Source organism: Neorhizobium descurainiae, assembly GCF_051400715.1.
Lineage (GTDB): Bacteria > Pseudomonadota > Alphaproteobacteria > Rhizobiales > Rhizobiaceae > Neorhizobium.
In genome coordinates this window covers 1-55,201 of the sequence record NZ_JBLFFK010000004.1, presented here as the reverse complement: position 1 = coordinate 55,201, position 55,201 = coordinate 1, and the positions used below count along the sequence as shown (strand labels likewise).

51 protein-coding genes, 1 tRNA gene and 1 pseudogene (1 of these 53 cut by a window edge) are annotated in these 55,201 nt (G+C 64.1%); 25 read left to right on the top strand and 28 right to left on the bottom strand.

Annotated features, from left to right (window positions below):
- Nucleotides 1-638, top strand: the 3' portion of a protein-coding gene (gene tlpA, locus ACMGE0_RS09270; protein ID WP_436815567.1) for a thiol:disulfide interchange protein TlpA. Its footprint begins 31 nt before the window's first position; the window shows 638 of its 669 coding nt (coding positions 32-669); its start codon lies beyond the left edge, outside the window; it ends in the stop codon at nt 636-638.
- A gap of 333 nt (nt 639-971) precedes the next feature.
- Here the strand turns inward: tlpA and ACMGE0_RS09265 are convergent, their stop codons facing one another.
- The 7 genes from ACMGE0_RS09265 to ACMGE0_RS09235 all read right to left on the bottom strand — a co-directional run bounded on the left by ACMGE0_RS09265 (nt 972) and on the right by ACMGE0_RS09235 (nt 6,297).
- Nucleotides 972-1,853: a 3-hydroxybutyryl-CoA dehydrogenase gene (locus ACMGE0_RS09265; RefSeq protein WP_436815566.1), complete on the bottom strand. Its 882-nt coding sequence runs from the start codon at nt 1,851-1,853 to the stop codon at nt 972-974.
- A gap of 169 nt (nt 1,854-2,022) precedes the next feature.
- Nucleotides 2,023-2,964, bottom strand: a complete 942-nt coding sequence (locus ACMGE0_RS09260) for an electron transfer flavoprotein subunit alpha/FixB family protein (protein WP_436815565.1) — start codon at nt 2,962-2,964, stop codon at nt 2,023-2,025.
- Between the two features lie 25 nt (nt 2,965-2,989).
- Nucleotides 2,990-3,736 (bottom strand): electron transfer flavoprotein subunit beta/FixA family protein, encoded by a 747-nt coding sequence (locus tag ACMGE0_RS09255; protein WP_436815564.1) that lies wholly within the window; start codon nt 3,734-3,736, stop codon nt 2,990-2,992.
- A gap of 139 nt (nt 3,737-3,875) precedes the next feature.
- A complete protein-coding gene (locus tag ACMGE0_RS09250) occupies nt 3,876-4,619 on the bottom strand; it encodes a rhomboid family intramembrane serine protease (protein ID WP_436815563.1) in 744 nt (247 codons plus the stop codon).
- A gap of 26 nt (nt 4,620-4,645) precedes the next feature.
- Nucleotides 4,646-5,218: a cob(I)yrinic acid a,c-diamide adenosyltransferase gene (locus ACMGE0_RS09245; protein WP_436815562.1), complete on the bottom strand. Its 573-nt coding sequence runs from the start codon at nt 5,216-5,218 to the stop codon at nt 4,646-4,648.
- Nucleotides 5,219-5,241: 23 nt separating this feature from the next.
- Nucleotides 5,242-5,445: a twin transmembrane helix small protein gene (locus tag ACMGE0_RS09240; RefSeq protein ID WP_085419583.1), complete on the bottom strand. Its 204-nt coding sequence runs from the start codon at nt 5,443-5,445 to the stop codon at nt 5,242-5,244.
- An 18-nt stretch (nt 5,446-5,463) separates the two neighbouring features.
- Nucleotides 5,464-6,297, bottom strand: a complete 834-nt coding sequence (locus ACMGE0_RS09235) for an SDR family oxidoreductase (RefSeq protein WP_436815561.1) — start codon at nt 6,295-6,297, stop codon at nt 5,464-5,466.
- Between the two features lie 68 nt (nt 6,298-6,365).
- On the opposite strand from ACMGE0_RS09235, the gene ACMGE0_RS09230 reads away from it, so the two are divergent.
- A complete protein-coding gene (locus ACMGE0_RS09230) occupies nt 6,366-7,340 on the top strand; it encodes a YihY/virulence factor BrkB family protein (RefSeq protein ID WP_436815560.1) in 975 nt (324 codons plus the stop codon).
- On the opposite strand, the gene gluQRS is transcribed toward ACMGE0_RS09230, so the two are convergent.
- Nucleotides 7,269-8,150, bottom strand: coding sequence for a tRNA glutamyl-Q(34) synthetase GluQRS (gene gluQRS, locus ACMGE0_RS09225; protein ID WP_436815559.1), 882 nt, complete (start codon nt 8,148-8,150; stop codon nt 7,269-7,271). The two genes, ACMGE0_RS09230 and gluQRS, sit on opposite strands and share 72 nt — an antisense overlap.
- Nucleotides 8,151-8,204: 54 nt before the next feature.
- Between gluQRS and ACMGE0_RS09220 the strand changes: the two genes are divergently transcribed.
- Together ACMGE0_RS09220 and ACMGE0_RS09215 are read left to right on the top strand one after the other, a co-directional pair.
- Nucleotides 8,205-8,846 (top strand): DNA-3-methyladenine glycosylase family protein, encoded by a 642-nt coding sequence (locus ACMGE0_RS09220; RefSeq protein ID WP_436815558.1) that lies wholly within the window; start codon nt 8,205-8,207, stop codon nt 8,844-8,846.
- Between the two features lie 102 nt (nt 8,847-8,948).
- Nucleotides 8,949-9,506 carry an HNH endonuclease gene (locus tag ACMGE0_RS09215; RefSeq protein WP_436815557.1) on the top strand — a complete coding sequence of 186 codons (558 nt, stop codon included), beginning with the start codon at nt 8,949-8,951 and terminating at the stop codon, nt 9,504-9,506.
- Between the two features lie 191 nt (nt 9,507-9,697).
- Here the strand turns inward: ACMGE0_RS09215 and ACMGE0_RS09210 are convergent, their stop codons facing one another.
- The 3 genes from ACMGE0_RS09210 to ACMGE0_RS09200 form a co-directional block, all read right to left on the bottom strand.
- Nucleotides 9,698-10,213 (bottom strand): disulfide bond formation protein B, encoded by a 516-nt coding sequence (locus ACMGE0_RS09210; RefSeq protein ID WP_436815556.1) that lies wholly within the window; start codon nt 10,211-10,213, stop codon nt 9,698-9,700.
- Between the two features lie 187 nt (nt 10,214-10,400).
- Nucleotides 10,401-10,877, bottom strand: a complete 477-nt coding sequence (locus ACMGE0_RS09205) for a hypothetical protein (RefSeq protein ID WP_436815555.1) — start codon at nt 10,875-10,877, stop codon at nt 10,401-10,403.
- Between the two features lie 142 nt (nt 10,878-11,019).
- Nucleotides 11,020-11,104: transfer RNA gene (locus ACMGE0_RS09200), tRNA-Leu, on the bottom strand.
- A gap of 191 nt (nt 11,105-11,295) precedes the next feature.
- Between ACMGE0_RS09200 and ACMGE0_RS09195 the strand changes: the two genes are divergently transcribed.
- The gene (locus tag ACMGE0_RS09195; RefSeq protein ID WP_436815554.1) at nt 11,296-12,930 is read left to right on the top strand and encodes an AMP-binding protein; all 1,635 of its coding nucleotides are present in this window, start codon (nt 11,296-11,298) and stop codon (nt 12,928-12,930) included.
- A gap of 59 nt (nt 12,931-12,989) precedes the next feature.
- Here the strand turns inward: ACMGE0_RS09195 and ACMGE0_RS09190 are convergent, their stop codons facing one another.
- The 3 genes from ACMGE0_RS09190 to secA all read right to left on the bottom strand — a co-directional run bounded on the left by ACMGE0_RS09190 (nt 12,990) and on the right by secA (nt 18,703).
- Nucleotides 12,990-14,267, bottom strand: a complete 1,278-nt coding sequence (locus ACMGE0_RS09190; RefSeq protein WP_436815553.1) for a GNAT family N-acetyltransferase — start codon at nt 14,265-14,267, stop codon at nt 12,990-12,992.
- Nucleotides 14,268-14,269: 2 nt separating this feature from the next.
- Nucleotides 14,270-15,682 (bottom strand): lipopolysaccharide biosynthesis protein, encoded by a 1,413-nt coding sequence (locus ACMGE0_RS09185; RefSeq protein WP_436815873.1) that lies wholly within the window; start codon nt 15,680-15,682, stop codon nt 14,270-14,272.
- Between the two features lie 309 nt (nt 15,683-15,991).
- A complete protein-coding gene (gene secA, locus ACMGE0_RS09180) occupies nt 15,992-18,703 on the bottom strand; it encodes a preprotein translocase subunit SecA (protein ID WP_436815552.1) in 2,712 nt (903 codons plus the stop codon).
- Between the two features lie 251 nt (nt 18,704-18,954).
- Between secA and ACMGE0_RS09175 the strand changes: the two genes are divergently transcribed.
- From ACMGE0_RS09175 to ACMGE0_RS09150, 6 genes and pseudogenes are all read left to right on the top strand, one after another.
- Complete coding sequence (locus ACMGE0_RS09175; RefSeq protein ID WP_436815551.1) at nt 18,955-19,842, top strand: peptidylprolyl isomerase; 888 nt, start codon at nt 18,955-18,957, stop codon at nt 19,840-19,842.
- A 205-nt stretch (nt 19,843-20,047) separates the two neighbouring features.
- Nucleotides 20,048-21,289 (top strand): bifunctional glutamate N-acetyltransferase/amino-acid acetyltransferase ArgJ, encoded by a 1,242-nt coding sequence (gene argJ / locus ACMGE0_RS09170; protein WP_436815550.1) that lies wholly within the window; start codon nt 20,048-20,050, stop codon nt 21,287-21,289.
- Nucleotides 21,258-22,078: pseudogene (locus ACMGE0_RS09165) on the top strand (GNAT family N-acetyltransferase). Before argJ ends, ACMGE0_RS09165 begins: the two are co-directional and overlap by 32 nt.
- On the top strand, nt 22,075-22,491 hold the full coding sequence (gene mutT / locus ACMGE0_RS09160; RefSeq protein ID WP_436815549.1) for an 8-oxo-dGTP diphosphatase MutT: 417 nt from the start codon (nt 22,075-22,077) through the stop codon (nt 22,489-22,491). Before ACMGE0_RS09165 ends, mutT begins: the two are co-directional and overlap by 4 nt.
- Nucleotides 22,492-22,595: 104 nt before the next feature.
- Nucleotides 22,596-22,913 (top strand): hypothetical protein, encoded by a 318-nt coding sequence (locus ACMGE0_RS09155; protein ID WP_436815548.1) that lies wholly within the window; start codon nt 22,596-22,598, stop codon nt 22,911-22,913.
- Nucleotides 22,914-22,965: 52 nt separating this feature from the next.
- Nucleotides 22,966-23,139 (top strand): Flp family type IVb pilin, encoded by a 174-nt coding sequence (locus ACMGE0_RS09150; RefSeq protein WP_436815547.1) that lies wholly within the window; start codon nt 22,966-22,968, stop codon nt 23,137-23,139.
- 9 nt (nt 23,140-23,148) lie between these two features.
- On the opposite strand, the gene ACMGE0_RS09145 is transcribed toward ACMGE0_RS09150, so the two are convergent.
- Nucleotides 23,149-24,021 carry a methyltransferase domain-containing protein gene (locus tag ACMGE0_RS09145; RefSeq protein ID WP_436815546.1) on the bottom strand — a complete coding sequence of 291 codons (873 nt, stop codon included), beginning with the start codon at nt 24,019-24,021 and terminating at the stop codon, nt 23,149-23,151.
- Nucleotides 24,022-24,079: 58 nt separating this feature from the next.
- On the opposite strand from ACMGE0_RS09145, the gene ACMGE0_RS09140 reads away from it, so the two are divergent.
- From ACMGE0_RS09140 to ACMGE0_RS09125, 4 genes are all read left to right on the top strand, one after another.
- Nucleotides 24,080-24,856: a ComF family protein gene (locus tag ACMGE0_RS09140; protein ID WP_436815545.1), complete on the top strand. Its 777-nt coding sequence runs from the start codon at nt 24,080-24,082 to the stop codon at nt 24,854-24,856.
- Between the two features lie 71 nt (nt 24,857-24,927).
- A complete protein-coding gene (grxC, locus tag ACMGE0_RS09135; RefSeq protein ID WP_436815544.1) occupies nt 24,928-25,185 on the top strand; it encodes a glutaredoxin 3 in 258 nt (85 codons plus the stop codon).
- Between the two features lie 10 nt (nt 25,186-25,195).
- Entirely contained in the window at nt 25,196-26,050 is an 855-nt protein-coding gene (locus ACMGE0_RS09130; RefSeq protein WP_436815543.1) for a carbon-nitrogen hydrolase family protein, read from the top strand.
- A complete protein-coding gene (locus ACMGE0_RS09125) occupies nt 26,047-26,475 on the top strand; it encodes a DUF1178 family protein (protein WP_085419564.1) in 429 nt (142 codons plus the stop codon). Before ACMGE0_RS09130 ends, ACMGE0_RS09125 begins: the two co-directional genes overlap by 4 nt.
- Nucleotides 26,476-26,627: 152 nt before the next feature.
- Here the strand turns inward: ACMGE0_RS09125 and ACMGE0_RS09120 are convergent, their stop codons facing one another.
- The 4 genes from ACMGE0_RS09120 to ACMGE0_RS09105 all read right to left on the bottom strand — a co-directional run bounded on the left by ACMGE0_RS09120 (nt 26,628) and on the right by ACMGE0_RS09105 (nt 28,439).
- Nucleotides 26,628-26,927: a type II toxin-antitoxin system RelE/ParE family toxin gene (locus ACMGE0_RS09120; protein WP_436815542.1), complete on the bottom strand. Its 300-nt coding sequence runs from the start codon at nt 26,925-26,927 to the stop codon at nt 26,628-26,630.
- A complete protein-coding gene (locus ACMGE0_RS09115) occupies nt 26,924-27,193 on the bottom strand; it encodes a ribbon-helix-helix domain-containing protein (RefSeq protein WP_436815541.1) in 270 nt (89 codons plus the stop codon). The genes ACMGE0_RS09120 and ACMGE0_RS09115 overlap by 4 nt, the downstream gene beginning before the upstream one ends.
- Nucleotides 27,194-27,255: 62 nt before the next feature.
- Nucleotides 27,256-28,002 (bottom strand): bifunctional 2-polyprenyl-6-hydroxyphenol methylase/3-demethylubiquinol 3-O-methyltransferase UbiG, encoded by a 747-nt coding sequence (gene ubiG / locus ACMGE0_RS09110; RefSeq protein ID WP_436815540.1) that lies wholly within the window; start codon nt 28,000-28,002, stop codon nt 27,256-27,258.
- Nucleotides 28,003-28,007: 5 nt separating this feature from the next.
- On the bottom strand, nt 28,008-28,439 hold the full coding sequence (locus ACMGE0_RS09105) for a hypothetical protein (protein ID WP_436815539.1): 432 nt from the start codon (nt 28,437-28,439) through the stop codon (nt 28,008-28,010).
- A 484-nt stretch (nt 28,440-28,923) separates the two neighbouring features.
- On the opposite strand from ACMGE0_RS09105, the gene ACMGE0_RS09100 reads away from it, so the two are divergent.
- Nucleotides 28,924-29,817 (top strand): alpha/beta hydrolase family protein, encoded by an 894-nt coding sequence (locus tag ACMGE0_RS09100; protein WP_436815538.1) that lies wholly within the window; start codon nt 28,924-28,926, stop codon nt 29,815-29,817.
- Between the two features lie 152 nt (nt 29,818-29,969).
- On the opposite strand, the gene ACMGE0_RS09095 is transcribed toward ACMGE0_RS09100, so the two are convergent.
- The 7 genes from ACMGE0_RS09095 to bglB all read right to left on the bottom strand — a co-directional run bounded on the left by ACMGE0_RS09095 (nt 29,970) and on the right by bglB (nt 39,212).
- Nucleotides 29,970-31,052 carry an ABC transporter ATP-binding protein gene (locus ACMGE0_RS09095; RefSeq protein WP_436815537.1) on the bottom strand — a complete coding sequence of 361 codons (1,083 nt, stop codon included), beginning with the start codon at nt 31,050-31,052 and terminating at the stop codon, nt 29,970-29,972.
- 9 nt (nt 31,053-31,061) lie between these two features.
- On the bottom strand, nt 31,062-32,126 hold the full coding sequence (locus ACMGE0_RS09090) for a carbohydrate ABC transporter permease (RefSeq protein WP_436815536.1): 1,065 nt from the start codon (nt 32,124-32,126) through the stop codon (nt 31,062-31,064).
- A complete protein-coding gene (locus ACMGE0_RS09085) occupies nt 32,126-33,145 on the bottom strand; it encodes a carbohydrate ABC transporter permease (protein ID WP_436815535.1) in 1,020 nt (339 codons plus the stop codon). Before ACMGE0_RS09085 ends, ACMGE0_RS09090 begins: the two co-directional genes overlap by 1 nt.
- Before the next feature lie 325 nt (nt 33,146-33,470).
- Nucleotides 33,471-34,739, bottom strand: coding sequence for an ABC transporter substrate-binding protein (locus tag ACMGE0_RS09080; protein ID WP_436815534.1), 1,269 nt, complete (start codon nt 34,737-34,739; stop codon nt 33,471-33,473).
- A gap of 51 nt (nt 34,740-34,790) precedes the next feature.
- Nucleotides 34,791-37,274 carry a hypothetical protein gene (locus tag ACMGE0_RS09075; RefSeq protein WP_436815533.1) on the bottom strand — a complete coding sequence of 828 codons (2,484 nt, stop codon included), beginning with the start codon at nt 37,272-37,274 and terminating at the stop codon, nt 34,791-34,793.
- A gap of 7 nt (nt 37,275-37,281) precedes the next feature.
- On the bottom strand, nt 37,282-38,118 hold the full coding sequence (kduI, locus tag ACMGE0_RS09070; protein WP_436815532.1) for a 5-dehydro-4-deoxy-D-glucuronate isomerase: 837 nt from the start codon (nt 38,116-38,118) through the stop codon (nt 37,282-37,284).
- Nucleotides 38,115-39,212 carry a beta-galactosidase BglB gene (gene bglB, locus ACMGE0_RS09065; protein ID WP_436815531.1) on the bottom strand — a complete coding sequence of 366 codons (1,098 nt, stop codon included), beginning with the start codon at nt 39,210-39,212 and terminating at the stop codon, nt 38,115-38,117. Before bglB ends, kduI begins: the two co-directional genes overlap by 4 nt.
- Before the next feature lie 149 nt (nt 39,213-39,361).
- Here bglB and ACMGE0_RS09060 point away from each other — a divergent pair, with 149 nt between their 5' ends.
- The 7 genes from ACMGE0_RS09060 to ACMGE0_RS09030 all read left to right on the top strand — a co-directional run bounded on the left by ACMGE0_RS09060 (nt 39,362) and on the right by ACMGE0_RS09030 (nt 48,478).
- Nucleotides 39,362-40,420, top strand: a complete 1,059-nt coding sequence (locus ACMGE0_RS09060; RefSeq protein WP_436815530.1) for a LacI family DNA-binding transcriptional regulator — start codon at nt 39,362-39,364, stop codon at nt 40,418-40,420.
- Between the two features lie 144 nt (nt 40,421-40,564).
- A complete protein-coding gene (locus ACMGE0_RS09055; RefSeq protein WP_436815529.1) occupies nt 40,565-41,365 on the top strand; it encodes an SH3 domain-containing protein in 801 nt (266 codons plus the stop codon).
- A 231-nt stretch (nt 41,366-41,596) separates the two neighbouring features.
- Nucleotides 41,597-42,871: an aspartate kinase gene (locus tag ACMGE0_RS09050; RefSeq protein WP_436815528.1), complete on the top strand. Its 1,275-nt coding sequence runs from the start codon at nt 41,597-41,599 to the stop codon at nt 42,869-42,871.
- A gap of 79 nt (nt 42,872-42,950) precedes the next feature.
- Entirely contained in the window at nt 42,951-45,218 is a 2,268-nt protein-coding gene (gene ptsP, locus ACMGE0_RS09045) for a phosphoenolpyruvate--protein phosphotransferase (RefSeq protein WP_436815872.1), read from the top strand.
- A 160-nt stretch (nt 45,219-45,378) separates the two neighbouring features.
- Nucleotides 45,379-46,461: a peptide chain release factor 1 gene (gene prfA, locus ACMGE0_RS09040; protein WP_436815527.1), complete on the top strand. Its 1,083-nt coding sequence runs from the start codon at nt 45,379-45,381 to the stop codon at nt 46,459-46,461.
- Nucleotides 46,458-47,333 carry a peptide chain release factor N(5)-glutamine methyltransferase gene (gene prmC, locus ACMGE0_RS09035; RefSeq protein WP_436815526.1) on the top strand — a complete coding sequence of 292 codons (876 nt, stop codon included), beginning with the start codon at nt 46,458-46,460 and terminating at the stop codon, nt 47,331-47,333. The genes prfA and prmC overlap by 4 nt, the downstream gene beginning before the upstream one ends.
- Nucleotides 47,334-47,635: 302 nt before the next feature.
- Nucleotides 47,636-48,478 (top strand): DUF4167 domain-containing protein, encoded by an 843-nt coding sequence (locus tag ACMGE0_RS09030; protein WP_436815525.1) that lies wholly within the window; start codon nt 47,636-47,638, stop codon nt 48,476-48,478.
- Between the two features lie 126 nt (nt 48,479-48,604).
- On the opposite strand, the gene ACMGE0_RS09025 is transcribed toward ACMGE0_RS09030, so the two are convergent.
- Complete coding sequence (locus ACMGE0_RS09025; protein WP_436815524.1) at nt 48,605-49,066, bottom strand: MarR family winged helix-turn-helix transcriptional regulator; 462 nt, start codon at nt 49,064-49,066, stop codon at nt 48,605-48,607.
- A gap of 120 nt (nt 49,067-49,186) precedes the next feature.
- On the opposite strand from ACMGE0_RS09025, the gene ACMGE0_RS09020 reads away from it, so the two are divergent.
- On the top strand, nt 49,187-49,564 hold the full coding sequence (locus ACMGE0_RS09020) for a nuclear transport factor 2 family protein (protein ID WP_436815523.1): 378 nt from the start codon (nt 49,187-49,189) through the stop codon (nt 49,562-49,564).
- Between the two features lie 251 nt (nt 49,565-49,815).
- Nucleotides 49,816-52,416 carry an ATP-dependent chaperone ClpB gene (clpB, locus tag ACMGE0_RS09015; RefSeq protein WP_436815522.1) on the top strand — a complete coding sequence of 867 codons (2,601 nt, stop codon included), beginning with the start codon at nt 49,816-49,818 and terminating at the stop codon, nt 52,414-52,416.
- 426 nt (nt 52,417-52,842) lie between these two features.
- On the opposite strand, the gene ACMGE0_RS09010 is transcribed toward clpB, so the two are convergent.
- Nucleotides 52,843-54,774 (bottom strand): M23 family metallopeptidase, encoded by a 1,932-nt coding sequence (locus tag ACMGE0_RS09010; protein ID WP_436815521.1) that lies wholly within the window; start codon nt 54,772-54,774, stop codon nt 52,843-52,845.
- Nucleotides 54,775-55,201: the final 427 nt, after the last annotated feature.

The window sequence follows — 55,201 nt, the reverse complement described above, 5'->3', positions numbered from 1 at the left end:
CCGTCCGGTTGATCGTGATTGCCGCCGTCGCGGGCATGCTCGCCGGCGCCGTGGCGGTATACGTGAGGAACATGGGGTCTGGCAATGGCGAAGGGCCTCTCCTGGCCCAATCCTCCGGCGCGTGCGAGGGTGCGGTCGAAAAGGTGAAGTCGGTTTCCGAATTCTCCAGGGGCCAGGTCGCCGCCATGGTCGCGGCCCAGCCGCCGCGGCCGCTCGACCTCACCTTCAAGGGGCCGGATGGCCAGGATTTGAAGACAGCCGATTTCGCCGGCAAGACGGTGCTGCTCAATCTCTGGGCCACCTGGTGCGGCCCGTGCCGCGAGGAAATGCCGGCGCTGAACGCACTTCAGAAAGAGATGGGCGGCGAGGATTTCGAAGTCGTGGCGGTCAATATCGATACCGGCGACGACGAGAAGCCGAAGGCCTTTCTCGCCGAATACGGTATCGACAAGCTCGGCTACTATCGCGACAGCTCGATGGGCGTCTTCAACGCGCTGAAGAAGGAAGGCCTCGCCTTCGGGCTGCCGGTTACGCTGGTCATGGACGAAAAAGGTTGCCTGATCTCGGCCATGAACGGCCCGGCCGCCTGGGACAGTCCCGACGCCAAGGCGCTGATTACGGCGGCGAAGGGGCCGTAATCCCGAGCAATTTAGCCAGTGGACGAGGTCAGGCTTTTGGCTATTCTTCCTGTGGTTGTGATGGCGAAAGCAGACGCGCCCTGCCAGGCGCCTCGGAGAGGGTAGGCCGCTCCGACCCCGGCGAAGGCCTCGCCGTCCAACTGGAGGGTGATCTATGTGGCTCAAGCCATTTAGCATCACGTTCACGATTAAGAAAACCCGCACGAACTGGCAAGTAAGCGTGCGGGTTACCTTCTTATCGTAAACAGAGGGGCGGGCGAAAGCTCGCCTCTCACTCCGTAAATATAGCCTTAGACGGGTTCCCCGACAAGGCTACACGGCACCTGCATACGCCTACCGCGTCGGAACCGGCGTTTCCCCACGATAATCATAGAAGCCGCGGCCGGATTTGCGGCCGAGCCAGCCGGCTTCGACATATTTCACCAGAAGCGGGCAGGGGCGGTATTTGGAGTCCGCCAGGCCGTCATGCAGCACCTGCATGATCGACAGGCAGGTGTCGAGGCCGATGAAATCGGCGAGCTGCAGCGGACCCATCGGATGATTGGCGCCGAGCTTCATGGCGGTGTCGATCGCCTCGACCGAACCGACGCCTTCGTAAAGCGTGTAGATCGCCTCGTTGATCATCGGCAGCAGGATGCGGTTGACGATGAAGGCCGGGAAATCCTCGGCGACCGTCACGGTCTTTTCCAGCGAGGCCACGTAGTCCTTGGCAGCCTGGAAGGTGATTTCGTCGGTCGCGATGCCGCGCACCAGTTCCACGAGCTTCATGACCGGCACCGGGTTCATGAAATGTATGCCCATGAAATGTTCCGGGCGGTCCGTGGCGGAGGCGAGGCGGGTGATGGAGAGCGACGAGGTGTTGGTGGCGAGCAGCGCGTCCGGCTTCAGGACCGGACAGACCGCGGCATAGATCTTCCGCTTGACGCTCTCGTCCTCGGTCGCCGCCTCGATCACCATGTCCGCCGGGGCGAGGTCGTTCACATCAGCCGAGCCGGAAATGCGGGAAAGGGCCGCTTTCCGATCCTCGTCCGAGAGTTTTCCGTTGGTCACCTGGCGGGCAAGGTTGCCGTTGATCGTCGCAAGCGCTGCCTCGATCCGGTCCTTGGAAAGGTCGTACATCTGCACCTTGTACCCGGCGAGCGCAGAGACATGTGCGATGCCGCAGCCCATCTGACCCGCTCCGACGACGCCGATATTCTTCATGGCCGAATTCATTGCTTCGTTCCCTGGGGTTCGCTCCCGCGGCGCCGGACGCTATCCCCTGCGTGCGCCGATTTTATGAAAATGCCGGACCGCATGCATGCGGTCCGGCAGATTGTTATTCCGCCAGTTGACGTTTTGCCAGCATTTTTCGCGCTTGCGAAATGAACAATATTCAAATCGGCTAGAGCGCCTTTTCGAGCTGGGGCAGGATTTCGAAGAGGTCTCCGACGATGCCGTAGTCGGCGACCTGGAAGATCGGGGCCTCCTCGTCCTTGTTGATGGCGACGATGACCTTGGAATCCTTCATGCCGGCGAGATGCTGGATGGCGCCGGAAATGCCTGCCGCGATGTAGAGGTCCGGCGCGACCACCTTGCCGGTCTGGCCGACCTGCCAGTCGTTCGGCGCATAGCCTGCATCGACCGCAGCGCGCGAGGCACCGACGGCCGCACCCAGCTTGTCGGCGACCGGCAGGATGACTTCCTTGAACTTCTCCGAGGAGCCGAGCGCCCGGCCGCCCGAGATGATGATCTTCGCAGACGTCAGTTCCGGGCGTTCCGACGACGACAGCGCATCCGAGACGAAGCTCGATACGCCCGGGTTTGCGGCAGCCGGGACGGTTTCGACCGAAGCCGAGCCGCCTTCGCCCGTTGCCGGGAAGGAAGCCGTGCGCACCGTGATGACCTTTTTGGCGTCGGTCGACTGCACCGTCTGGATGGCGTTGCCGGCGTAGATCGGCCGCTTGAAGGTGTCCGGCGAAACCACTTCGACGATTTCGGAAACCTGGGCGACGTCGAGAAGCGCCGCCACGCGCGGCAGGACGTTCTTGGCCGAGGTCGTCGCCGGCGCGATGATCACGTCGTAAAAGGGAGCAAGCGACACGACCAGCGCGGCGAGCGGTTCGGCAAGCTTGTTGGCGAGGCTCGCGTCGTCGGCGAGCAGCACCTTCGAAACCCCGGAAAGCTTGGCGGCGGCATCGGCCGCAGCCTTGGCGCCGGAGCCGGCCACCAGCACATGCACGTCGCTTCCCGAATCCTGGGCGATCTTTGTCGCAGCGGTCAGCGCCTTGGCGGTCTGGTCGGAGAGGGTCTGGTTGTCGTGTTCTGCCAGAAGAAGAATGGCCATGATGAAAGTCTCCCTATCCGTCCGATTACAGCACGCCGGCGGTCTTCAAGCTGGCGACCAGCTCCTCGACCGTCTTCACCTTGACGCCCGCCTTGCGGCCGCCCGGCTCTTCCGTCTTCAAGACCTTGAGACGCGGCGCGGTGTCGACGCCGAAATCGGCCGGCGTCTTCTTGTCGAGCGGCTTCTTCTTCGCCTTCATGATGTTCGGCAGCGAGGCATAGCGCGGCTCGTTGAGGCGCAGGTCGGTGGTGACCACCGCCGGCAGCTTCACTTCGATCGTCTGCAGGCCGCCGTCGACCTCACGGGTGACCTTGGCCTTGCCGTCGCCGATCTCGATCTTCGAGGCAAAGGTCGCCTGGGCGGTGCCGAGCAGCGCTGCCAGCATCTGGCCGGTCTGGTTCGAGTCGTCGTCGATCGCCTGCTTGCCGACGATGATCAGGCCCGGGCTTTCGGCGTCCACCACGCCTTTGAGGATCTTGGCGACCGCCAGCGGCTCGACCAGGTCGTCGGTCTCCACCAGGATCGCCCGGTCGGCGCCCATGGCGAGCGCCGTCCTCAGCGTCTCTTCCGCCTTGGCCGGGCCGATCGATACGACCACCACTTCCTCCGCCTTGCCCGCTTCCTTCAGACGCAGAGCCTCCTCGACGGAAATCTCGTCGAACGGGTTCATCGACATCTTCACATTCGCAAGCTCGACACCCGAACCATCCGGCTTCACCCGGATCTTCACGTTGTAATCGACCACTCGCTTCACAGGCACCAGGATCTTCATGGGGTCCTTCCTTGACTATCTCCAGCCGCAAATTGCGACATTTGCCGCTTCCTCATTTGTCAGTGGGCGACATGGATACGCATTTTTCGCGCGACTGCAACGCGGTTTTGCAGCGGAAGCTTGCCGTTTTCTCATAGACCTATTCTGTCGCCGCAGCGACCGGCATGCTCGGCTTACGCTCGACCGCCTTCGGCGTCACGATGTCGCGATCGAAAAGCGGCACGCCCTTGCGCCGCATGAAGAGGACGAGGATCGCGCCGGCGATGATGCCGCCCACATGCGCCCCCCAGGACACCATGCCGTCGACATCGAGCACCAGCATGGCGAATTGCTGGATGATCCAGAGTGCGAGCGGGATGAAGGCGGGCAGCGGCAGCGGAATGCGGAAAAGCACCAGAACCCAGACCCGGACGCGCGGATGCAGCAGGAAATAGGCGGCCACGACGCCGGAAATCGCGCCCGAAGCGCCGATCAGCGGGCCTTCCGACGAAGGCACGACGAGGCCGTGAAGGGCAGCCCCCGCTGCCGCGCAGATCAGGTAGAAGACCAGGAATTTCAGATGCCCCAGCGCATCCTCGACATTGTCGCCGAACACCCAGAGGAACAGCATGTTCGAGGCAAGGTGCCAGAAGTCCAGGTGCAGGAAGGAATAGGTGATGAAGGTCGCGTCGTCCGGAACGATGATGAGCGACGGATCGAGCGCGGCGTAATCGAAGACCACCGCCGGAATGAAGCCGAGGCCGAGCGAGGCATGTTCGACGACGTCCGGGCTGGCGACCGTGCTGAACAGCCAGAACAGCACGTTGACGACGATGATGCCGATCGTCACGTACTGGACGCGGATATATTTCAGTTCGACGGCGTCATGCAGCGGGATGAACATCGTTTTTAACTCCCCCTGCGTCTCTCTTACCGGTTTTTCCCCGGAACCCAAAGCACATCCGCCTTGCCGCCGTCATTGGCGAAACGCGCCGCCACGAACAGGAAGTCGGAAAGCCGGTTGATGTATTTCAGGGCTGCTGCGCTCACCGTCTCGCGCCGCGAGAGCTCCACCATCAGCCTCTCGGCGCGGCGGGCGACGGTACGTGCGACGTGCAGATGGGCGGAAGCGGGCGAGCCACCCGGCAGCACGAAGGATTTCAAGGGGTCGAGATGGGCGTTCAGCGCGTCGATCTCCGCCTCGAGCCTCGTCGCCTGCGCTTCGATGATGCGCAGCGGCTCGTAGTCCAGCTTTTCGCCGGTGTCGGGCGCCGCGAGATCGGCCCCGAGATCGAAGAGGTCGTTCTGGATGCGGGAAAGCATGGCGTCGAGCTCCGTCATGGCTGACGTATGGAGGCGGGCCAGCCCGACGGCCGAGTTCGTTTCGTCGACGGTGCCGAAGGCCTCGACGCGCAAGTCGTGCTTTTCGCGCCGGGGGCCGGAAACCAGGCCCGTCGTGCCGTCATCGCCGGTCCGCGTGTAGATCTTGTTGAGCTTTACCATCCATCCTCGCCGGCGTGCCGCGATCAGCTCGGCCGTCCCCCACCCGTGATCCAGAGCGTCAGCATGATGAGGACGATTGCGATCGCCTGCAAGAGGACGCGCAGCTGCATCAGCTTGTTGGACTTGTTCGCGTCGCTCCCCTTGAGCATGTTGAACAGCCCGCGGATCAGGACGAGCACGACGAGCCCCATGACGATCAGGGTCAGGACGGTGGTGAAACTGGACATTCTGAGATTGCTTTCCGTTCAGTCGATCCGGCGCATGAGCTTATAGAAGAGCGCGGCCGGCAGTATCCTTTTCAGGAAGGCGCCCTGCTTGGCGGGCCTCGTTACCAGATAATGTGGCCTGGGACGAGCCGCGGTCAAGGCATGCGTCAAGACGTCGTAGACCGCTGCCGGGCCGAGTTTGTAGCGGCTGATCGGGCCTCGCCCGTCGAGGCGCTTGATCTGCCGCTGGTATTCCCGGGCATGGACGGAGCCTTCGAGGTCGATATTCTCCCTGATCTTGGCAAGCGAGTTGGCGGTGAAGCGCGAGGCGATCGGCCCCGGCTCGATGAGGCTCACCTCGATGCCGCTGCCCTCGAGCTCCATCCGCATGGTGATGGTGAGCCCTTCGAGGGCATATTTGGAGGCGGTATAGGCGCCGCGGTAACGATAGGGCAGGATGCCCAATATCGACGAGCAGTTGACGATGCGGCCACGGCTCTTGGCGCGCATCAGCGGGATCACCCGCCGCGTCAGTTCGTGCCAGCCGAAGACATTGGTCTCGAACTGCTCCCGCAGCACGTCGGTCGCGAGGTCCTCCACGGCGCCGCCCTGCCCGTAGGCGCCGTTGTTGAAGAGCGCGTCGATCCGGCCGCCGGTGCGCCCCCGCACCGTCTCCACCAGAGCGGCGATGGTTTCCGGCTTGGTATAGTCCATCAGCAGGGCTTCGATCCCGTCCGCTTCGAGCGCGGCGAGATCGGCCCCCTTGCGCACCGTCGCGAAGACCCGCCAGCCGTCCGCCTTGAGCGCGCGGGCGCAGTGGGCGCCGATGCCGGAGGAACAGCCGGTGACGACGATCGTTCTTCTGTCATCCATTTGATCTCATCCCTATATAGCGACAGGGTTCCTTTCATATTTTTCAAGAAGTCACAACGGAGTCGCAATTGACCGAAGAGAACCGCCCCTTCCGTTGGTACAGGCTTGCCTACAAAGTGCTCTGGGATGCCTATTGTCATTTCAACGAGGACGACGGCTGGGCGATGGCGAGCCATGTGGCGCTTTCCGGACTTCTGGCGCTTTTCCCATTCCTGATCTTCGGCACGGCATTGGCAGGTTTTCTCGGCGCGGGCGGATTTTCGGAGACCGCGGTGCATCTTCTCTTCGACACCTGGCCGGCGGATATCGCAGCCCCCATAGCCTCGGAGATCCAGCGGGTCCTGGAGATGCGGCGCGGCGGCCTGCTGACCGTCTCGGTGCTGGCGGCCGCCTATTTCGCCTCCAACGGCGTCGAGGCGCTCCGGATTTCCCTCAATCGCGCCTATCGGGTCGCGGAGACCCGGGCATGGTACGTGACCCGCCTTGCGAGCCTCGGTTATGTCATCGTCGCCGTGGTGGCCTTCGCCTTGATCAGCATCGTGCTGGTGGCGGTGCCCATCGCGATGCGCTTTGCCGAAACGCGCTTTCCCTGGCTGATCAGCGATCTGGCAAGGGCCGCCAACTGGGGGCTTTACGGCACGGCGCTGGTGCTGATGATCGGCCTGCTGGCCTCGCACAAATGGCTGCCGGCCGGCCGGCGCCGGCTTATCGACATCCTGCCGGGCGTCGTGCTGACGATCGTTCTCTGGACCGTGTTCGGGCTCGGCTTCGCCGCCTATCTGTCGACCTTCGCAAATTACGCCGCGACCTATGCGGGCCTGGCGTCGATCATGATCGTGCTCGTCTTCCTCTACATGGTCGGGGTGATCTTCATGCTCGGAGCCGAGCTCAACGCGGCGCTGATGAAATACCGGATCTACGCGGTCTTCTCGCGGCTTCGACGGGTCGAGACCCGCCGCGAGCAAATCCCTTCAAAGGCCGACGAGCCGGCGGATGTCGCCGGCCAGGAAGCCCTGGTCGCGAAGCGCCGCGAGCCCGGTTGAGCTCTCGCTCTTCGACAGTTTCTTCCCGTCCTGCCCCACGATCAGCCGGTGGTGCCGGTAGACCGGCTGCGGAAGCCCGAGCAGTTCCTGCAGCAGCCGGTGCACGGCGGTCGCCTCGAAGAGATCGAGCCCCCGCACCACATGGGTGATCCCCTGGGCCGCGTCGTCCACCGTGACCGACAGATGGTAGCTCGACGGCGCATCGGAGCGCGACAGCACGACATCGCCCCAGGCGGAAGGATCGGCCGGGATTTCGCCGCGTTCACCGTCGCCGGTTTCCGTCCAGCTCAGGGACCGGCCGACGAGGTTCACGGCCTTTTCCATGTCGAGCCGGAAGGCATGCGGCACGCCTCTCTCGATCAGCGTCTTGCGCGCCGTTTCGCTTCGATGCCGGTCGTCTTCGGGATAAAGCGGCGATCCGTCCGGGTCGCGCGGCCAGATATTTCCGTCCGCTTCATGAGCCGCGACCTTCGCCTTCACCTCGCCGCGGGTCATGAAGGCCGGATAGACGAGGCCCATCCCGATCAGCCGGTCGAGCGCGGCACGGTACTCGCCGAAATGTTCCGACTGCCGCCGCACCGGCTTTTCCCATTCGAGCCCGAGCCAGGAAAGGTCGCGATAGATCGCCTCCTCGAATTCCGGCGTGCAGCGGGTAAGGTCGATATCCTCGATGCGCAGCAGGAAATGCCCGCCCGCTTCCCGCGCCATGTCATGGTTGAGGATCGCCGAGAGCGCATGGCCGAGATGCAGCAGCCCGTTCGGGCTTGGCGCGAAACGATAGACCGGTTTATCAGGGGGTGCAGCGGACATGCTCTGTTGTGCCATGCTTTTCGACAAACGGCCATGGGGGAGGCTGAACGGCCGATGAAGATCATCCGCGATCATTCTGATATCCAGACGGGGCTTCAGGCGCTGGTCGGGCTCGATCCGCGGCTTGCGGCGGTCGTCGATGCAGCAGGTCCGGTGCCGCTGCGCCTCAACGAGCCGGGCTTTGCGGGGCTTGCCTCGATCGTCGTGTCGCAGATGGTCTCGCGGGCGAGCGCCGAGGCGATCTGGAGGCGAATCACGGCGGCCGGCCCGCTCACGGCGGAAGGCTATGCGGCGCTGGATCCGGCCGTCGTCTCGACATTCGGTCTTTCCCGGGCAAAGGCGGCGACGCTTCTCAACCTTTCCACAGCAATTTCGCAGGGGCGTTTCGATCTCAACTCCATCGCGGCGCTCGAAACGGCCGAGGCGATCCGGGCCATGACCGCGCTTCCCGGCATCGGCCCGTGGACGGCGGAAGTCTATCTGATGTTCTGCGGCGGGCACCCGGACATCTTTCCCGCCGGCGACGTGGCGCTGCAGGCTTCGGTCGCCCATGCCTTCGGCCTCGAAGCCCGGCCTCAGGCAAAGAGCCTCACGCTCATGGCTGAAATCTGGAGCCCGTGGCGATCGGTCGCGGCGCGGCTTTTCTGGGCCTATTACGCGGCGAAAATGCGTCGCAACGTCACCCCTCTCGTGTAGCGCCCAACTTCAAGTATCCCTCTGCATTTATTGGGCTTCACAATCCTGTAACAACGGACCTAATATAGAAGTACAGATGCCGAATCGGGTAGGAGCGTCACCTTGACGATTGCAGTCTCCCCGCAGGCCCTGCCGGCGCTCGTGTTGAACGCTGACTACCGGCCGCTGAGTTATTATCCCTTGTCGCTGTGGTCCTGGCAGGACGCGATCAAGGCGGTCTTCCTCGACCGGGTGAACATCATCGCCGAATACGAACAATCGGTCTGCTCCCCCAGCTTCTCGATGAAGCTGCCAAGCGTCGTCAGCCTCAAGACCTACATCCAGCCGACCCGCAATCCGGCATTCACCCGGTTCAACGTCTTCCTTCGCGACCGGTTCGAGTGCCAGTATTGCGGCGCCCATGACGACCTGACCTTCGACCACGTCGTGCCGCGGGCGCATGGCGGCGAGACGACCTGGGAGAATGTCGTGGCCGCCTGTTCGCCCTGCAATCTTAGGAAAGGCAGCAAGCTGCCGAAACAGGCCGGCATGTTCCCGCACCAGAAGCCCTATCAGCCGACGGTGCAGGACCTGCACAACAACGGCCGGCTCTTCCCGCCGAACTACCTGCACGAAAGCTGGATGGACTATCTCTACTGGGATACGGAACTGCAGCCGTAAATCCGTCGGGCGAGCACGATGCCGAGGCCGCTTCGGGCGGCCTTGTTTCTCGACAGAGGCCTGCAATTTTTCCTTCGTCATGCGCGGGCCTGTCCCGAGCATCTGCTTGCATCAAACGTGAGCAGATCCTAGGCTCGAGGCCGAGGATGACGCCGAGTAAGACCGGCGGTTCGGCAACGAGCGGAACCGCTTCAGGCAGCCTTCCTCGCTCCTGCAAAGGCGATGGCCGCCAGGATGACGCTCGCGATGACGTTCCAGCCGGCGAAGGAAAGGCCGAGCACGCGAAGCGCCGCTTCCGTGCAGGACGGGCCATGGACGGCGTTGAGATCGGAAAGCAGGCTGCCGGCATTGGTGGTGACGCCCGCACCGCCGCCGCAGCTTGCGGGACCCTCCCAGAAGCCCCATTCGACGCCCGAGTGATAGACGCCCATGCCGGCGCCGACGAGCATCATCACGCCGATGACGACGAGCAGCGCACGCGTGACCCAGGCCGGCAGGCCGATCGCCGCGGCGATGATCGCCAGGATGCCGATAGGGATGCCGTAATAGTATGGATTGCGCTGCAGGAGGCAGAGCGCGCAAGGGATATAGCCGCCGATATGCTGGAAGGCCAGCGCGCCGCCGACGGTCGCGGCCATGCCAAGCGTGACGAGAACGGCATAGCCGGTACCGATGCGGGAACGGGTGGTGGACGCTGTCAGCGCCATGCGCTTCTCCTGATATGTCTTCCGGCCCGAAGGCCGCTGACCTCACTTAGAGCAGATGAGCTCATGCTGTAAATGATCGCGGCAGAGACAGATCGTCTCCATTCCGGCACTTTTCCGTGAGTTTGCGGAGGATTTGTGGTGCCCCGTGCCGGCGTGGGAACCGGATATCGCTCGGCGATCACGATCTCTAGTCGTTGGGCATTCTATTCACGGCGTCCTGTAGTTCATTTCCAAAGTCGACAAGGCGGTCAACATTGGGATCTCCGGCCCGGCCGACATTGGGCGGGTCTACAATTCTATCGCCGGTGATCGTTGTAATCCGCTCCTGGACGCGGTCGCCCGAATTGGCGCGGGCTTCCGATTGCGCTGGCGGCGGCGCCTCCGGAGCGCTTGGCGGAGGTTTGGCTGCTTCTTGAGCGCGCATTTGTTCCTGATGCTCGCGAATTTGATCGGCCTCGCGCTCTCCCGACACGGTGGTGTTGGAGCGAGTAAGCATCTTCAGAAGCGCGCCCCAAGGTCCCGTAGTTAGAAAATCCTTGAAGCTAAATGTCTGATCCTGGTCACCGTATTTATCTTGGGACTGGGCCGGAGTTGCGATCAGTAATAATGCAAGCAATACGGAGGTGACCGTCGCCCTATTCGGGCAGTTATGCTCCTTCGCCATGCAGTGTCCCCCAAGTTATGTTGCCCCCGAGTTAGAGTGCATCAAAAGATTGGGGGAGTCTATCTGCGCGCTGCCCACGGCGCAGGCCTTCTGTCTTCGTAGAGGCGAAAAAGAAGCAGTTACAATAAGTATTTGAATTATCTGGTGCCCCGTGCCGGAATCGAACCAGCACTCCTTTCGGAACCTGATTTTGAGTCAGGCGCGTCTACCAATTCCGCCAACGGGGCACTTCGGTGACGGCAAGCGCTCTATCACGGGGCCACGGGACGATGCAAGGATGAAGTGCCGGTCATGTAAGCCGATGCGGGCATGGCGAGCCAAAAGGGTGGCGGAGCCGCAGATAGGTCCCACCCTTGTCCCCCTTGTATTTCAAGTTTCGAAGATGTTAGCTGGTGCAGCATAATGAGAAGCACCGCCCATGAAACTGCCCGCCCGCGCCTCTTACGAGGATCTTTGCCGTGATTTCGTCTGGGAGATTCCGCGGCGGTTCAACATGGGAAAAGCGGTCAGCGACGCCTGGGCTGCGGAACATCCCGACCGCATCTGTCTCCAGCATTTCAGCCCGGACGGCCAGCATCTCGCCCTGACCTATGGGGAGCTGTCGGCCCGCTCCGCTTCGCTTGCCAATGCCTTCGTTGCGCTCGGCCTGAAGCCCGGCGACCGGATCGCGCTGCTCCTGCCGCAGAGTTTCGAGACGGTCATCGCCCATGTGGCGATCTACAAGATGGGTGCGATCGCCCTGCCGCTCGCACTGCTTTTCGGGGCCGAGGCGCTCGAATACCGGCTGAAGGCGTCAGGCGCGGCGGCGATCGTCACCAATGCCTTCGGCCTCACGCGGCTTGCCGGTCTCGGGAACAGGCTGCCGGACCTCAGGCATGTGATCGTCACGGGGGATGCACCGGCGGGCGAGGGCCTTCTGTCGTTCGACAGGCTCGTAGCCGGCCATCCGCCGCTTTTCGAGGTGGCCGGGACCGGGCCGGACGATCCGGCGTTGATGATCTTCACCTCCGGCACGACGGGGCCGCCGAAGGCGGCGCTGCACGGACACCGGGTGCTCGCCGGCCATATTCCGGGCTTCCAGCTCGGGCACGAATTCGCGCCGCAGCCGGGCGACAGGATCTGGACGCCGTCCGACTGGGCCTGGGCGGGCGGCCTGCTCAACGTCCTGATGCCGGCGCTGATGCTCGGCATTCCCGTCGTCTCCTCGCCGGCGCAGAAATTCGATGCCGACATGGCCTTCCGCATCATGGCCGAGATGGGCGTGCGCAACGCCTTCATCCCGCCGACGGCGCTGCGGCTCCTGAAGTCCGTCGAGAAGCCGCTCGATAAATACGATCTGAAGCTTCGGACGATCACGTCGGCCGGCGAGGCGCTCGGCCGCGAGACCTATGAATGGGCGAAATCGGCGCTGGGGCTGACGGTCAACGAACTCTTCGGCCAGACGGAGTGCAATTTCGTCCTGGGGTCGGCCGCCGGTCTCGGCGTCTCGCGCGGCGGGGCGATCGGACGCGCCGTGCCCGGCCACCACGTTGCGATCGTCGATGAGAAGGGTATCGAGGTGCCGGTGGGGAAGATGGGGCAGATCGCCATCCGCCGGCCCGATCCGGTGATGTTCCTGGGCTACTGGAACGATGCGGCGGCGACCGCTGCCAAATTCGTCGGCGACTGGCTGATCACCGGCGATCTCGGCCGGCAGGATGCCGACGGCTATGTGGAGTTCATCGGCCGCGACGACGACGTCATCACCTCGTCGGGTTACCGCATCGGGCCGAGCGAGATCGAGGACTGTCTCACCGGCCATCCGGCGGTGAAGCTCGCGGCGGTTGTCGGCAAGCCCGATCCGGTCCGCACCGAGATCGTCAAGGCCTATATCGTTCTGGCAGCGGGCTTCGAACCTAGCGGCGAGCTGGCGGCGGAGATCCGCGAATGGGTGAAGACGCGGCTTTCCATGCACGAATATCCTCGCGAGGTCGCCTTCCTCGACGACATCCCGCTGACGACCACCGGCAAGGTCATCCGCCGGCTGCTCCGGGAGAGAGCCGCCGCCGAATAGAGCAATTCCAGGAAAAGTGTGTAGCGGTTTTTCGTCAGGAATTGCGTAAAAACAAAGAACTATTCCGAGCGGCCGGCGATCGCCAGGATCTTTTCCCTCAGGATGCGGGCCATGTTGCGGGTGTTGCGGTAGAGGTGGAGCTGGGCTGCCACCTGACGCACGTCGCGGTCGCCGTTCTGGGTGAGCCCGATCACCAGCGTGCCCATTTCCTCCCGCTCTTCCCAGAAGCGGCTCATGATCGGATGGTCCGGCACGGCGCAGCTGTCGGTGCGCATGATGTTGGCGTCTTCGAGATGCCATTCGGTGAGCTTCATCATCAAGAGCTTGCCGGGCGAATAGGGAGCGAAACCCTCGTCGTAGGCGGTCTTCCAGGTATAGGCCTCGCCGGCCATGACGAAGACGACGAGCGAGGCGATGGCGCGGCCGTCGACGTCCACGGTATGGATGCGCACCGCATCGACCTCGGCGAGATTAGTGATCGCCTCGCGGGCGAAGGCTGCGCGATAGCGGTCGTTGATGAGGGCGGAGCGGCGGCGGCCCTTCCAGCCCCTGGCTTCGAGAGCCAGGAATTCCTCCATGCGCAGCCGGACCTCCTCCGGCTGGCGGGAGACGGAATAGGTGACGGCCCCCCGGCTTTCCAGATTGCGCCAGAGGCGGCGCATCTCGCGGAAATGATGCGGGGAGATCGCGTGCTTCAGATAGGTCTCGCCGTCGGCCTGGCTTTCGAGCATGGGGCGAAGGGCCGTGTCCGTCACGGTGACCGGCAGGTTGCGGCCGATCGCGACCGCCTTGGCGAGCTGCGCGAAACGGCCGTTGAGCCGCACGTCCGGCATCACGAGCACGGAGGGAAGCCGGGCTTCCCGGGAGGCCAGGGCGTCCAGAAGATTGTCGATCGTTTCGGCGGCATCCTCCGCATCGACGAGCGGCGTGCCGAGCGGTCCGAAAGGATTGGCCCAGGTGCGGATGATCGAGGCGCCCATGGAGAAGCCGGGCTTCTCGATCGTGAAAGGCATCAGGAGCCGCATACGGCTGCGCGCGCCGCTCTCGTCGCGGATCAGCGCGAAGCGCACCTGCTTGTCCTCGACCCGCGGCATGGCGGGCGCCAAGAGGCGGGCGGAGAAGAAGATGTTCGGCTCCATCGCGCGGTTGGAGAGGAATTCGAGCTCCTCCTGCAGATCGTAGCCCAGGGAAGCGGGGTAAAGGCAGAGTTCGCGGCCGGGCCGGCCGACGGGCAGGCGCGTGTCGGCATCGGGACGTGCGGCCCGGAAGGCCGGGATCGCCGGAAACCGGCCGGTGCCGGCACCCTCGGAGTCGCCGCTGATCGGAGGTTGGGCCATGGTCATGAAACCTTTGGAGAAGCGGAGGGCATCGGATCGGCGAAGGCGAAGAGCACGATGCCCAGCGTGCGGCGCACCGCGATATGCAGAAGGACCGCTTCGATCATCATTCCGGCCGCCGTCGCGATCGCCGCACCCGTCAGACCGAGGCGCGGGATGAGCACGATGCAGAGGCCGATGCTGGCGGCGAGCGTTGCGGCATAGAGCAGGACGCAGAGGTTCTGGCGGCCCGCCATCGAGAGCAGCACTTCGCCCGGCCCCACCAGGGACTTGGCGAGGATGCCGGCAAAGAGGATCGCCATCAGCCAGTAACCGGCGGTAAACGCGCTGCCGAACAGCGAAAGCAGCAGTTCGCCGGCGGCAAGGGCGACGAGGCCGACCGCGAGCGACGGCCAGAAGCTCCAGCGGGCCATCTGTCCGGCAAAGGCGGCGAGCGCCGGCATGTCCTCTTCCGCCATGATCGCGGAGAAACGGGGGCCTGCCGCGGCCTTGATCGAGAAATAGACGAACTGGACGAGCACGATGGTCTTCGCCGCGGCGTAATAGATGCCGACCTGGTCCGGGGGGAGATAGATGCCGACAACCACGACATCCGCATTGGTCAGGAGAAAACCGATGCCGTCGACGAGGAAGAGCGGCAGCGAATAGCGGAACCAGGTGCCGAGTTCGAAGCGCTTCGGTCCCGCGCCATACTCGCGGCGCAGCCGCAGCGTGAGCCGCAGGAGCTGCGAGAGCGTCGTGACATAGGTCGCGGCAAGTGCGGCTTGCATGGCGGTGACCGCCGTCTGCGGAGCGCCGAACCAGATGGCGAGAAGCATGAAGGCGAGGATCAGCGCCGGGCGGATCAGGTAGGTGGGCGAGAGCGCCGTCGCCGTCCAGCCGTTGGAGCGGGCGGTGCCGTCCAGTACGTCGCCGAGCGCGATCATCGGCATGGTGAAGAAGGCGAGCGAGACGGGCACGAGGTAATAGGCCTCGACCGTGTCGCCGAAGGCGTGCAGGAAGAGGAAACCGAGGCCGGCCACAGCGCTCGCCGAGACGAGCGCGACGAGCCGGACGGTGAGGTTGAGGCCGCGCACGGTCGCCAGTTCGCCGCGCGCCTTGTGCTGGTGCAGGAAACGGATGACGGAGGTGTGGAAGCCGAGGCAGGAGAGATTGCCGGCGAGCACCACCAGGACCCAGACGAAGGCGAAGATGCCGTATTCGAATTCGCCCATCAGGCGGGCGAGCACGATCTGCGAAACGAAGGCGATCGCGGCGCTCGCGATGCGGATCACGAAGGCGGTGAGCGCCTGGCGCTGGGCGCGGGCGGTTTCGTCGTCGTCGGTCAGGATGGCTTCAAGCTTGCGCGTCAGCGGAGCGAGCCGGGCCTTCAGGCCAGGCGGCAGCAGTCTTTCCGCTGTTTCGATGACCGCCATGATGGGCACGCAATACTCATGAAGCCGACGGGGACAATGGTCAAAAGTGTTGCCACAGCAGGGTTAAGAAAGGGTTCGCCCGGCCGCCGAAGGATTCATGATTTGAGGGAGCTGACATCCCCTCACCAACAAAATCTACGACTTAGCTTTGCTAAGATCGTGATTTTGTAACCTCTCCCACAAGGGGAGAGGTAGACTCGTGGCAGCGAGGCATCCTTATCTCTCCCCTTGTAGGAGAGAAAGCGATTTCAACATCTTAGCTTTAGCTAAGTGTTAGAAATCGCAAGTGAGGGGATGCCGGGGAGGGCCTCACACCTGCTCGAAGGCGCCGTGGCAGTGCTTGTATTTCTTGCCCGAGCCGCAGGGGCAGGGCTCGTTGCGGCCGACCTTGCCCCAGCTGGAAGGGTCTTCCGGCCGGCGGTCCTGAGGCGCTGCGATGAAGTTCTCGGCGTCGCGGCCGGTGACCTGGTCTTCGCCGGTCATCGGATCGACGTGATGCTCCTCGAAGACCGGCGGCGGCTCCGGCGGCTGCGGGTTCTGCACCAGCTCGACGCGCATGAGCTGCGCGGTGACCGCTTCGCGGAGGTTCGCGAGCAGCGCCTGGAAGAGCTCGAAGGCTTCCGCCTTGTATTCCTGCAGCGGATCGCGCTGGGCATAGCCGCGGAAACCTACGACCGAGCGGAGATGGTCGAGGTTGACGATATGCTCGCGCCACAGATGGTCGAGCGTCTGGAGCAGCACGGAGCGCTCCACATAGGTCATGATATCTGGCCCGAAACGTTCCTTGCGGTCGGCGGCGGCCTTGTCGGCGGCCTCCGTGATCCGCTCGCGGATATCGTCCTCGCCGATGCCCTCTTCCTTGACCCAGTCCTCGACCGGCAGGTCGAGGTTCAAGAGGCGGCCGACGTCCTCGCGCAGGCCCGGAGCATTCCACTGCTCGGCGTAGGCGCGCTCCGGGATATGCTTGGCGACCAGAACTTCGATCACCTCGTTGCGCATTTCCTCGACCACTTCCGAGACGTCCTCGGAATCCATCATCTCAAGACGCTGCTCGAAGATCACCTTGCGCTGGTCGTTGGTGACGTCGTCGTATTTCAGAAGGTTCTTGCGGATGTCGAAGTTGCGGGCCTCGACCTTCTTTTGCGCCCGTTCCAGGGCCTTGTTGATCCAGGGATGGACGATCGCCTCGCCTTCCTTCAGCCCCAGCTTCTGCAGCATGCCGTCCATGCGGTCGGAGCCGAAGATGCGCATCAGGTCGTCCTGGAGCGACAGGTAGAATTTCGACCGGCCCGGGTCGCCCTGACGGCCGGAACGGCCGCGGAGCTGGTTGTCGATGCGCCGGCTTTCGTGGCGCTCGGTGGCGATGACGTAGAGGCCGCCGGCGGCAAGCGCCTTTTCCTTGAGGCGCTTCACCTCTTCGCGGATGGCGGCTTCCTTGGCGTCGCGCTCCGGACCGGGCTCCAGGCCTTCCAGTTCGCGTTCCAGGCGCATGTCGAGATTGCCGCCGAGCTGGATGTCGGTGCCGCGGCCGGCCATGTTGGTGGCGATCGTCACGGCACCCGGCACGCCGGCCTGGGAGACGATATAGGCTTCCTGCTCGTGATAGCGGGCGTTCAGCACCTGGAACTTGTCGAAACCGGACTGGCGCAGCAGGCTGGCCAGCAGTTCGGACTTCTCGATCGAGGTCGTGCCGACGAGAACCGGCTGGCCGCGCTCATGGGCGGCCTTGATCTCCTCGATGATCGCCTTGAACTTCTCGTCGAAGCTCCGGTAGACCTCGTCGTCCTCGTCGATGCGGGCGATCGGCAGGTTGGTCGGCACTTCGACCACTTCGAGCCTGTAGATGTTGCCGAATTCCTCCGCTTCCGTCGAAGCCGTACCGGTCATGCCGGCGAGCTTCTCGTACATGCGGAAATAGTTCTGGAAGGTGATCGAGGAGAGCGTCTGGTTCTCCGGCTGGATCTGCACCTTCTCCTTGGCTTCCAGCGCCTGGTGCTGGCCTTCGGAATAACGGCGGCCGGGCATCATGCGGCCGGTGAACTCGTCGATAATGACGATCTCGCCGTTGCGGACGATATAGTCCTTGTCGCGGGTGAAGAGCTTGTGGGCCTTCAGCGCGTTGTTGATATGGTGGACGATCGCGACGTTCTCGACGTCGTAGAGCGACTCGCCTTTGAGAAGACCGGCCTGGCGCAGCAGGTTTTCGAGCTTTTCGGTGCCCTGCTCGGAGAAGTTCGCCGAGCGCTGCTTCTCGTCGATCTCGTAGTCTTCCGGCGTCAGCAGCGGAATGAAGGCGTCGATCGTGTTGTAGAGCTCGGAACGGTCGTCGAGCGGACCGGAAATGATCAGCGGCGTGCGCGCCTCGTCGACCAGGATCGAGTCCACTTCGTCGACGATCGCGTAATTGTGGCCGCGCTGGACCATCTGGGCGCGGTCGTATTTCATGTTGTCGCGCAGATAGTCGAAGCCGAGCTCGTTGTTGGTGGCGTAGGTGATGTCGCAGGCATAGGCCGCGCGGCGCTGGTCGTCGTCGAGGCCGTGGATGATGACGCCGGTGGTGAGGCCAAGGAAGCCGTAGAGCCGGCCCATCGTGTTGGCATCGCGCTGGGCGAGGTAATCGTTGACCGTGACGACATGCACGCCCTTGCCGGCAAGCGCGTTCAGATAGACGGGAAGGGTCGCCACCAGCGTCTTGCCTTCGCCGGTCTTCATCTCGGCGATCGCGCCGTCGTGAAGGATCATGCCGCCCATCAGCTGCACGTCGAAGGGACGCAGGCCCAGCACGCGGCGGGATGCCTCGCGCACCACGGCAAAGGCGGGGATCAGGATGTCGTCGAGCGTCTTGCCTTCCGCCAGAAGCTTCTTGAATTCGCCCGTCTGGGCGGCAAGCTGTTCGTCGGAGAGAGCCTTGGTCTTCTCCTCGATCGCGTTGATGGCGTCTATTCTCGGCTGGTAGCCGCGCAGGCGGCGCTCGTTTGCCGAACCGAACAATTTGCGGGCGATGCCGCCAAGGCTGACCATCCGAATGGTCCTTTCTGATATCAGTCCCGTGGGATCGCGAGCCGGGCCGCCGGTCTCATTCGATGACGACAAAATGACCCGCTACGCCCGGAAACTCTGCTGGACGCGAAGTTGCGTGACAGATAAGAGGGGGGTCGAATGATGTCAACGGTGGCGGCCGATACAGAATGGCCACAATCCGGTGTTTGTGAAGGTTTTTCGGCCGGAATCAGGCATTCTGAAACCGGTGCCTCTATCGAAAGGTGAATCCGATGTTGCGCCACAAATTTCTCGTAACGGCCGCGCTCGCCGCTGCGATCTTCTCCCAAGCTCCCGCCTTCGCGGCGGAAGATCCGGTCGTCGCGAAGGTCGGCGGCCTGGAAATCCGGCAGTCGGAACTCGACCTGGCAGTCCAGAACCTCGATCCCCAGCTCGCCCAGCTTCCGGACGAGCAGAAGAAGGTCGCCGCCCTTTCCGGCGCCATCGACGTCAAGCTTCTGGCCTCCGGCGCGATCGCCGAAGGCGTCAGGGATACCGAGGATTTCAAGAAGCGGATGGACTATATCGCCGACCGCGAGCTCCACAACGCTTTCTTCCGCAAGCACGTCATCGACGCCGTCACGCCGGAAGAGGTGAAGGCCCGCTACGACAAGGAAATCGCGGCAATCCCGAAGCAGGAGGAGGTGCATGCCCGCCACATCCTGGTGAAGACAGAGGACGAGGCCAAGGCGATCATCGCCGATCTCGACGCCGGCAAGGATTTCGCGGAGATCGCCAAGGCGAAGTCGCAGGATTCCAACAAGGATGAGGGCGGCGACCTCGGCTGGTTCGGCCACGGCCGCATGGTGCCGGAATTCGAGGAAGCTGCTTTCGGCCTCGAAAAGGGCGCCTATACCAAAACCCCCGTCCAGACGCAGTTCGGCTTCCACGTCATCAAGGTCGAAGACAAGCGCGACGCTCCGCCGCCGGCTTTCGAGCAGGTCCAGGACCAGGTCAAGCAACTCGTGATGCGCGACAAGTACGTAGCGCTGATCGACAAGGCGAAGACCGAGCAGAAGGTCGAGATCATGGATGAGACCCTCAAGAAGGGTTATGACGAGGTCAACAAGATGCAGGATGCGGGTACCGCGCCTGCTCCCGCTGTTCCTGCCCAGCAGTAATCTTCGATGCCGGGCCGGCTCCTTGCACCGGTGTTGACGGGCTCGCAACTTTTTCTTCGTCATGCTCGGGCTTGTCCCGAGCATCTAAGCCGCTAATGTTGCAGATCCTCGGGACAAGCCCGAGGATGACGCGAGAGGTGGGGCGGTTTGTCAGCAGTCTCGGGCCCGGATTTCCCGGGCCCTCTCATATTCCAACAGGTTTCAGATGTCCGCTTCCGTTTCGCCGCTCGCTCCGAAATCCTATCCCGAGATGCCGTCGCTGCGCGGCCTGCGCATGGCGACCGCCGCCGCCGGGATCAAGTACAAGAACCGCACCGACGTGCTGCTGATGGTTTTCGACAGGCCGGCTGCGGTGGCGGGCGTCTTCACCCGTTCCAAGTGCCCTTCGGCGCCTGTGGACTTCTGCCGCGCCAATCTGCCGCACGGCGTGGCGCGCGCCGTGGTCGTCAATTCCGGCAATGCCAACGCGTTTACGGGCGTCAAGGGCAAGGCCGCCACCGCTCTCACCGCGAAATCGGCTGCCGAAGCGGTCGGCTGCGGCGAGAACGAGGTCTATCTCGCCTCGACCGGCGTCATCGGCGAACCGCTGGACGCGACGAAGTTCGCCGGCGTGCTCGGCGACATGAACAGGACCGCCACCGGCGACTTCTGGCAGGAAGCGGCCAAGGCGATCATGACCACCGACACCTATCCGAAGGTCGCGACGCGCACGGCCGAGATCGGCGGCGTCAAGGTGACGATCAACGGCATCGCCAAGGGCGCCGGCATGATCGCGCCCGACATGGCGACCATGCTCTCCTTCGTGGCGACGGATGCGGATATCGCCTCGCCCGTTCTCCAGACCCTGCTTGCCGCAGGCGTCGGCCCGAGCTTCAACTCGGTCACCGTCGACAGCGACACCTCCACCTCGGACACGCTGATGCTGTTTGCCACGGGGGCTGCGGCGGAGGACGGCCAGGCGCGTGTCGAAAGCCCCGACGATCCGCGCCTCTCGGGCTTCCGCGCCGCGCTCGACGATCTGCTGAAGGATCTGGCGCTGCAGGTGGTGCGCGACGGCGAGGGTGCCCGCAAGATGGTCGAGATCACCGTGACCGGCGCCGAGAGCGATGCGGCCGCCAAGAAGATCGCGCTCTCGATCGCCAATTCGCCGCTGGTCAAGACGGCGATCGCCGGCGAGGATGCCAACTGGGGCCGCATCGTCATGGCGGTCGGCAAGTCCGGCGAGATGGCCGACCGCGACCGTCTGGCGATCTGGTTCGGCGATGTGCGCGTCGCCGTCGAAGGGGAGCGCGACCCGGCCTATTCGGAAGCTGCGACCACGGCGGTGATGAAACGGGAAGACATCCCGGTGAAGGTCGATCTCGGCCTCGGCGGCGGCATCGCGACCGTCTGGACCTGCGACCTCACCAAGGAATATGTCGCCATCAACGGCGACTATCGGAGCTGACGGAACTTGATGCGGGCATCCTTTCCTCAAAACGACCTGCCGCTGGTGCGGCGGCTGGAGGCCGTGGGCTTCCGCGCCTGGCCGGCGGCGTCCGTCGTCTATGACGGAAGCTGGCAGGTGCGGCTGACCGGCGGCCACCCGTCCAAGCGGCTGAACTGCATCGTGCCCCTCGACCCCTCCGACCATCGCGACATGGCGGTCCGCCTCGCCAAGGCGCGCAAGCGCTTCGAAGCCTATGGCCGGCCGCTCGTCGTCCGCGAGACGCCGCTTGCGCCGCCGCCGCTTCTCGAGCATCTCGGAAACAAGGGCTGGCGGGCGTTCGAGACAGTCGACGTGCTGACCGTCGATCTCACGGGACTGGAGCTGCCGGACACGCTGGACTACCTGCCGAGCCACGACATCGGCCGTTTCATCGATGCAAGTCTTGCCGTCGAGGGGGACGACGTCTCGCTGAAGCCGGCGCTTGCCGAGATCCTTTCCGCCATCAAGCCGCCGTCCGGTTTCTTCATGAAGCACGACCCGGTGGACGGCCCGGTCGCCGTGGCGCTCTGCGTCCAGGACAACGACCTGGCCGGCATCATGTCGTTCGCCGTGGCGAAAGCCCACAGGCGCGGAGGCATCGGTACGGAAATCCTGTCTTCGGCCCTGCGCTGGGCGCGCATCAGCGGCGCCCGCTCGGCATGGCTGCAGGTGGTTTCCGACAACGGACCGGCGCTGGCGCTCTACCGCAAGTTCGGTTTCCGCAAGGCCTACGAATACCGCTACTGGCGGCAGGAAGGCCAAGGATGAGCGGCGAGACGCCCCGCAAGCTGGTTCTTGTCGCGGCCTGCGCGCTGATCGACGCCGACGGCCGCATCCTGCTGGCCCAGCGCCCGGAGGGCAAGGCGCTCGCCGGCCTTTGGGAATTTCCGGGCGGCAAGGTGGAGCCCGGCGAGACGCCGGAAGAGACGCTGGTGCGCGAGCTCCACGAGGAGCTCGGCATCGTGACGAAGATCCCGTGCCTTGCGCCGCTCACCTTCGCCAGCCACACCTACGAGACCTTCCACCTCCTGATGCCGCTCTATATCTGCCGGCGTTTCGAGGGCATCCCGACCGGCCGGGAAGGCCAGGCGATCAAATGGGTCAGGCCGAACGCGCTGCGCGACTATCCCATGCCGCCCGCCGACGAGCCGCTCATCCCGATCCTGCAGGACCTGCTGTAGATAAAATTAGAGCAATCGAATTCACCTCGCGTTAAGGGATCGTTTAGCGGCGTGTGATAGCGTCCGGCCCATCCAAGTAAACGCGTTGACGAGATTTCGAAGATATGGACGAGGAATTCTGGAAGACTGTGCGGGTCCGGCAGCGGGCGACGTACGGTTCCGGCAAGACCGGCGCGCTCAATATCGCACTCCTGTTCGGAACGGCGGCCATCGCTTTTGCCCTGATTTTGACGCCGATGCTGGCAGACCGGGATGACGAGCGGCGGCTGGCGGACGTCCAGAAGGATTTCGACCTGATCACGACGGGCTCCATCAAGCCTGCCGAAAAGGGCACCAAACATTACACGATACGCCGCAGCATCCTGCAGGAAACGCCGGGCTCGGTCTGCATCGTGGAGGGCTATGCCGATAGCGACTGCTGAGGCCGGGCCGTCCGGCGCCTGGGTTCATCCATTTCATATCCAAGGATAATTCATGCGCCTTTTCAGCTCCCTCCTGAAGAATAAAAGCGGTGCGACGGCCGTCGAATACGGGCTGCTCGTCGCGATCCTGGCGCTGGCGCTGTTTGCCGCGCTCGGCAATTACTACGAGATCATGAACGAGATGTTCGGCGGGCTCGCCGACACCTACAGCGCCGCGGCGGAGTAAATCCCGGCTCTATTCCGTTCCTTTCCGCAGGGCGTCGGCCAGGCGCATCTTCGCAGAACCCGGCTTCAACGGCTGCTGCTGGCTTTCGTGCGGCGCCCAGCCGGAAGCGTAGATGATCGAGAAGGTGGCGCGGATGCGGCCGTCCGGATCGGAATAGCGCTCCGCATAAAGCTCGGCGGCCCTCACGAAGAAACGGCGCGTCACCGGCATTCGGCTGCGGCCGGCAAGCGGGTTGGTCATGCCCATGGCGCGCAGATCGCGCATCAGCGGAAAAAGTGAATCGTAGCGCACCGTATAGGTTTCGGCGTCGACGACCGGCAGCGTGAAACCGGCGCGCTGCAGGAGCCCGCCCACATCCCGGACATCCGCGAAAGGGATCACGCGCGGGCTGGCACCGCCCGTCAGCTCCGCCTCGGCCGAAAGCAGGACGTCGCGCAGTTCGGCGAGCGTGCCCGCGCCCGGGATCGCCGCCAGGAAAAGCCCGTCCGGCTTCAGCGCCCGGCGGATGCGGATCAGCGTGCCGGGCGTGTCGTTGACGAGGTGGAGGGCAAGCGGCGAGAGCATCAGATTGACGGATTGCGGCTCCAGCGGCACGTCCTCCCAGGCGGCGGCGGCAACGTCCTCGCCGGGTCCGGCGAAGGCTTCACTGGTTTCGATGCGGCGGATGCCGCCGATCTTGCCGGTCGCCAGCGCGTCGCGGGCGGCGATGCCGGTGCCGCCATGCAGTTCGACGGCCGTTTCGAAACGGCGCTCGACGACAGCCAGGCGGTCCGCCAGCTCACGGCCGGCGATCTCCAGCAGGAAGGCGGCATTGCGGCCGTGCTGCGCCAGCGCCCGCTCGCGCCTTGCCTTCACCAGCCGTTCATCGAAGAGAATTTCCATGTCCAACCACTCACATTCGCCAGTCGCAAAGGCTCTCTTCATCCGGTAAAGTCAACCCATGTCCGCAGAGCCGAGCGCCAATGCCCTACGACTTGTAACATCGTTTGCCGCAGGGTGGACGAGATGGCTCGGCGATCTCGTCTATCCGCCGATCTGTCCCGGCTGCGGTGTGCGGACCGGAGCCCATGGCGGCTTCTGCCCCTCCTGCTGGCGGGAGATACGCTTCATCGAACGGCCCTATTGCGAAGTGCTCGGCCTGCCGTTCTCCTACGATCCGGGGCCGGGCATGCTGTCGGCCCAGGCGATCGCCGACCCGCCCGTCTTCGACCGGCTGCGCTCGGCGGCGATCTTCGAGGGAGCGGCCCGCCACCTCGTCCATGCGCTGAAATACAGGGACCGCACCGACCTTGCGCCGATGATGGCGGGCTGGATGCTGCGCGCCGCGGAAACCCATGTGGCGAACTCAGACGGCATCCTGCCGGTTCCATTGCATCGTTCGCGCTTCGCCTTCAGGAAATTCAACCAGGCGGCCGAGCTAGGGCGGCATTTGGCCGAGAAGTCCGGCAGGCCCTTCCTGCCGTCGACGCTTCTCCGCGTCAAGCGCACGAGCCGGCAGGTGGGGCTTTCGGCGCGTGCCCGCGAGGACAATGTGCGGGCCGCCTTCCGGATCGCGCCGGGCCATGAGGCGGACGTCTTCGGCAAGCGGCTGGTGCTGGTCGACGACGTCTACACGACCGGCGCGACCGTCTCCGCCGCCACCCGCGCATTGCGGCAGGCCGGGGCCGCGGAGGTCACGGTTTTGACCTTTGCAATGGCTGTTTCCGGGCCTATATGACAGAAGAACAAGACAAATTTCGCGCGGCCAATCCGGGTTTTCCTTCCACTTGGCCGCGCCCGGAGACGTTCATGGCAGATGTGACTATCTATACCCGCGAATATTGCGGCTACTGCGCCCGCGCCAAGGCTCTGCTCGAGTCCAAGGGCGTGAAATATGTCGAGCATGACGCGACCTATTCGAGGGAGCTTCGCGAGGAAATGATCGGCAAGGCGAACGGCCGCTCGACCTTCCCGCAGATCTTCATCAACGGGACGCATGTCGGAGGCTGCGACGATCTCCACGCGCTCGACCGGTCCGGCAAGCTGGACCCGATGCTGGCTGCGTAAGGAGCAGGCGATGACGTTCAAGGCAGCAGCGATCCAGATGTGCTCCGGCGTCGATCCGGAGAAGAACGCCGCCGACATGGCCCGGCTGGTGCGCGATGCCGCCGCACAGGGCGCGACCTATGTCCAGACGCCGGAAATGACCGGCGCGCTGCAGCGCGACCGCAAGGCCATGCGCGAAATCCTCCGCGACGAGGCGGGCGACATCATCGTCTCGACCGCCCGCGCCCTTGCCAGCGAGCTCGACATCCACCTGCATATCGGCTCGACGGCGATCGCGAGGAACGACGGCAAGATCGCCAACCGCGCCTTCCTTTTCGCGTCCGGCGGCCGGCAGATCGCAACCTACGACAAGATCCACATGTTCGACGTCGACCTCGACAACGGCGAGAGCTGGCGCGAGAGCTCGGCCTACGAGCCGGGCGGCGAGGCGCGCGTCGCCGACCTGCCGTTCGGCAAGCTCGGCTTCGCGATCTGTTACGACGTGCGTTTCCCGCAGCTCTTCCGTTCGGAAGCGCTGGCCGGCGCCGAGATATTGACCGTTCCCGCCGCCTTCACCCGCCAGACCGGCGAGGCGCATTGGGAAATCCTGCTGCGCGCCCGCGCCATCGAGAACGGCGCCTTCGTGATCGCGGCCGCCCAAGGCGGCCTGCATGAGGACGGCCGCGAGACCTTCGGCCATTCGATGATCGTCGACCCCTGGGGCAAGGTGCTGGCATCCGCCGGCGGAACCGGCGAGGCGATCGTGCTTGCCGAGATCGATATCGCGGCGGTGAAGGCCGCGCGCGGAAAAATCCCCAATCTCAAGAATGCCCGCGAATTCACGCTCGACACCGTGTCGGATGCGGCGGGAGGTGTTGCCGCTTGATCAAGTACACGCTGACCTGTGAAAACGCCCATACGTTCGAAGGCTGGTTTTCGGAAAGCGCCGATTTCGACCGGCAGGTCGAGAGCGGGTTCCTGACCTGTCCGGTGTGCAATTCCGCGTCGATCTCCAAGTCGCTGATGGCGCCTTCCGTCTCCACTGCCCGCAAAAAGGAAGCGAAGCGCGAGATGGTGATGGACATGGCGCGCCAGGAGGCGATCGCGAAGCTCAAGCAAGCGGTTGCCGAGATCAAGGCCAATGCCGAGGACGTGGGCGAAAAATTCCCCGAAGAGGCGCGCAAGATCCACTACGGCGAGGCGGATGCCCGCGGCATCATCGGCCAGGCGAGCCTCGGGGAGGTGCGCGACCTGCTCGAAGAGGGGATCGAGGTGGCGCCGCTGCCTGTGCTGCCCGAGGACGCGAACTGACGGCGGTTGCCGAAGAAACTTCATTTCAAAGAACCCGAAGGGCTGGGCAGGACGGAAATCCGCCCGGCCCTTCGTGCATGTGTCAGGATGAAGTGTAGCAGGGGATCGAGGGGCGGGGATGTCCCCGGGGCGGAATTGCGAGAGGGACGGCCTCAGATTTCCTCATTGAGGAAGCGCAGATAGTCCCTGGCGCCGTGTATGATGCGGAGGATTCTCATTTCAGAGTTCTCTGCTCGATAGAAGATCAGGTAGGGAGCGAAGACACGCCGGCGAATTCCCGGATGGCTCGATAGCTCCAATACCTCGAAAGCATCGGGCATATGCGCAAGCTCGAAGCAAGCAGCCCGCAGGCTTTCCATGTAGGGGAGGGCGCGACCGGGATTCTGCTCCAGCAGATAGCGACCGATATCCCGGAGGTCTCCACGCGCTTGGCGAGTGAAGATGACCTTCATCGTGCGGGACGCTTAAGGCCGAGTTCCTCATAGACGCTATCGAAAGCTTCATCGATCGGCATCACGCGCCCGGCGCGAACATCATCGATGCCCTTCTGAAGTTCGGCGTCCAACCGCTCGCGGGCCCGCTCGCGTTCATAGCGTTCGCGCAGCACGGTCTCGATGTAATCGCTGGACGATGCAAAGGAGCCGCGTTCCGTCTGATGGCGGACGAAATCCTCGATGTCCGGTTCCAGCGTCACTGTGACTTTCGCGGCTTCAGCCATCGGTTTCTCCCAAGAAGGATGGTGCGCAGATTACCACAGAACCGACAGCCTGTGGAAGCAGGTCACCCTTCCCGTTTCGCCAGCAGCATGTAGTTGACGTCCATGTCGGGGGAGAGGTTCCAGCGGTCCTGCAGCGGGTTGAAGAAGACGCCGGTGCGGTGGACGATCTCCAGGCCCGCCGCGTGGAGCGGCTTTTCCAGTTCCTGCGGGCGCACCAGCTTTTCGTATTGGTGCGTGCCTCTCGGCAGCCAGCGGAGGATGTTCTCGGCGGCGAAGATCGCGAGCGCTCCCGCCTTCAAGGTGCGGTTGATGGTGGCGACGAACATCAGCCCGCCGGGGCGGACCATTTTCGCGCAGGTGGTGATGAAGAAATCCACGTCCGCCACGTGCTCCACCACTTCCATATTCAGGACGACGTCGAAGGTCTCGCCGGCTTCGGTAAGCTGTTCGGCGGTGACGGCGCGGTAATCGACCGCCGTGCCGGTTTCGGCGGCATGGGTGGAGGCGATGCCGATGTTCTTCTCCGACGGATCGGCGCCGACGACGGTGGCGCCCATGCGGGCGATCGGCTCCGAAAGCAGACCACCGCCGCAGCCGATATCGAGGATGCGGAGGCCGGACAGCGGCTGGTGGCTTTTCGGGTCGCGCCCGAAATTCTCGCAGATGCGGTCGCGGATATAGGCAAGCCGCACGGGATTGAACTTGTGGAGCGGCTTGAACTTGCCGGTCGGGTCCCACCACTCGGCCGCCATCTTCGAGAACCATTCCACCTGCTGCGGATCGACGGTCGTTCTGGCGGCTTCGGTCATGGTCTTCATCCCTTCGTTTCAGCGCTTGAAGTCGGATGAGAGGGATCGGAAGTCAAGAGCTTCTTGGGCAAGCGCCGCCTTGACGCATTCTCGACGCAGGCCGAAACCAGATCCAATTCAGGATTGTTCTGCCTTACCCGCCGAAGGCCGTCCATGACTTTTTTGTAGATCTCGAAAACCCACGGCTTTTGGTTTGCGATGCAGAGGGGAAGCTCGGCGCAGGCCTTGCCGCTGAGGCCGATTTCCCGCTGGGCGCGGACAGCCCATGCCTGGTGCGGCGAAGGCTGCATCGGGCCGCTGCACACGCGCCGGCGGCGGCAGGAGCGCAGGTGGCACAGACCGTCGTTGATGCACATGAGGGACGAAGCGGCGCGGCAGAGTTCTTCGTGCTGTTCGGCCCGACGCTTTTCGTAGTCGCTGAAGTCCGGGTTATCCATGTCGTGCTCTCTTATTGCCGTGCGGATTCCGCCCTTGGCGATCTCGGTTGTTTTTGTTCGGCCGGGACACGTCGTGTGCCTCGTATTGAATTTTTATATGTGACACGCGACGTGTCCCGTTCGGTCAGTTTTTCCGCGCAACTCCGGTCCCTCTGCGGCGATATGGTCTTACGTCCTTGCGGATGCCATACCGGGTTGTGTGCGACACACGCACGCCCCGCCTTAAGGCGAGAGGGGGACCATTTTCTGCGCAGCCCCCGACAACCCGCCTGCATCAACGGCAGACCGCCAGGGCACCGGTCCCGCCTCGCCGGCGATGCCTTACCGGTGTAGCCGAAACGGAACAGGCCGATTGTAGGCACGACTATTGCGGGCGGGGATGAAGGAGGACAAGATATGGTTCATGTGTTTGAAAAACCGATAGGGATGGCCTGAAACCGTCCCCGCTTCGGGAGCGAGGACGGCGACGGCGGGAGGAGGGGCGATGGCAATGACGGTGGCCCGGCTGAAGGAACTGCTCGCCTTCGAGGGCGTCCCGCTGGAACTGGCGGACGGTTTTTCCGAGATACGCGACGGCTACGTTCTGGAACACCTGCGTTTCCGTCTGGCCGACGGCGAGGAGGTGCGCGGCTTCCTGACGCGGCCGAAGACCGGATTTGCCACGCCCGGCCCGGCGATCCTCTATGCGCATGCGCATGGCGCCCGCTGGGACATCGGCGCCTCGGAGCTTACCGAAGGCCGCCCGGCGCTCATCGATGCGCCCGGCCCGGTGCTGGCGCGGGAAGGCTATGTGACGCTGTGCATCGACATGCCGACCTTCGGCGAACGCGCCGGCGTGACCGAGGACGCGGCGGCCAAGGCGGCGCTCTGGCACGGCAGGACCCTGTTCGGGCAGATGCTTTCCGAGCAGGCGGCGGCGCTTTCGTGGCTCTCGGCGCGGCCGGAGGTCGATCCGGCGCGGATCGGCGTCACGGGGCTTTCGATGGGCGCGACGCTCGCCTATTTCCTCGCGGCGATCGACGGCCGGGTGAAGGCGGCGGCGCATCTCTGCTGCTACGCGGATTTCGCGACCCTCGTCGAGACCGGTGCGCACGACATGCACGGCCATTACCTCACCGTGCCGGGCTTGCTCAGGGAGACCTCGACCGGTGAGATCGCCGGGCTCATCGCGCCGCGGGCGCAGCTCATCGCCATCGGCTGGGACGATCCGCTGACGCCGCCGGCGGCGGTCGAGAAGGCCTTTGCCGAAACGGAGGCGGCCTATCTCGCGGCGGAGGCCCTGGGGGCGCTGGTGTTCCTGCCGCAGGCGGGCGTGGGCCACAAGGAGACGCCGGCCATGCGGCAGGCGGTGCTGAGCTTCTTCAAGGGGTATTTGTGAGGGGGCGTTGTTTGCTCCTCATCCCCCTGCCGGGACCTTCTCCCCGCTTGCGGGGAGAAGGGGTATGCCGCGCTGGCTTCCTTTACTGCTACGCTGCGTAAGGCACGTCCCCTCGCCCCGTTTACGGGGAGAGGGTTAGGGTGAGGGGCAATTCAGATCCCTTTGACCCGCAATCCATTGTCATCGAACAGATGCAGCGGCGCGCCGGCGATGGAGAAATGGGCTTCGTCGCCCGGCGAAATCTGCTTCTGGCCCTGGACGACGGCGAGAAGCTTTTCGCCGTTCAGGTCCGCGTGGATGACGGTTTCCGAGCCGAGGGCTTCGACGAGGCGCACCTTGACCGTCAGGCTGCCGGGGTCGTTCGCGAGCGTGATGTGCTGCGGCCGGATGCCGACGGTCAGCTTGTCGCCGACGGAGAGCCTGTGGTGGGATATAGGCACCAGGAGGCGGTGGCCGCCGCCGATCGTAAGCGTCACCGTGCCGGTTTCCACGTCCGCGACTTCGCCTTTGAGGAAGTTCATGTGCGGCGCGCCGATGAAGCCGGCGACGAAGCGGTTGGCGGGGGTGTTGTAGAGTTCGAGCGGCGTGCCGACCTGCTCGATCCTGCCGGCGCGCATGACGACGATGCGGTGGGCCAATGTCATCGCCTCCACCTGGTCGTGGGTGACGTAGATCATCGTCGAGCCGATGCGGGCATGCAGGGCGGCGATCTCGGCGCGGGTCGAGACGCGCAGTTCCGCGTCGAGGTTCGAGAGCGGCTCGTCGAGCAGGAAGGCGGTCGGGCGGCGCACGATGGCGCGGCCGATGGCGACGCGCTGGCGCTGGCCGCCGGAAAGCTGGCCGGGGCGGCGCTCCAGATAGGGCTCGATCTCCAGCATGCGGGCGGCTTCCGCGATGCGCTCGGCGATCTCCGCCTTCGGCATGTTGGAGTTTTCCAGCCCGAAGGCGAGGTTCTGGCGCACGCTCATATGCGGATAGAGCGCATAGGACTGGAAGACCATGGCGAGCCCGCGGTCGGCGGCGGTGACTTCGTTGACGCGCTTGCCGTCGATCTCGATCTCGCCGCCGGTGACCTTTTCGAGACCGGCGATGGTGCGCAGCAGCGTGGACTTGCCGCAGCCGGACGGGCCGACGAAGACGACGAACTCGCCGTCCTTGATATGCAGGTCGATATCCTTCAGGACATCGACGGCGCCGAAGGATTTCTTGACATCGGTGAGTTTGATTTCGCCCATCGGTGTTCCTTACTTCAAACCGGTGCCGGCGATGCCGGTGGTGATGAAACGCTGGAGGAAGATGAAGACCAGCACGACCGGGATCATGGTGACGACGGTCATGGCCAGGATGAAGTGCCACTGGACGTTCAGCTCGCCGGAATAGATGCTCAAACCCACCTGCAGGGTGTAGAGCTCGCGGCGCGACAGGACGATCAGCGGCCAGAGAAAGTCGTTCCAGCGCCAGACGACCGAGAAGATCGCCAGGACCGCGAGCGCGGGTGCGGTCAGCGGCAGCACGATGCGCCAGTAGATCTGCCATTCCGACGCCTTGTCCATGCGCGCCGCGTCGATCAGCTCGTCGGGGATGGTCAACATGTACTGGCGCAGGATGAAGACGCCGGTGGGCGTCGCCACCGTCGGCAGGATGACGCCCCAGAGGCTGTTGAAGAGGCCGAGCGACGAGATGATCGAATAGAGCGGCACCATGATGACCGAAAGCGGCACCATGAGGGTCGCGAGGATGATGAGCATCGCGGCGGAACGGCCGCGGAATTCGTATTTCGACAGCGCGAAGGCGGCCATGGAGTTGACGACGAGGGTGATCAGCGTCGCGACGACCGTCACGAAAACGGAGTTCCAGAGGTAGCGCAGGAAATCGAAATGCACGAAGGGCTCGGTGTAGTTCGACGTCGCGAAGGAGAGGGTGCGCACCGGGGTGCGGTCGTTCATGTTGACGCGGATGATTTCGCCCGGCGCCTTCGGATCGACCATCTGGGACACGAGGCCGATGCGGCGCACCTCGGCAAGTACGCGCGTCGAGCCGTCGGGCAGCTTGGCATCGAAGAGCTGCAGCGGCCTGTCGTAACCTTCGACAGTTGCCTGTTGCGTGACGTAGGGCAGGATCGACGGCGGGAATTCGGCAAGCGCCGCCGGCGTCTTGAAGGAGGAGAAGGCCAGCCAGACGGCAGGGCCGAACATGATGATCAGCCCGCCGACCAGCCAGACCCAGGTGACGATATCCGTCCAGTGCCAGCCCTTGCCGCTCCGGTTGACCCCCTGGCGGCGAAGAAGGAAGCGCGCAGCCGCACCCATCAGCGTTTCCCCTTGTTTTCACCGCGCCGGCCGATGCCGAGCTGGAAGAGCGTCAGGATGACGAGCACGACGCCCATCAGGATCGAGGCGGCGGCGGCAAGGCCCGGATTGCGCAGCGCCGAGGCGAAGCCGGTCTCGTAGATGTACTGCGTCAGGAACAGCGTACTGGTGCCCGGACCGCCGCCGGTCAGCACATAGACCTCGTCGAAGACCTGCACGGCGCGGATCAGCGCCAGGACCACGACGACGAGGAGATTGGGCGCAAGCAGCGGCAGCGTGATGCGCCAGAAGACGCGGGCGGGCTTCGTGCCGTCCATTTCGGCGGCTTCGTAGAGGTCTTTCGGGATCGCCTGCAGGCCGGCGAGCAGGATCAGCGCGTAGAAGCCCATATGCGCCCAGAGCGAGACGCCGATCGTCGCGGCGAAGGTCCAGTTGCGGTCGGTGAGCCAGGTATAGGGCTCGGCGCCGCCGAACTGGTAGAGGATGAAGTTCAACAGGCCCTGGCGCTGCAGGATCCACTTCCAGATCAGGCCGACGACGACCGGCGACAGAAGGACCGGAAAGAAGAAGACGGCGCGCCAGAAGGAGCGGGCGGCGAGATCGCGGTTGAGGATAAGCGCGGTGATCAATGCGGCCAGGATCATCAGCGTGACCTGCAGGATCACGAACCAGAAGGTGTTGCCGACCGCCGTCCAGAAGGCATCCTCCTGGCAGGACATGGGATCGAGATAGCTGCCGCAGGTGAAGAGCCGGGCATATTGATCGGCGCCGACGAAATTGCGCTCGGCCAGGAAGAAGGCGGTGCCGCCGGTCATCGAATAGACGAAGTTGATGACGAGCGGCAGGAGCACGAAGACGCCGAAGATCAGCATGTTCGGCGCCAGGAAGAAGGCCGCCATGCCGCCGATGCCGGTCGCCTTCTGGAGGCCGCGCAGCGGCGCGTCGATCAGGCGCATGACGAAATGCACGGGCGTCATGAGGAGGGCGCCGAGGCGGGAGGAAGGAGAGGTTGCGCTCATTTCGGTAAATGTCTCCCCTCAGGTTGCTTCCAATCCCTAATACGGACGGGACGAGCAGATATGGAAAAGAGGCGGTGACCCCAGCCCATCTCCCCCTTTGCGGGGGAGATGTCGCCAGAAGCGACAGAGGGGGGTGGTTCAGCAAATTCGGCGGTAGAGGGTGTGGCACCACCCCCCTCTGTCAGCTCCGCTGACATCTCCCCCGCAAGGGGGGAGAATGGGAGTTCGCGACTCCGCCTCATATTTCCATGCGAAGTTTCCTTCCCCTGAAAGGGAAGAGAAGAATGCCCCGCCCAATGGACAGGGCAAACTTGCAGCGCCATCCTCACTGACCGGCGTCCTTGACCTTCTGGGCGATGTCGGCGTCGATGCGCTGGAAGGCGTCGTCGAGCTTCAGTTCGCCGGCGAGCGTCTGGCCGATGCGGGTGACGACCGCGGCATAGACCGTGTCGGACCAGCGCCAGCCGGGCAGCTTCAGCGCGGTCTCGGACGTGGACTTGGTCGCCTCCACGTATCTGGTGAGGGCGGCTTTCGCCTGTTCGTTGTCCGTCTTGAAGTCGAGGCCGCCCTTGTCGACCACGCCCTTGTGGCCGGGCAGGAAGAGGGTGCGCTCGGAGAATTCCTTGACGATCTTCTCCTGGCTGATCCAATCCATGAAGGCGGCGACGTCCTTCGGGTTCTTGGTGTACTTGACCGCGACGAGAGCCGCGCCGCCGGGCATGCCGGTGCAGGCCGCCGGGCCGCAGGGGCTGCCGGTCGCAACCCAATCGAAGCTGTTGCCGATCTTGGTGGCGAGGTTCGCCACCTGCCAGGAGCCGGAATAATAGAAGGCGAGCTGGCCGTTGATGAAATCGTCGGCGGCGGCGCGATAGGTGGAGCCGGCGGCCGAGACCCAGACGTCCTTGGAGAAGGTGCCGTCGGCCGTCCAATTGACGAACTTGGTCAGGAAGTCCTTCGCGCCCTTGTCGAGCGGGGCGGGCTTGCCGTCCTGGCCGACATAGTTCGCGCCGTAGGACAGCATCGGAGCGGTGATGCGGTGACCGGAACGGTCGATCGCCATGGCGAAGGGAACCTGCTGGCTTTCCTTGACCTTCCTGGCCGCCGCCGCCCAGTCATCCCAGGTGGCGTTCGGACCCGGAAGCGGGACGCCCGCCTGATCGAACAGCGTCTTGTTGGCGAAGCCGCCGGTCAGCGTGATCTGCGTCATGAAGCCGGAAATCTGGTTGGAACCGTCCGGACGCATCCAGTCCGCCTGGGCGCCGAAATTGTCGTCCCAGTATTTGGCGTCCTTGACCAGCGGACGCAGGTCGAGCCAATGGCGGGCAAGGTCCTTGATGGCGGTGACGCGGGCGATATCCGGGCCGTTGCCGGCTTCGAGCTGGACGGGCAGCTGTTCCTTGATGACGCTGTAGGCGACATTGTCGAGGATGACGTTGATGCCCGGGTTTTCCTTCATGAAGCGGCCGACGAGGTCCTTCATGACTTCGCCTTCGACGCCGTCCGAATACCACATGATGCGCACGTCGCCGGCGAAAGCCGCCGTCGAGGTGAGCAGGGCGAGCGCGGCGCCCGCCAGGATCGATTTCAATTTCATGCTCATTTCCTCCTCTTTATGGACGGGGCCTCCTCCCGTCCGGTTTTTAGACTACGAGGCGCTCAGCATCCTTGCCTCGCCCTTCACGGTGTAATCGGCGCACGCGATCACGCGGCCTTCGGCCTCCACGCCGCCATCGGCCCGGAAGCGTACGGTACCATATTCCGGGTCTTCGATGACGAATGCGCCGTCGGATTCCCGTTTCGCGGCGAGACCGCCGAAGCGGCTTTCGACGGAATCAAGACCGGCGGCTTCGCAGACGCGGACGATCCAGCGGGTTTTCCGGCCGTACTGGCGCAGTTCGGCCCCAGCCGAAGGGCCTTCGGTCACGAACTGCAGATCGGAACCGGCACGGAGCAGCACGGCGCCATCGCCGGAGCGGGCAAGCGCCAGGGAGCCGGAAACGCGGCTCTCGTCGAACTCCGCCCTGGGGAACCAGGCGTGGGTGAAATCGGGCTGTTCCTCGTGAGCTGCGAATTCGAGGATCGCGAGGCCGCGATACTGCTGGGCGCGCGGGATGGTGCCGCAACCGCCCCAATAGGACGGGCGTCCGTAGCCGAACTGGATGGTCTCGCCCGGATGGTTGATCCAGATCGCCGCCTCCGGCCTGTCACCAAGGCGCAGGTGGAGCACGGTTTCCTGATAGCCCCATTCGTCCCAGCGGTAATGGACTGTCGAGCCCATAGCAAAATTCTTGCCCTTGTAGTGATAGAGGGCGGCGAAGGAATTCTCGCCCTGGGCGAAGCGCCATTCCTGGTGCCGGCCGGCCTGATGGTCAGCGATTTCGGCAAGCGAGGCCGGGATTTCCAGGCCGTGGTCGCGCAGGCACACCGCCATCTGCGGCAGGCAGTGGACGCGGCGGCCATAAAAACCCTTGCCCCAGAGCAGGCGGGCGACGGCGGAGAGTTCCAGCGAGCGGCCGGCACAGAGGGTGTGCTCATAGGAGCGGCCTTGCGCTGCCGTGACCATGCCGTGATGGGCGGAGCGGGCTATGATCTCGCAGAGCCGCACGATGCCGGCCTTGGCGCGGTCGGCGATATCCCTGTCCGGCGAGAGCGCGGCGAGCGCCGTCAGGCCCTTGAGGTCGATCGGGAAATAGGGGGCGGAGTTGAATTCCGCCATTTCCCACTTCTCGAAATGATCGAGCCAGGCGCGGACGCGCTCGGCGCCCACTTGTGCCTGCTCGGAACCCTTGCGGCCGGAACGGACGAAGGTGCTCTCGGGGAGGAGGCTGCCTGCGAGATAGGCGGAGGTGTGGAAGAGGAGCGCGTGGTTTTCGGAGAAATACCACTGCACGTCGTTGCCGGGCTCGTCCATCCAGTAGCGGTAGTTGAGGATGGCGCCGTCGATGCGAGCACGCGTCTTCTCGTTGATGTCGTTCCCCCAGACGGTGCGCGACCAGATGAGGGGCACGAGCGAGAAATCGGCGCAGTCGTGGCAATCCTCGATCGAGGGGAGGATTTCCTCGATCATCGCGTCCGTATCGGGGCCTGCGCGGCCGCTGGCGAGACGGGCGAAGGCGCGGACGGTATCGCGCTCGGAATATTCGGAGACTTCCGCCAGCGTTTCGGTGATGCGATCCGCGATGGAAGCCGGCGCCTGACCCTGGCGGGCGGCATGGCAGATTTCGACGCCGACGGAGCGGGAGGCGACGAAGCCGCCGGCATTCAGCGTCACACGCAGGTGGCGGAAATCGGCGGGCGCCTTTTCGGAGGCGCCGACATTGAGGCTTTTCGCGCCCGCCGGCAGCGAGAAGTCGAAATCGAAGCGCTCGCGGGACATGAAGTCGCCTTCGATCGTCACGTTGACCTCGACGTCGATCGGCAGCGGTTCGGCGAACAGAACGGTGATGTCGCCGCCGAAATAATGCTGGCGGTCGAGATGCATGCCGTCGAGCGCCGTTTCGAGGCTTTCCGCAACATGGCCCGCGACCGGAACCGGAATGGCGACGCTGGCCGCCGGGCCGGAAACGTAGTCGAACTGATAGAAATAACGCGCATCGCGTTCGGCGAGATCGTCGAAGAAAAGGGCGATCTCGTTGAGGCCGGCGACGAGCGGCAGTTCGAACTCCTGCTTGGCTTCGAGATTGCGGCTATAGGGGGCCATCCAGCCCACTTCCTTGCCGTTCACCCAGAGGACAGCGCCCCCGCAGGTGCCGAGGCGGATCTTTGCCGTGCCGGCGGTCTCGGCCTCGATATAGGTGCGGGTCCAGGTGGCAAGCCGGGTCGGGCGGAACCAGAAGCCCGACAGATCGAGCCTGGGCGAACCGAAGGGCATCCACCAGCGCGCCGCTTCGAACTCGCCGCGCACATCGGGACGTTTTCCCCGATAGGTTTCGGCGAAGATGGTGCGGCAGGGATATTCGTGCGGGATGAAGTTCTTGACCTTGGTGAGGAAGAAGAACGGGTCCATCTCGCCCTTCATCGGGGCGTCCGGCACGTCGAACCGTTCCTGCGCCGTGCGGCCGAGCTGCCAGTAGCGGACGGCTTCGCCCGGCTTCAAGGTCTTCCGCATCCAATTCGCTTCAGGGTTCATGTCAATCTTATCTCAATTCGCCGAGGGCCACGGGAGCCACGTCATTATATTCCTGGTTTTCGCCGGTCATGCCCCAGACGAAGGCATATTGCGCCGTGCCGGCACCCATATGGATCGACCAGGCGGGGGAGAGCACCGCGTCGAGGTTCTTGACGACGAGATGGCGCGTCTCTTCCGGCCGGCCCATCAGGTGGATGACCCGTTCCTCTTCGGGCAGGTCGAAATAGCAATAGGCTTCCATGCGGCGCTCGTGCAGGTGCGGCGGCATGGTGTTCCAGATGCTGCCTTCGGCAAGATCGGTGATGCCGAGCAGAAGCAGGCAGGACGGCGCGACTTCCGGATGGATGTACATGCGCAGGTTCCGGAGATTGGCACGCTTGGGGTCGCCGAAGGTCAGCAGCTTGGATTCGGCCCGCTTGATCAGGCGGTGCGGGATATCGGCGCCGGCCGGCACGGAATTCATGTAGAAGCGGGCGGGGTTCCCCGCGGAGGCGCTGGCGGCCGAGATTTCGCGCGCGCCGCGGCCGATGTAAAGCACGTCGCGGTTTTCCAGCGTGAAGCTCTTGCCGTCGACCACGATCGTGCCGGCGCCGCCGAGATTGGCGACGCCCATCTCGCGGGCCGAGAGCAGGAACGGCGTGCCGATATCCTCTCCCGAGCCGAAGGCGAGCGTCTGCGAGACCGGAACCGCGCCGCCGAGGATCAGGCGGTCCACATGGGTATAGGTGAAGCTGACCTTATCCTCCCGGAAGAGGTCTTCCACGAGGAATTCGGCGCGCAGGCGCGCGGTGTCATAGGTCTTGATGTCTTCGGGGCCTGCCCCGTAAAGCACTTTCATCGTCATGCCGCTTCTCCCGGATCGACGTGCCGCAGGGCTTCGGAAAGGCAGAGGATCGCCAGCGCCTGTCCGTAGCCGGTCGGCTGGATCGGAATGTCCCGATAGAATTGCAGGTCGTGGCCCATGCGGGTGCCGTAGGAGACATTCAGCACGGTGCCGGTTCCGTCGATATTGGCAAGCACGGCTTCGACGGCCTTGAGACCGGCCTCGCGCCAGGCATGCGTGCCGAGGCCGAGGCGGTAGCCCTTCAAGAGGCCGTAGCCGATGCCGGCGGTGGCGGAAATCTCCTCGTAGGAGGAGGGGTCGTCGAGCAGCGTGCGCCAGGCGCCGGAGGCGGTCTGAAGCGGCAGGAGCGCGTTCACCTGCGCCACCAGCACGCCGAGGAGATAATCCTTCACCGGCTTGCCCATTTCGGCGAGATCGAAGAGGTCCAGCATGCCGGCGGTGATCCAGGCGTTGCCGCGTGCCCAGCGGGCTTCGGCGAAATTATGCCGGCCGTCAAAGGTCCAGCCGTGGAACCAGAGGCCGGTCTTCCTGTCCGCAAGATAGCGGGTATGGACGAGGAACTGTCTTGCCGCCTCGTCGACCAGCTCGGTGCGGCCGCTCGCTTCCCCGTAGGAGGCGAGGAAGAGGGCGACCATATAAAGCGTGTCGTCCCAGAGCTCGTCGTCGTTCACCTTGTCGGAGACGTGATGCTCGAAGGCGCCTTCCTCGGTGCGGCCCATCTCGCTCATCACGCGGGTCGCCCAGGCGTCGAGCACCGGCTGCCAGCGCGGATCGCGGGTCTCGCGCCACAGGACGGAGAGACCCAGCATCGGCGCGGTCGTGTTGACGTTCAGCGAGGGAAGGCCGGCCTCGATGCGGGCGGCATACCAGTTCTCTATGAGGGCCTTGAGATCGTCGCGGCCGGTGAAGAGCCACAGCCGGACCATCCCGTAAAGGCCGACGCCCTGCGGCCATTCCCAGCTGTCGAAAGAGATATAGTCGCCGGCGGTGCCGTCGAGATTGGGTTCGTGAAAGCGCCCGTCGTGGCGAAGGCCGGTCATGCCGGCCACCAGGCGGTCGAGCTTCTCACGGATGTCCCGGGCTGAAAGGCCCATTACGCAATTCCTCCCGTCGCGGCTCTCCAAAGCGCGCAATCCTGTCGGTCCGTCTCTCCCGGACGGTGACTTCATGAAAACATCTGAAAATTGATTGCGCAATCTGAAAATTTTTTGCAGTCTGCTGGCTGATTTACGGGAGGACGGCAATGGCAACCTCGATCGTTCCTGGCAAACGCGGCAAGAAGAGCCGGCGGGTGCGGCTGGAGGACATAGCGGAAAAGGTGGGGGTCTCGCTGAGCACGGTCTCCCGGGCGATCGCCGGCGAGAAGGGTGTCCGGGCCGACATCCGCCAGCGCATCCTGGAGGCGGCGAAGGACATCAACTATGCCGTGCCGACGCCGGTTGCCGGCAAGAAGGTGGTGCTCGCCGCTTCAAGCGCGGCGATGATCGACTACGTGCGCAACCAGTTCACGCTCTACGTGCTCGAAGGCCTGAGGGACCGGGCGCAGGCGCTGGGTCTCGACATCGTGACCCGGGCGGTCGCCGACGAGGCGGAGGAAAAGGCCGTGCTGGAAGAGGCGCGCGCCGATCCCGACGTGGCGGGGCTCCTGTTCCTCACCGTCGACGACGAAGGCATGCTGGCGGCGACCCGCGGCTTCGGCAAGCCGGTCGTGCTGATCAACGGCGACGATCCTTATATGCGGCTTTCGAGCGTCACGCCCTGCAACCGCTCGGCGGCGCATCTTGCGGCGGATTACCTCATCCGGCTCGGCCACAGGCGCATCCTTTTCCTGATGCGGCCCGGCCGGCGCACCATCGACCGCCGCCGCGAGGGCTGGCAGGACGCGCTTCTCCAGCACGGGCTGCCCTGTCCCGCCGATCTCGTCGTGCCGGTGGACGACTGGCTGCCGGAGCTTGCCGCCCAGGCGATCAGCGAGCGCATCCGCACGAACGGGCTCGATTTCACCGCCGTGCTCACCGCCGGCGACAGCCTTGCGGTCGGCGCGATGATGGGCGTGCAGCAGGCGGGCTATTCCGTGCCGGGCGACGTCTCCGTCATGGGCATGGACGACCTGCCGCAGGCGGCCTTCCTCAACCCGCCGCTGACGACGATGCACATCCCCATGCGCGAACTCGGTTCGGTGGCGCTCGATCTCCTGCGCGACGGCATGTCCGGTTTTCCCATTCCGCCGCGGCGGGTGGAACTCGCCTGCCATATCGCCGAGCGGCAGTCGACCGGACCGGCGAAATGGCGGCAGGCTTAACGCAAGCCAAACGGCGTATTCATGCGCCATTCAGAGGCCTGCTGGAACAATGCGGATGCCTCGAACATTGATAGGTCGGCGGAATCCGTCGGCAGATCGGAACATCTGTTCGGACGCCAATCAAGGTTTCTCAGGAGGAAGCCCGTGAAGAAAATTCTCATGTCCGTTGCGGCATTGTGCGCCATGCTCGCGGCGCCGTCGCTTGCGGAGGCGGCGGTGCGCGGCTTCGCCACGGCCAATGTCAACATGCGGTCCGGACCGAGCACCGGCTACCCCGCCGTCACCGTCATCCCGGTGGGTACGCCCGTCACCATTTACGGCTGCATGAGCAGCGTCAACTGGTGCGACGTGCAGTTTTTCGGCGGCCGCGGCTGGGTGTCCGGCACCTATGTGCAGGCCAGCTATCAATCCAACCGGGTCTATGTCGGGCCGCAATACTATCGCCCGCTCGGCATTCCCATGATCACCTTCGACGTCGATACCTATTGGGGCCGCTACTATCGCGACCGCGACTTCTATCGCGACCGCGACCGCTGGCGCCGCTACGACTGGGACCGGGTCGATCGCCGCCCGCCTCCGCCGCCGCGCTGGGACCGCGACCCCCCGCGCTGGGATCGTGATCCGCCCCGATGGGATCGTGATCGGGACCCGCCGCGTTGGGACCGGGATCGGGATCCTCCGCGCTGGGATCGCGACCGCGACCGTGACCGGTGGGACCGCGACAGGGACAGGGACCGCGATCGTGACGATCGCCGCCCGCCGCCGCGGGTCGATCGTGACGACGACCGCAGACCGCCGCCGCGCGTGGACCGGAACGATGACCGCCGTCCGCCGCCGAGGGTGGATCGGGGCGAGGATCGCCGTCCTCCGCAAAGGGCGGAGCGGGATCGTGGGGCCTGCTGGACGCCGAGCTGCCAGACGCCTGGAACACACGGCGATAACTGACCAGACGATTGTATAGGGCCGCCTCCGGGCGGCCCTTTCCATGCGTGCCATAGTAAAGCATTTATGACGAGCGTACCGTTCGCCTATGCTCCGGCCATTGCGCCTTTTCTCCCTTTTCGATAAGAGACCCCGCAACTTGACAATCCCGTCTCAGGAGACGGGGTTTTGAGGCGGTTGGAAAGGAGACGCCCGGGTATTATCAGGCCTGGGCGAAAGAGTGGTTTTGGTCGTATGGCTCGCATCGTCATGAAGTTCGGCGGCACGTCCGTCGCCAATCTCGAACGCATTCACAACGTCGCGCGCCATGTGAAACGGGAGGTCGAAGCGGGCCACGAAGTCGCGGTCGTCGTTTCCGCCATGTCCGGCAAGACCAACGAACTGGTCGCCTGGGTTCAGGACGCGCCGAAGGCGACGGGCGCCAACTCGCCCTTCTACGACGCGCGCGAATACGATGCCGTCGTCGCCTCCGGCGAGCAGGTGACCTCGGGGCTTCTGGCGATCGCGCTGCAGTCCATGGGCATCAACGCCCGCTCGTGGCAGGGCTGGCAGATCCCGATCCGCACCGACAACGCCCATGGCGCGGCGCGCATCATGGAGATCGACGGCTCCGAGATCGTCAAGCGGATGGGCGAGGGACAGGTGGCGGTCGTCGCCGGCTTCCAGGGGCTCGGCCCGGACAACCGCATCGCGACGCTCGGCCGCGGCGGCTCCGACACCTCGGCGGTGGCGATCGCCGCCGCGGTCAAGGCCGACCGCTGCGACATCTATACCGACGTGGACGGCGTCTACACGACCGACCCGCGCATCGAGCCCAAAGCGCGCCGCATGAAGAAGGTCTCCTTCGAGGAAATGCTGGAAATGGCCTCGCTCGGCTCGAAGGTCCTGCAGGTGCGCTCGGTCGAGCTCGCCATGGTCTTCAAGGTCCGCACCTTCGTGCGCTCCAGTTTCGAGGATCCCGATGCGCCGGGCATGGGCGACCTTTTGAACCCGCCCGGCACTTTGATTTGCGACGAGGAAGAAATCGTGGAACAGGAAGTCGTCACCGGCATCGCCTATGCCAAGGATGAAGCGCAGATCTCGCTCCGGCGGCTCGCCGACCGGCCGGGAGTGTCGGCCGCGATCTTCGGGCCGCTCGCCGAAGCGCATATCAATGTCGACATGATCGTGCAGAACACGTCGGAAGACGGGTCGAAGACCGACATGACCTTCACCGTGCCTTCGGGCGACGTGCAGAAGGCGCTGAAGGTGCTGGACGACAACAAGGAGAAGATCGGCTTCGACGTCGCCCAGAGCGAATCAGGCCTCGCCAAGGTCTCCGTCATCGGCATCGGCATGCGCAGCCATGCGGGCGTCGCCGCGCACGCTTTCAAGGCACTTGCCGAAAAAGGCATCAACATCAAGGCGATCACCACCTCGGAAATCAAGATTTCCATCCTGATCGACGGCGCTTATTCCGAACTCGCAGTTCGGACTTTGCATTCCGCCTACGGTCTCGATAAGAGTTGATGGTGAGCCGGTTCGGCGCGCCGGCATTCGGGCGCGCCATCCCGGATAGGATGACCTGGGTTCGGGAGCACTGATGCCGATGAGAGACCTGTCGGCTGGTCCGCGCGTTCTTCTAAAGCGCCTGCGCGAATTGATGGCGGAGCCGCTCGACCCCCAGGAGCGCCTTGACCGGATCGTCCGCCAGATCGCCAGCAACATGGTGGCCGAGGTCTGCTCCGTCTACGTGCTCCGCTCCGACGGCGTGCTCGAACTCTACGCGACCGAAGGTCTGAAGAAGGAAGCCGTCCACCTTTCGCAATTGAAGATGGGCCAAGGCCTGGTCGGCACGATCGCCGCCTCCGCCCAACCGCTCAACCTTTCCGACGCGCAGGCGCATCCGGCTTTCCGCTATCTCCCGGAGACCGGCGAGGAAATCTATCACTCCTTCCTCGGCGTGCCGATCCTGCGCGCCGGCCGGACGCTGGGGGTTCTCGTCGTCCAGAACCGGGCGAGCCGCAACTATCGCGAGGACGAGCTGGAGGCGCTCGAGACCACGGCGATGGTGATCGCCGAGATGATCGCGACCGGCGAGCTCAAGAAGATCACCCGGCCGGGGCTCGAGCTCGACCTCACCCGCGCGGTGACGATCGAGGCGGACGGCTACAACGAAGGCATCGGGCTCGGCCACGTCGTGCTGCACGAGCCGCGCATCGTCGTCACCAATCTGCTCAACGAGGACTCGGAGAAGGAGATCCAGCGGCTCGCCGAAGCGCTCGGTAGCTTACGCATCTCCATCGACGACATGCTGTCGCGGCGCGAAGTGGCGCAGGAGGGCGAGCACCGGGAGGTTCTCGAAACCTACCGCATGTTCGCGCATGACCAGGGCTGGGTCCGCCGCATGGAAGAGGCGATCCACAACGGGCTCACGGCGGAAGCGGCGGTCGAGAAGGTGCAGAGCGACACCAAGGCGCGCATGATGCGCCTCACCGACCCCTATCTGCGCGAGCGGATGCACGATTTCGACGACCTCGCCAACCGGCTGCTCAGGCAGCTCACCGGTTTTTCCGGCCGCCTTTCCGAGGAAGGGTTCCCGGCCGACGCGATCATCCTGGCGCGCGCCATGGGGGCGGCGGAGCTTCTGGACTATCCGCGCGAGCGCATGCGCGGCCTCGTGCTGGAAGACGGCGCGGTGACGAGCCATGTGGTGATCGTCGCGCGCGCCATGGGCATTCCGGTCGTTGGCCAAGCGGCCGGCGTCGTGGCGCTCGCCGAAAACGGCGATCCGGTGATCATCGACGGTGACGACGGGCAGATCCATCTCAGGCCGATGACGGATCTGCAGAAGGCCTATGAGGAAAAGGTGCGGCTGCGCGCCCGCCGCCAGGAGCAGTTCCGGGCGCTGCGCTCGGTCGAGCCGCTCACCAGAGACGGCAAGCGCATCAGCCTGCAGATGAATGCGGGCCTGATGGTCGACCTGCCGCAGCTTGTGGAATCCGGCGCCGACGGGATCGGCCTCTTCCGCACCGAGTTGCAGTTCATGATCGCCTCCACCATGCCGAAGCTGGAGGAGCAGGAGGCGTTCTACCGCAACGTGACGAAGCAGGCGGCGGGCCGGGCCGTGACCTTCCGCACACTCGATATCGGCGGCGACAAGGTCGTCTCCTATTTCCGCAGCCACGAGGAGGAGAACCCGGCGCTCGGCTGGCGGGCGATCCGCCTGTCGCTCGACCGACCGGGGCTGCTGCGCACCCAGCTTCGCGCGCTTTTGAGAGCGTCGGCGGGGGGCGAGCTGAGAATGATGGTGCCGATGGTGACCGAGGTCTCGGAAATCCATGCGGTGCGCGACCTGATGCAGAAGGAAGTGCAGCATCTTTCGAAATTCGGCCACAGCCTGCCGCGCAAGCTGCAGTTCGGGGCGATGCTGGAAGTGCCGGCGCTGATGTGGCAGCTCGACGAGCTGATGCAGGAAGTGGATTTCGTGTCGGTCGGCTCGAACGACCTCTTCCAGTTCGCCATGGCGGCCGACCGCGGCAATGCGCGCGTCTCGGACCGGTTCGACAATCTGGGAAAACCCTTCCTGCGCATCCTGCGCGACATCGCGCGCGCCGGCGAACGCAACAAGACGCCGGTGACGCTTTGCGGCGAGATGGCCGGCAAGCCGCTTTCCGCCATGGCGCTGATCGGCATCGGCTTCCGTTCCGTCTCGATGGCGGCGACCTCGATCGGCCCCGTCAAGGCCATGCTGCTCGGGCTCGACGCCGACCTCCTGGCCGCCGAGCTCAACGCTGCGCTCGACGATATGACCTCGAACGAGCCGATCCGCGACCTGCTTGTCCGGTTCGCCCAGGCTCACAATATTCCGGTTTGACGATTGAATGACGGTCATTGGTCGAGCTATGTGCTCTCACCGTCATCCTCGGTCCACGGATCAAGTCCGAGGATATCCCGAGGACCTAACCGCGCCGATAGGTTGGCAGATCCTCGGGACAAGCCCGAGGATGACGAACGGCATAGTTGGAGTCTTATAATTGGCGAAGCTTCCTGTTGAAAAGATGCGCGAGCTGGAGCGCCGTTTCGGCGAGATCGAGGCGCGCATGTCGGAAGGGCCGGCCGCCGACGTCTACGTGAAGCTGGCGTCGGAATATTCCGAACTGCAGCCCGTGGTGCGGAAGATCCGCGAATACGAGAAGACGGTCGCGGAAGCGGCCGACCTGCGCGCCATGCTGGCCGACAAGGCGACCGACCGCGAGATGCGCGAGCTTGCCGAAATGGAGCTGCCGGAAGCGGAAGAGCGGATCGAGGCGCTCGAAAAGGACATGCAGATCCTGCTCCTGCCGAAGGATGCCGCCGACGAGAGAAGCGCCATCCTGGAAATCCGCGCCGGCACCGGCGGCAACGAGGCGGCGCTCTTCGCCGGCGATCTCTTCCGCATGTACGAGCGCTATGCGGGCGCGCACGGCTGGAAGGTGGAGGTGCTTTCGTCGAGCGAAGGCGAGGCGGGCGGCTACCGGGAAATCATCGCGACGGTCACCGGGCGCGGCGTCTTCTCCAAGCTGAAGTTCGAATCCGGCGTTCATCGCGTTCAGCGTGTGCCGGATACCGAAACGCAGGGACGCATCCACACCTCTGCGGCGACCGTCGCGGTCCTGCCCGAAGCGGAAGAAATCGACATCGAAATCCGGCCGGAAGACATCCGTATCGACACGATGCGTTCCTCCGGCGCAGGGGGGCAGCACGTCAACACCACCGACTCGGCGGTGCGCATCACCCACATTCCGAGCGGCATCGTCGTCACCAGTTCGGAAAAGTCGCAGCACCAGAACCGCGCCAAGGCGATGCAGGTGCTGCGTTCCCGGCTTTTCGACATGGAACGGCAGAGGGCCGACAGCGAACGTTCCGCCGACCGCAAGAGCCAGGTCGGCTCCGGCGACCGTTCCGAGCGCATCCGCACCTACAATTTTCCGCAGGGGCGGGTGACCGACCACCGCATCAACCTGACGCTCTACAAGCTCGACCGGATGATGGAGGGCGAAATCGACGAAGTGGTGGACGCGCTGATCGCCGATTACCAGGCCGGCCAGCTCGCGCAACTCGGCGAGCAACAGGGATGACGACAGGAATAACGACCTTGGCGGCGGCCGTGGCGGGGGCGAAGGGCCGGTTCACGGAAGCCGGGCTGCCGGACGCGGCGATCGAGGCGCGTCTGCTGATCGGCGGGCTGCTCGGGCTTTCCAGCACCGAGGTCTTCACGGGCAGCGGCCGTGTTCTGACGGACGACGAAAAGGCCCGAATCACAAATGCCGTCGAACGGCGCTTGAAACGGGAGCCGGTACACCGCATATTAGGGTCACGGGAATTCCACGGGATGGATCTCCTCCTCTCCAAGGAGACGCTGGAGCCTCGTCCGGACACGGAAATCCTGGTGGATTGCCTGCTTCCCCACGTGAGGCAGATTGTCGCAGCCAAGGGTGCGGCACGGCTTCTCGATCTCGGCACGGGTACCGGCGCGATCATTCTCGCGCTGCTGAAGGAAAGCCCGCAGGCCAAAGGGATCGGCAGCGATATTTCGGAAGACGCCTTGCGGACGGCAGCGGAAAACGCGGCCCGGACAGGATCGGCGGAGAGATTTGAGGCGATCCGAAGCGACTGGTTTGAAAACATTTCCGGACGTTTCGACATAATCGTGTCAAATCCGCCCTATATACGGAGTGACGTTATCCCCTCACTGGAACCGGAAGTTCGGGATTTCGATCCGCCGGCAGCGCTGGACGGAGGTCCGGATGGACTTTTCCCCTATCGCGCGATAGCAGCGGGTGCAGGAGATTTCCTCGAAAAGGGCGGCGTTATCGGCGTCGAGATCGGGTTCGACCAGAAGGAAGCCGTAACCGCTATCTTCCGCTCGGCCGGCTTCAAGCTGGTGCAGGCGGCGCGCGACTACGGCGACAACGATCGAGTTCTCGTATTTACCGTAAAAGAGCCCTGATTTGCACAGCAGAAGAAAAGGCTTGGATTTCCGGAGGAAGCGGGATAGCTTGCAAGGCACGCACTGGGGCGGCTGGGAATGAACAGCGATTCGTTCGGGTTACAGGTCAACCCTTGATCCTGCTCTTTTCGAAGAGTTGCGAAGGTTGAACAATTCCCGGTGCGTGATTCAGTTAATTTGACTTTCACAAGCGGCAGGACGCTTTGGTCGCCCTGTGCGTGGCACGCGAAGTCTTGTTCCGGCATGGACCGGCAGGCCGCGTGGCCCTTTATCAGCGAAGACAGAGAATTGGTGAACGATAGATGAGGCCAGGACAGCAGAACAAACGCGGTCGAGGGCGCGGCAATAACAACAACAATAACGGCGGCGGCAACAACAACTTCAACCGCAAGGGTGGTAATCCTCTCAGCCGGACTTACGACAGTTCCGGCCCCGACGTGAAAATCCGCGGCACCGCCCAGCACATCGCCGAGAAATACGCGGCATTGGCCCGCGATGCGCAAAGCTCCGGCGACCGCGTGATAGCCGAGAACTATCTGCAGCACGCCGAGCACTACAACCGCATCATTGCCGCCGCCCAGGCGCAGATGCAGGACCGCTTCCAGCATCAGGATCGCGGCGGCGACTACCAGGACCGTGACGGCGCCGGTCTCGACCAGGACGAGATGGAGACCGGCGAAGCCGACGATCTCGGCTTCGCCCAGCAGCCGGCGATCGTCGACGAAGCCCAGGCGCCGCAGCCACAGCAGCAGCCGCGCCGCGAGCAGAACGGACATGCCCAGGAACAGCAGCCGCGCGAGAACCGCCGCGACCGCGAGCAGCGCCGCGACCGCGAGCAGCGCCGCGACCGGCGTCAGGACCGGCAGGAACGCCGCGAGCAGCCGGCCATCGCCGAACAGCCGCAGCCGGCAGCTCCTGCCATCGATGATGGTTCCGGTCCGCAGCCGGTAATCGAAGGCACCCCGGCCGAGGTCGTCGTCGAGCAGGCAGAGCAGGCGGAAGCGTCGGCTCCGGCCGAGCGCGCTCCGCGCCGCCGGGCGGCCGCCCGCCCGCGCCGTCCGCGTCGCGGCGAGGCCGCTGCCGAGGAGGGCGAGGCTTCGGGCGATGATGCCCGGCCGGCCCTGGCGGAAGCCGCCGGTGAATAAGCGCCCGGCATCGAAAATCATGCGACATGCAAAAACTCCGGCCGAAAGCCGGAGTTTTTGCGTTTAGGAGCAAATTGCCGGCGAGAGCCAGATCACGGCTGCCATCGTCTATTCCCGGTTCAAAGCTCATGACTCGCGCGAGGAAGACTCTGCGCTCGCAATTTGATCCAGATTTTCAATCAACCGCGCAAGCAGATCGACAAGCTGTGCCGCCTCCGCATCCGTGAATCCATTCAATGCCTCGCGATTGCCTTGGAACAAGGCCGCAATTGCCTCAGGCATGCGTTCCCGGGCAGCCTTCGTAAGCACGATACGGCTGCTCCGGCCGTCGGCCGGGTCGGGTGTCCGCTCTATCAGTCCATCCCTCTCCATGCGGGCGAGCATCTGCGCCATCGGCGGTTGCTCCACCCTCGCGAAGCGGGCAAGGTCGCGCTGCGTGCTTGCTTTGCCATTTTGCAGCGCGACCAGCACAGGCAACTGGCCGACGCCGAAGCCGAGGGGTTTGAGGCGTGCCTCGCTAAGGCGGGCGAACCCCCGCGCCGCAAGGCTGATGAGATGCCCCGGCGTGGAAAGCACGTCTTCGTTCATTTCGCTCACCTTGCCTCCGCTTGACCGGAATATATATATGTACGTATATATCTCGGTGCGCGGCATCACGCAATGTCGCTTCGGTGCTCCCCAGCCAATCCTTCAAATAGAGGACACGACATGTCGAGCAATGACATCCAAATGCTCAAGCGCATCTATCGCAGCTTCAACGCGAGAGACATTGACGGCGTACTTGTCGTGCTTTCCGACGACGTTTCCTGGGCCAACGGCATGGATGGCGGCCACGTTCACGGCCGTGAGGCCGTGCGCGACTACTGGACCCGTCAGTGGGCTGTCGTTCGTCCGCACGTTGAGCCGGTAGCATTCGAAAAGAAGGAAGATGGCGCCGTAGCCGTCGAGGTGATCCAGTCGGTATTTGACCTCGACGGTCAGCCGCTGGAGGGGCAAACGCACGGCTTGAAGGACAAGACCGTTACGCATATCTTCCATATTCAAGGCGACAAGATCGTGCGCTTTGATATCAAGGACGCCCTCTAAAGCATCGCGCCAGACCTTGCCGGGGATGATCCTTCTTGCACGGGGCGGCCGTTCGCGGCCTGTATTCGTGTCGGCCGGAGCGTCTCCCGATAGCCGTTCAAAAGCTCGGGTCCGCTTCTTTAAATCCGTAAAATCGCTTACCATATTCCACACCGAAGCCGGCATGACCGGCGGGGCTCGCCTTTAAGGGAGCTCGATCTCAACCATCGGCCTGCGCCTTCTGAGGGCAGGGCGATTCAGGAGGTGTATGAATGAACATCGAAAAATATTCCGAGCGCGTGCGCGGCTTCCTGCAGGCGGCGCAGACGCAGGCGCTGGCCTCGGGGCATCAGCAGTTCACGCCGGAACACGTGCTGAAGGTGCTGCTCGACGACGACCAGGGCATGGCGTCCTCGCTGATCGAACGCGCCGGCGGCAATGCCAAGGAAGCGCGCATCGCCAACGATGCCGCACTTGCCAAGCTGCCCAAGGTTTCCGGCGGCAACGGCGAAATCTATCTTTCCCAGCCGCTCGCCAAGGTTTTCTCGACCGCCGAAGACGCCGCCAAGAAGGCCGGCGACAGTTTCGTGACCGTCGAACGCCTGCTTCTGGCGCTTGCCATCGAAAGCTCGGCTTCGACCTCCGCGACGCTGAAAAAGGCGGGCGTGACAGCGCAAGGCCTCAACCAGGTCATCAACGACATCCGCAAGGGCCGCACGGCCGACAGCGCCAATGCCGAACAGGGTTTCGAGGCGCTGAAGAAATATGCGCGGGATCTTACGGCGGAAGCCCGCGAGGGCAAGCTCGATCCGGTGATCGGCCGCGACGACGAAATCCGCCGCACCATCCAGGTCCTGTCCCGCCGCACCAAGAACAATCCGGTCCTCATCGGCGAGCCCGGCGTCGGCAAGACGGCGATCGCCGAAGGCCTGGCGCTCAGGATCGTCAACGGCGACGTGCCGGAAAGCCTCAAGGACAAGAAGCTGATGGCGCTCGACATGGGCGCGCTCATCGCCGGCGCGAAATATCGCGGCGAGTTCGAGGAGCGCCTGAAAAGCGTGCTGAACGAGGTGCAGTCGGAAAACGGCGAGATCATCCTGTTCATCGACGAGATGCACACGCTGGTCGGCGCCGGCAAGTCCGAAGGGGCGATGGACGCCTCGAACCTTTTGAAGCCGGCGCTTGCCCGCGGCGAGCTGCACTGCGTCGGAGCCACCACGCTCGACGAATACCGCAAGCATGTGGAGAAGGACGCCGCACTTGCCCGCCGTTTCCAGCCCGTCATGGTCGACGAGCCGACAGTCGAGGACACGATCTCGATCCTGCGCGGCCTCAAGGAAAAATACGAGCAGCATCACAAGGTCCGCATCTCCGATTCGGCCCTGGTCGCGGCTGCGACGCTTTCCAACCGCTACATTACCGACAGATTCCTGCCGGACAAGGCGATCGACCTGATGGACGAGGCGGCCTCGCGTCTTCGCATGCAGGTGGATTCCAAGCCCGAAGAGCTCGACGAACTCGACCGGCGCATCATCCAGCTCAAGATCGAGCGGGAAGCCTTGAAGAAGGAAACCGACAGCGCCTCGGCCGACCGGCTGGCGCGGCTGGAGAACGAGCTCTCTTCGCTCGAAGAGGAGGCAAATGCGCTGACGGCGCGCTGGCAGGCGGAAAAGCAGAAGCTCGGCCTTGCCGCCGACCTCAAGAAGCAGCTCGACGAGGCCCGCAACGAACTGGCGATCGCCCAGCGCCAGGGCGAATACCAGCGCGCCGGCGAGCTTGCCTACGGCGTCATTCCGAAGCTCGAAAAGGAACTCGCCGAAGCGGAAGCACAGGACAGCAGCGGCGCTTCCATGGTGCAGGAGGTCGTAACGCCCGACAACATCGCCCATGTGGTCTCCCGCTGGACGGGCATTCCCGTGGACAGGATGCTGGAGGGCGAGCGCGAGAAGCTTCTGCGCATGGAGGACGAGCTGGCGAAATCGGTCGTCGGCCAGGGCGATGCCGTCCAGGCTGTCTCGCGCGCGGTGCGCCGTTCGCGTGCCGGCCTGCAGGACCCGAACCGGCCGATCGGCTCGTTCATCTTTCTGGGTCCGACCGGCGTCGGCAAGACGGAGCTGACGAAGTCGCTCGCCCGCTTCCTGTTCGACGACGAGACCGCGATGGTGCGCCTCGACATGTCGGAATATATGGAGAAGCACTCGGTCGCGCGGCTGATCGGCGCGCCTCCGGGCTATGTCGGCTATGAGGAAGGCGGCGCTCTGACGGAAGCGGTGCGCCGCAAGCCCTACCAGGTCGTGCTGTTCGACGAGATCGAGAAGGCGCATCCCGACGTCTTCAACGTTCTCCTGCAGGTGCTCGACGACGGGCGGCTGACGGACGGGCAGGGCCGCACGGTCGACTTCAAGAACACGATCATCATCATGACCTCCAACCTCGGCGCGGAATACCTCACCAATCTGCGCGAGGGCGAGGACGTGGACCAGGTCCGCGAACAGGTCATGGATGTGGTGAAGGCGTCGTTCCGGCCGGAATTTTTAAACCGCGTCGACGAGATCATCCTGTTCCATCGCCTGCGCCGCAGCGAGATGGGGGCGATCGTCGATATCCAGATGAAGCGGCTCCTGAACCTGCTTGCCGAACGCAAGATCGCGATCGATCTCGGCGAGGACGCCCGCGAATGGCTGGCGGAGAAGGGCTACGATCCCGTCTACGGCGCCCGTCCGCTGAAGCGGGTGATCCAGAAATACCTGCAGGACCCGCTCGCCGAGCAGATCCTGGGCGGGCAGATCCCCGACGGTTCGACCGTGGCGGTGAGCTCCGGCTCCGACCGGCTGCTCTTCCGCGTCAAGCGGGAGGTCAGCGAGGCCGCTTGAAACGGCGTCCGATTTGAACAGGCAAAGGGCCGCGTCATCGACGCGGCTCAGACTGCCGACAAAAAGGGGCGACAACTTCTCTTTCGTCATGCTCGGGCTTGTCCCGAGCATCCGGCCACGTCGATGGTCCTGAAATTATTCCAACATAACCAGCAGTTTCGGTGAGGTGGGCAGATCCTCGGCACAAGGCCGAGGATGACGCCGCGCACGCGGCGGAAGTTGTCGATAGAGCGCCGTGCGTCCAATTGGACGCACTAAGGACGTTCTAAAGCATTGAATCTGCTGCATCGTGCTTTCCGAAAACCGATTCCGGTTTTCGGGCCGATGCAGTAGTGTCATCGCCGTTGTCTTCCGTCCCTCGGACCGGAAGCGATCTCGGCGATCTCGATGCGGGCGACCGGGCTCTGACCCGGGCGGCTCGTCGGCTTACCGGCTGGCGACTTCGTCGGGCTGGTTGTTGAGCAGCGCGTCGATGCGCTTGCGCTCCTCTTCGAACCGGGCGAGCGCCTTGCCTTCCAGCGAACTGCCGCCCGGCAGGCGCACCTTCATCGGATCGACCTTGGTGCCGTTGACGATCAGCTCGTAATGCAGATGCGCGCCGGTCGACTGGCCGGTCGAACCCACATAGCCGATGACCTGGCCCTGGGTGATCTTCGCCCCTTCGCGAACCCCCGGGGCGATCGCGCTCTGGTGGTTGTAGGAGGAGACGTAGCCGTTGGCGTGGCGGATGAGCGTCTGGTTGCCGTAGCCGCCGGAATCCCAGCCGGCCTTCTCGACCACGCCGTTGCCGGTGGCGATGATCGGCGTGCCGCGCGGCGCGGCCCAATCGGTGCCCGTGTGCATGACCGATCTGCCGAGGATGGGATGGGCGCGCATGCCGAAACCGGAGGTCATGCGGCCGTTCGGCAGCGGATTGCGCAGCAGGAACTGCCGGATGCTCTTTCCGTCCTCGTCGAAATAATCGACCGATCCGTCGTCCGCGTTCTGGAAACGGTAGAAGCGGCTGGTGGTGTCGCCGAACTGGGCGTTCACGTAAAGCAGTTCGGAATCCCTGCTCGCCTGTCCCTTCTCGTCGGTCACGGAGAAGAAGGCTTCGATCTTGTCCGTCGGCTTCAGCTGTGCCTGCAGATCGACATTGCTGGCGAGCAGTTTCACCAGGAGGCCCGTCATCTCCTTGCTCATGCCGTAGGAAAGGGCGGCGCGATAGATGCCGTCGTAAACGCGCGGCAGCTCGCGGCCGGTCATGACCTGCGGCGGCTGCTCGCTGAAGGCGGAGGCGACGGCATCCAGCATCGGCGGCGCCTCGCCGTCCACGAAACGGCCGTGATCGTCGAGGGCAATGGTAACCCGATGGTTGCCGCGGCGGTAAAGGCTGGCGCGCACGACCAGCACCATGTCGCCTTCCTGGATCACGCCGATGCGCAGCACGTCTCCGGCGACGAGATCGGCTTCGCCGAGCCGGGATTGCAGATGGCCGGAAATCTCCTCGGCCTTGCCCTCCGGATAGCCGACCTCCGTCATGGCCTGCGTGACGGTCTCCGGCTTGCGGACGGGGATGATGTCGTCGGCATATTCGCGTGTATGCGAGGTGATCGGTTCAGGCGCCGAAACCGAGATATTCTCCTCGACCACGCGCGCCGAAAGCCCGGCGGTGATGTCGAGGTCGTCGTCCTTCGACGAAAAGCGCTGCGGATCGACGTAGTAGAGTGCCGAAAGCTGGGTGTTGCCGCTTGCGAGCACCGAGCCGTTGGAACGGACGTTCTCCTCCACTTCCTCCAGCGTCATGGCCGGGGCATAGGCATAGGTGCCGCCCTTGGCCGGGAAGGCGACCGTCTGGAGGCTGACCTCGGATTCCACGTTGGAGCCGTAGATGGCGCCGGCGCGCGCGGCGGGCGGAGGCGGCGTCTCGCTGGACGAGAAGATCGTCAGCGGATCGAAGGCCGGATAGTCCTCCTGCGCCACGTGGTTTGCGGCGAGGTTCATCTTCACCTGGGCGAAGGGCCTGCGCCGGACGACCTCCTTGTTGCCTTCGTGGACGACCGTGGAAACCTCCATGATCTTCCGGTCGGTCGGCATGGCGACGATGTTGCCGCCGAGCAGGCGTTTTCCGCGCGAGGCGACATCGACGTCGTCGTGGGGAAGCGCGGCGGAGGCCTCGGCGGGAATGGCAAGCTGCTGGCGGCCGTCCAGAGCGGCAAACAGCGCGACGCCCATCAGGATGGAAGAGGTGATCCCGGTCAGGAAGGTGCCGGAAAGCCAGCGAAGGGAAATCTCACGGCGATCCGGAGCCCGACGACCGTCGGCGAGGATCGGCGGTTCATTGCCGAGCGAGCGGATCATGCTGCGGGCCGTCATCATGCCAATCTAAGCCAATCCCCCTGATCACTCTTTAATTGCCGCAGGCAGGTTTCAGCCTGCTTGCAAAAGCTTGGGCGAAACATGTGCCCCTTTCGGCACGGAGAGTCAAATCGGTCAGGTTGCAAACGCGTGCAACCCTTGAATTCAGCCTTCGAATCCCCATCTACGTCCTGTAACCATGAGATTGTGAATTTGTCGGGGCAGTTTCGAGGCCTTCCAGAGGAAGCGTCGCGAGGGGTCCGGGAAATTGCCGTAGAAGCGGCTCCTTTTTCCGCCAGATCCTGCGTGGTTTCAAATTTCCATAGTGGAATCATATATTTGTTCGATTTCTTGGATTTTTGAGAACAACGCTGTTGACTTGTTTCTTGGGGAGCGATTATAACGCCGCTCACTGACGAGGGCGGCGGCGCTGCTGGCGACGAAGTCC

Excerpts from the sequence above, each read along its gene's own strand:
- ACMGE0_RS09265 (WP_436815566.1), bottom strand. The coding sequence starts at position 1,853 with ATGAATTCGGCCATGAAGAATATCGGCGTCGTCGGAGCGGGTCAGATG.
- ACMGE0_RS09260 (WP_436815565.1), bottom strand. The coding sequence starts at position 2,964 with ATGGCCATTCTTCTTCTGGCAGAACACGACAACCAGACCCTCTCCGAC.
- ACMGE0_RS09255 (WP_436815564.1), bottom strand. The coding sequence starts at position 3,736 with ATGAAGATCCTGGTGCCTGTGAAGCGAGTGGTCGATTACAACGTGAAG.
- ACMGE0_RS09250 (WP_436815563.1), bottom strand. The coding sequence starts at position 4,619 with ATGTTCATCCCGCTGCATGACGCCGTCGAACTGAAATATATCCGCGTC.
- ACMGE0_RS09245 (WP_436815562.1), bottom strand. The coding sequence starts at position 5,218 with ATGGTAAAGCTCAACAAGATCTACACGCGGACCGGCGATGACGGCACG.
- ACMGE0_RS09240 (WP_085419583.1), bottom strand. The coding sequence starts at position 5,445 with ATGTCCAGTTTCACCACCGTCCTGACCCTGATCGTCATGGGGCTCGTC.
- ACMGE0_RS09235 (WP_436815561.1), bottom strand. The coding sequence starts at position 6,297 with ATGGATGACAGAAGAACGATCGTCGTCACCGGCTGTTCCTCCGGCATC.
- gluQRS (WP_436815559.1), bottom strand. The coding sequence starts at position 8,150 with ATGTCCGCTGCACCCCCTGATAAACCGGTCTATCGTTTCGCGCCAAGC.
- ACMGE0_RS09220 (WP_436815558.1), top strand. The coding sequence starts at position 8,205 with ATGAAGATCATCCGCGATCATTCTGATATCCAGACGGGGCTTCAGGCG.
- ACMGE0_RS09210 (WP_436815556.1), bottom strand. The coding sequence starts at position 10,213 with ATGGCGCTGACAGCGTCCACCACCCGTTCCCGCATCGGTACCGGCTAT.
- ACMGE0_RS09205 (WP_436815555.1), bottom strand. The coding sequence starts at position 10,877 with ATGGCGAAGGAGCATAACTGCCCGAATAGGGCGACGGTCACCTCCGTA.
- ACMGE0_RS09195 (WP_436815554.1), top strand. The coding sequence starts at position 11,296 with ATGAAACTGCCCGCCCGCGCCTCTTACGAGGATCTTTGCCGTGATTTC.
- ACMGE0_RS09190 (WP_436815553.1), bottom strand. The coding sequence starts at position 14,267 with ATGGCCCAACCTCCGATCAGCGGCGACTCCGAGGGTGCCGGCACCGGC.
- ACMGE0_RS09185 (WP_436815873.1), bottom strand. The coding sequence starts at position 15,682 with ATGGCGGTCATCGAAACAGCGGAAAGACTGCTGCCGCCTGGCCTGAAG.
- secA (WP_436815552.1), bottom strand. The coding sequence starts at position 18,703 with ATGGTCAGCCTTGGCGGCATCGCCCGCAAATTGTTCGGTTCGGCAAAC.
- ACMGE0_RS09175 (WP_436815551.1), top strand. The coding sequence starts at position 18,955 with ATGTTGCGCCACAAATTTCTCGTAACGGCCGCGCTCGCCGCTGCGATC.
- argJ (WP_436815550.1), top strand. The coding sequence starts at position 20,048 with ATGTCCGCTTCCGTTTCGCCGCTCGCTCCGAAATCCTATCCCGAGATG.
- mutT (WP_436815549.1), top strand. The coding sequence starts at position 22,075 with ATGAGCGGCGAGACGCCCCGCAAGCTGGTTCTTGTCGCGGCCTGCGCG.
- ACMGE0_RS09155 (WP_436815548.1), top strand. The coding sequence starts at position 22,596 with ATGGACGAGGAATTCTGGAAGACTGTGCGGGTCCGGCAGCGGGCGACG.
- ACMGE0_RS09150 (WP_436815547.1), top strand. The coding sequence starts at position 22,966 with ATGCGCCTTTTCAGCTCCCTCCTGAAGAATAAAAGCGGTGCGACGGCC.
- ACMGE0_RS09145 (WP_436815546.1), bottom strand. The coding sequence starts at position 24,021 with ATGGAAATTCTCTTCGATGAACGGCTGGTGAAGGCAAGGCGCGAGCGG.
- ACMGE0_RS09140 (WP_436815545.1), top strand. The coding sequence starts at position 24,080 with ATGTCCGCAGAGCCGAGCGCCAATGCCCTACGACTTGTAACATCGTTT.
- grxC (WP_436815544.1), top strand. The coding sequence starts at position 24,928 with ATGGCAGATGTGACTATCTATACCCGCGAATATTGCGGCTACTGCGCC.
- ACMGE0_RS09130 (WP_436815543.1), top strand. The coding sequence starts at position 25,196 with ATGACGTTCAAGGCAGCAGCGATCCAGATGTGCTCCGGCGTCGATCCG.
- ACMGE0_RS09120 (WP_436815542.1), bottom strand. The coding sequence starts at position 26,927 with ATGAAGGTCATCTTCACTCGCCAAGCGCGTGGAGACCTCCGGGATATC.
- ACMGE0_RS09115 (WP_436815541.1), bottom strand. The coding sequence starts at position 27,193 with ATGGCTGAAGCCGCGAAAGTCACAGTGACGCTGGAACCGGACATCGAG.
- ubiG (WP_436815540.1), bottom strand. The coding sequence starts at position 28,002 with ATGACCGAAGCCGCCAGAACGACCGTCGATCCGCAGCAGGTGGAATGG.
- ACMGE0_RS09105 (WP_436815539.1), bottom strand. The coding sequence starts at position 28,439 with ATGGATAACCCGGACTTCAGCGACTACGAAAAGCGTCGGGCCGAACAG.
- ACMGE0_RS09100 (WP_436815538.1), top strand. The coding sequence starts at position 28,924 with ATGGCAATGACGGTGGCCCGGCTGAAGGAACTGCTCGCCTTCGAGGGC.
- ACMGE0_RS09095 (WP_436815537.1), bottom strand. The coding sequence starts at position 31,052 with ATGGGCGAAATCAAACTCACCGATGTCAAGAAATCCTTCGGCGCCGTC.
- ACMGE0_RS09090 (WP_436815536.1), bottom strand. The coding sequence starts at position 32,126 with ATGGGTGCGGCTGCGCGCTTCCTTCTTCGCCGCCAGGGGGTCAACCGG.
- ACMGE0_RS09085 (WP_436815535.1), bottom strand. The coding sequence starts at position 33,145 with ATGAGCGCAACCTCTCCTTCCTCCCGCCTCGGCGCCCTCCTCATGACG.
- ACMGE0_RS09080 (WP_436815534.1), bottom strand. The coding sequence starts at position 34,739 with ATGAAATTGAAATCGATCCTGGCGGGCGCCGCGCTCGCCCTGCTCACC.
- ACMGE0_RS09075 (WP_436815533.1), bottom strand. The coding sequence starts at position 37,274 with ATGAACCCTGAAGCGAATTGGATGCGGAAGACCTTGAAGCCGGGCGAA.
- kduI (WP_436815532.1), bottom strand. The coding sequence starts at position 38,118 with ATGACGATGAAAGTGCTTTACGGGGCAGGCCCCGAAGACATCAAGACC.
- bglB (WP_436815531.1), bottom strand. The coding sequence starts at position 39,212 with ATGGGCCTTTCAGCCCGGGACATCCGTGAGAAGCTCGACCGCCTGGTG.
- ACMGE0_RS09060 (WP_436815530.1), top strand. The coding sequence starts at position 39,362 with ATGGCAACCTCGATCGTTCCTGGCAAACGCGGCAAGAAGAGCCGGCGG.
- ACMGE0_RS09050 (WP_436815528.1), top strand. The coding sequence starts at position 41,597 with ATGGCTCGCATCGTCATGAAGTTCGGCGGCACGTCCGTCGCCAATCTC.
- ptsP (WP_436815872.1), top strand. The coding sequence starts at position 42,951 with ATGAGAGACCTGTCGGCTGGTCCGCGCGTTCTTCTAAAGCGCCTGCGC.
- prmC (WP_436815526.1), top strand. The coding sequence starts at position 46,458 with ATGACGACAGGAATAACGACCTTGGCGGCGGCCGTGGCGGGGGCGAAG.
- ACMGE0_RS09030 (WP_436815525.1), top strand. The coding sequence starts at position 47,636 with ATGAGGCCAGGACAGCAGAACAAACGCGGTCGAGGGCGCGGCAATAAC.
- ACMGE0_RS09025 (WP_436815524.1), bottom strand. The coding sequence starts at position 49,066 with ATGAACGAAGACGTGCTTTCCACGCCGGGGCATCTCATCAGCCTTGCG.
- ACMGE0_RS09020 (WP_436815523.1), top strand. The coding sequence starts at position 49,187 with ATGTCGAGCAATGACATCCAAATGCTCAAGCGCATCTATCGCAGCTTC.
- clpB (WP_436815522.1), top strand. The coding sequence starts at position 49,816 with ATGAACATCGAAAAATATTCCGAGCGCGTGCGCGGCTTCCTGCAGGCG.
- ACMGE0_RS09010 (WP_436815521.1), bottom strand. The coding sequence starts at position 54,774 with ATGATGACGGCCCGCAGCATGATCCGCTCGCTCGGCAATGAACCGCCG.